The organism is Nocardioides pyridinolyticus (assembly GCF_054653575.1).
In genome coordinates, this window is record NZ_BAAIFY010000001.1 from 1 (window position 1) to 53,351 (window position 53,351).

A 53,351-nucleotide genomic window follows, 5' to 3' on the forward strand; every position below is an offset into this window, starting at 1 on the left:
CGGGACTTGGGAGCCTGGTAGCGGACCGAGATCGCGTTCGCGACCCAGCGCTGGAACCCGTCGGACGGGGTGTTCACCACGGCCCGCCGGCCCTGGCGGTTGCGGGCGACCATCGTCGACGAGCCGCCGCCGTCGAGGTTGATCGCCTCGTCGGCGCCGAGGTCGACCATGAGGTTCGCGAGCTCGACCATCGTGTAGCCGCGGCTGCGGCTGGTCCGGCCGTCGATCACGAGCAGCAGCACCTCGCCGGTGTCGTGGTCGACGCCGACCGCCGTGCGGGGGTGCAGCGTGCGGTCGTCGACCGCCCGGATGACCCCCTCGTGCACGAGGAAGTTGTTGCCGCTGATCGCCATCTGCGGACGCCCGGCGAGCGAGTAGCGCACCTTGACCCGCGTGCCGATCGGCAGCTCGCGGCGCAGCTGCACCGCGCCGTCGCTGCGGCCGATCAGCACGGTGCCCGGGATCTTGTGGTCGACGCTGAGCTTGCCGCGGTTCTTGACCACCCGGCCGTCCCTCACCACGACCTCGCGCACCTTCTCCCGCTGGCCCTGGGTGACCCGGTAGCCCGCCGTACGTCCCCACCGGTGGGTGTAGACGCCGATGCCGCCGGGGTGGACGAACGGCGAGTTCAGGTTGGTGACCTCGAGGTCGGGGTGCTTCAGGATCCGCGCGGCCATCGGCAGGTCGCCGATGTCGGCGTGGCCCTCGCGGTCGATGAAGAACGCCTTGTTCCAGCCCTCCTGCCGGGCGTGCAGCAGGCCGAGGTCCAGGTCCTTGCCGAGGCCGAGCGGGGCGCCGGTGTGGCCGATGTCGTAGAAGTCGCCGTTGACCCCGGCGACCGCCTTGTCCTGGGCCAGGATGTCGGCGACCGGGGCCACCCGGCGGACCGCGCCCATGCTGGCGTAGTCGATCGTCAGCCCCGGGGTGCTCGGGTCGATGGTGAGCAGGTGCGCGCGGACCGGGCCACGCGCGTCGGTCCGGCTCCACCGCGTGTAGGTGACGCCGGGCGCGACCTTCCAGCTCACCTCGTCGGTGGTCGTGGTGCGACCGGACCGGGCGAGCGGCGAGACGGTCGTGCCGGAGTCGCCTCCGGAGGAGTGCTGGGGGTGCAGGGCGCGGGGCTGGCCGCGGGGCTGGCCGCGATCGCGGGGGTCGCCGGGGTCGGTGGGATCACCGGCCAGTGCGGGCGCCATCGCGAGGAGGGCACACACCGCCAGGCCGGCCGAGAAGGTCAGTCGGATGCGCACCTGTTCAAGGCTAAGCCGACCACCCCCGCGATTTCTGGAGGCTAGGGTGCGATTCGTGCCGGCGTGGAACACCTTCGTGGAGGGCGACAACCTCGACGTGCTCCCCACCCTGCCCGCGATCCTGGGGCGGCCCGTGGACCTGATCTACATCGACCCGCCCTACAACACCGGCAACGACTTCGCCTACCGCGACGCCTTCCCGGGCCACGCGGCGTGGACGGCGATGATGCGGCCCCGGCTGGAGGCCGCGCGCGAGCTGCTGGGCGAGACCGGCGCGATCTTCGTGAGCATCGACGACCACGAGGTGGCGCACCTGCGGATCCTCATGGACGAGGTGTACGGCGAGGAGCAGTTCCTCGCGCAGGTCGTGGTCAACCTCAACCCCAAGGGCCGCCAGCTGGGGCGGGGCTTCGCCACCAGCCACGAGTACCTGCTCGTGTACGCCCGCGACGCGCGGCGTACCGTCCTCGACGCGACGTCGCCGGACCACGTCGACGAGCGCGACTTCCCGCTGACCGCGCCCGACGGGCGCCGCTACCGGCACCTGCCGCTGCGCAACACGAACAAGAAGTTCAACCCGGTGACCGCGCGGACCCTGCACTTCACGGTGTGGGGCGACCCCGAGTCCGGTCGCGTGAGCACCACGCCCTTCGAGGGGGCGGTGGAGATCGACCCGGTCTTCGGCGACGGCCGGCCGGCGGTGTGGCGGTGGAGCCGTCCGCGCATCGACGAGCGCCCCGAGGACCTGGTCTGCCGGTGGGTGAACGGCAAGCTGGGAGAGCGGGTCGACGTCTTCCAGCGCGACTGGCTGCACGCCGGCCGCCGCAAGAAGCTGCGCACGATCTGGCTGGCCGAGGAGATCGGCTCCACCGACACCGCCGTGCAGGAGCTCAAGGACCTCGTCGGCCACGTCTTCGAGTCGCCCAAGCCGACCGGGCTGGTGCGGCGCATCCTCGGCACGATGCCCGACGACGTGGTGGTCCTCGACTTCTTCGCCGGCAGCGGGACGACGGGGCACGCGGTCGCGCTGCAGAACGCCGCCGACGGCGGCACCCGCCGCTGCGTGAGCGTGAACTCCGCCGAGCCCACCCGGGTCGGCTCCAACGCCCACGCGGCCGGGCTCGAGACCGTCGCGGACATCACCCGGGCCCGGCTGCGGGCCGTCGCCGAGACCGTCGGTGGCGGGCTGGAGGAGGTCGGGGGCAGGATCCGCTAGGCCCTTCAGACGCCGGCGGCCTTCTCCATCGCGGTGACCTCGTCCTCGAGGTGCGTGAGCAGTCGCTGGAGGTGGGGCACGGTGCGGCGGCAGCCGATGAGCCCGAAGCCCATGTTGCCGTCGTACGACGTGCAGGTGATGTTGAGCGCCATGCCGTTGATCGGGATCGACAGCGGGTAGGTGCCGACCATCTTCGCGCCGTTCCAGTAGTGCGTGGTGCGCGGCCCGGGCACGTTGCTGATGATCAGGTTGTACGGCGGTCGCACGATGCCCTGGAGCTTCAGCACCGGTGCCACGATCGCGGGCGCCTGGCCGAGGGCGCTCATCGCGAGGATCTGCGCCGGCGTCATGCTCGACAGGGCTTCCTTGCCGTCCTTCATCGAGCGGTGGATCGCGTCGATCCGGTCGGCGGGGTCCTCGAGGTGCGTGCCGAGCTGGCACATCACGGCACCGATCGCGTTGCCGCCCTCGGTCGACGCCGTCGTCGACTGCTTGGCCTTGAGGCCGACCGGCACCATCGCCACGAGCGGGGCGTCGGGCAGGGCGTCGTGCTCGATCAGGTAGCTGCGGATGGCGCCGGCGGTCATCGCGAGCACGACGTCGTTGATCGTCGTGCCGGTCGCCCTCCCGATCGCCCGCAGCCGGTCGACCGGCCAGTCCTGGGCGGCGAACCGCCGCGAGCCGGTGATGTTGCGGTTGAAGATCGTGCGCGGGGCGTGGAGCGAGATCGCCGACGTCTCGTTGCGCACGCCCTTGGTGAGGGTCCGCACGAGCGCGGCCGGCATCCCGGCCGCCTCGGAGGCGATGCCGAGCGCGGAGCGCAGCGCCTGGGCGGGGAGGTCGGCCAGGCTGCTCTCGCTCGACGGCCTCGGGACGCGGTTCTCCCGGGTGCGCGCGTCCCACGGCGCCGGCATGTCGCGGCGGTCGGGGTCCGTGCTGAGCACGCTCTGGAGCAGCCGCATCGCGGAGATGCCGTCGACCAGCGCGTGGTGGGTCTTGGTGTAGAGCGCGACCCGGCCGTCGCGGAGGCCCTCGATGACGTGGGCCTCCCACAGCGGCCGCTCCCACGCGAGCCGGGTGCTGTGCAGCCGGCCGGCGAGGTCGAGCAGCTCACGGATCCGGCCCGGCTGGGGAAGAGCGCTGTGCCGCACGTGGTGCTCGATGTCGAACTGCTCGTCCTCGACCCAGACGAGCTGCCCGGCGGTCGACAGCGACCGGTGCGGCCGCTTGAGGAAGAGCGGTGCGATCTCGGGGGCGTCGCGCATCGCCTCGTACATCTGGCGGGCGTAGTCACGGCCCGCGCCCTCCGGCTTCTCGAAGAGTTGGAGGCCACCGACGTGCATCGGCATGCTGCGGTTCTCCGCGAGGAGGAACCCGGACGCCGTCGGGTCGATGGGGGACACCATTGAGCGAGTGTGGCTGGAAGTGGCGACGGCCACAACCGCTAGCTAGCGGTGCTTTCCGGGCTTCTTCGGCTTCTTCGGCCCCTTGCCGGGGTGCGGCTTCGGCTTCTTCGGCTCCTTCTCGTGGCCGTGCGCCTTCGGAGCCGGCCGGGCCGGGGCGGGCTTCGTGTCCGGTGTGGGGGTCGGTGTCGGCGTGGGGGTCGGCGTGGGGGTCGGCGTGGGGGTGGGCGTCGGCGTGGGCCGCGCGCTCTGGCTGGCCTTCTCCTCGCCGGCCCCGGCCCCGACCCCGGCCGCGGCGGCGGTGGGTGCGGTCGGGTTGCGGCCCTGGAGGGCGGCCACCACGAGCGCGACGACGAGCAGGGTGACCATCGCCCCGACCACCGCGATCCGGCGCCGCGCCCACGGCGTGATGACCTGGGGCGGGGGCGGTGGCGTCGCCGGCATCGGGGGCAGCACGACCGTGCGCGTCTGGGGTGCGGCGCTCGCCCGGGCGGCGACCTCGGCCGCCGTCGGGCGGTCCTCCGGCGCCCGCGCGAGCATGGCCTGGACCAGCGTGCGCAGCCCGGTCGGGACGCCGCCGGGCAGCTGGGGCGGGTCGTCGCGCAGGTGGGCGAGGGCGGTGGCGATCGGGGTCTCGCGGTGGAACGGCGAGGCGCCGGTCAGGCACTGGTGGGCGACGACGCCGAGCGCGTAGACGTCGGAGGCCGGCGTCGCGCGCGAGCCCTCGACCTGCTCGGGGCTGAGGTAGTCGGCGGTGCCGACCACGAAGCCGGTGTCGGTCAGCGGGTCCGCGCCGTCGGACCGGGCGACACCGAAGTCGACGAGCACCGGCTTCCCCTCGGCGGTGACCAGGATGTTGGACGGCTTCAGGTCCCGATGCACCACACCGGCCGCGTGCGCGACCGCCAGCGCCTCGCCGATGCCGACCAGCAGCTCGGCGAGCCGGTCGGGTGGGAGCGGGGCCCGGAGCGGCGTACCGTCGATGAGCTGCATGACCAGGTACGGCGTCGTCCCGGTCTCGCTCTCCTCCTCGCCGTAGTCGAAGACGCGCACGATGCCGGGGTGCTGGAGGCTGCCGGCGAAGCGGGCCTCGGCCTGGAGCCGCGCGCGGTGGATCGCGTCGTCGGAGCTGCGCAGGACCTTGACCGCGACCCAGCGGTCGAGCCGGGTGTCGTGGGCACGGTAGACGGTGCCCATGCCGCCCGAGCCGATCCGCTCGGTCAGCCGGTAGCGGGCGTGCAGCAGCCGCCCCGTCGCACCCTCGGTCACGACCGGGTCGTACCCCTCCGGGCCGGATCCGGAACGTTCCGGTTCGGTTCTCGCCCGCAGGGGTGAAGGGTCGGCGCACGCTGGCCCGGTAGTCGTCCACAGGCCGGCCTTCCGTCCGGCCCGTCCACAGGCTCGCTCCGTGGCCCGGCGAACCGTCCGCGGCCCCTCCTAGCGTCGCGGTCATGAGATGGATTGCGTGCCTCGCCCTCGTCCTCGGGATCTGCGTCGGAGGAGCCGCCCGCGCAGCTGTCGACCCGCCGCCCGGCGACACGATCGTCGAGGTGAGGGGCGACCGGCTGAACGGGTTCGAGATCTCCTACTACGACGGCTCCGCCGCCTACCCGCCGACCGACTCCGAGGCGCGGGCCGAGTGCTCGGAGTACGACGCCCGGCTCGACCGGGTGCGCTGCCGGGTCGAGATCCGGACCTGGTACCGCGACCTCGGCGACCTCCAGCAGGCGCTCGACTGGGCGCACGCCCAATGATCGTTCCGGTGATCGTTCCGGTGATCGTCCGGTGATCGTGGGGACGAGGGCCCGCATGGGAGGATCGCCCGCATGGAGGCGGGCCCGCTGGATCGGATGTGGGATCGCAGCCGCATCTCCTTGCGGGCCCGGGTCCGCCGGCTCCGGACGAAGTCCTGGCAGATCGGCCAGTGCGCGGCCGCGGCCGCGGTCGCCTGGTTCCTCGCGGCCGACGTCTTCGGTCACCCGAGTCCGTTCTTCGCCCCGGTCGCCGCCGTCGTCGCGCTCGGCACCTCCTACGGCCAACGGCTGCGCCGGGTCGTCGAGGTCACCGTCGGCGTCGCCGTCGGCATCTTCCTCGCCGACCTGCTCGTGGTGTTGCTGGGCTCCGGCGGGTGGCAGATCGGCCTGATCGTCGCCCTGGCGATGTCCTCGGCGCTGCTGCTCGGCAGCGGTCAGCTGTTCGTCACCCAGGCGGCGGTGCAGTCGATCGTGATCGCCGGGCTCGCCGTCGGGCCGAGCCAGGCCTTCACCCGCTGGACCGACGCCGTCATCGGCGGCGCGGTGGCGCTGGTGGCCGCGACCGTGGTGCCGGCCGCCCCGCTGCGCCGGCCACGTGAGCAGGCCGCCGTCGTCGTGCGGAAGATCTCCGGGCTGCTCCGGGCCGCCGGCGAGGTCATGGACGACGGCGAGTCCGGCCGTGCGATGGCGCTGCTCGCCGACGCGCGGTCGACCGACTCGCTCATCCGGGAGCTGCAGGCCGCCGCCGACGAGGGGCTCTCGGTCGTGGAGTCGTCGCCCTTCCGGGTCCGGCACCGGGCCGGGCTGCGCTCGATGGCCGAGCTGGTCGACCCGCTGGACCGGGCGCTGCGCAGCACCCGGGTGCTCGTGCGGCAGACCGCGGTGGCGGCGTACCACCGCCGGCCGGTGCCGCGGGCGTACTCGCTGCTGGCGCTCGACCTCGCCGACGCCGCCGACGCGGTGGCACAGGAGCTCGCCGAGAACCGGATGGCCACGGCAGCGCAGCCGGCGCTCCTCGCCGTCGCGGAGGCGACCGGCCAGGTGGACCGCTCGGAGGTGCTGGCCGCGGACGCCGTGCTCGCCCAGCTGCGCTCGGTGGTCGTCGACCTGCTCATGGTCACCGGCATGGACCAGATGGAGTCGACCGACGCCCTGCCGCCACCACGATGACCGAGGTGCTGCACGTCGACATGGACCAGTTCATCGCGGCGGTGGAGGTGCTGCGCCGCCCGGAGCTGGCCGGGCTGCCGGTGGTCGTCGGCGGGCGGGGTGACCCGACCGAGCGCGGCGTCGTGGCGACCGCGTCCTATGAGGCGCGGGCGTTCGGTGTCGGCTCCGGGATGCCGCTGCGGATCGCCGCGCGCAAGTGCCCCGACGCGGTGTTCCTGCCGGTGGACAAGGCGGCGTACGACGCGGCCTCGGCCGAGGTGATGGACACGCTGCGCGCCCTGGTGTGGGGCGGCGTGCCGGTCGTGGTGGAGGTGCTGGGCTGGGACGAGGCGTTCCTGGCGGCGGGCGCCGGCCACGGCGACCTCGGCGAGCCGCGAGCGTTCGCCGAGGAGCTGCGGGCGACCGTGCTCGCCGCGACCGGGCTGCACTGCTCGGTCGGGATCGGCGACAACAAGCTGCGCGCCAAGATCGCGACCGAGTTCGGGAAGCCACGGGGCGTGGCCGAGCTGACGGGGGCGACCTGGTTCGAGGTGATGGGCGACCGCCCGACGACCGCGCTGGGGGGCATCGGTTCGAAGACCGCCGAGAAGCTGGCCGCGCTCGGCATCGACACCGTCGCCCAGCTGGCGGCGACCGACGCCCGGGTGCTGGCGGCGGAGCTCGGACCGACGATGGGGCCGTGGTACCACCGCCTCGGCCGGGGCGCGGACACGAGCCCGGTCGACGCGACCCCGTGGGTGCCGCGGGCCCACGGGCGCGAGGAGACCTTCCAGCAGGACCTGGAGACCCCGGTCGACGTCGAGGCGGCGGTGCGGGCGCTGACCCGCCGGGTCGTGGTCGACATCGACGCCGAGGGCCGGCCGGCGGCGCGGGTCGGGCTGAAGGTCCGGCTGCGGCCGTTCTCCACCGTGAGCCGGAGCCTCACCTTGCCCGAGCCCACCAACGACCCGGCCGTGCTCGAGGAGGCGGCGGTGTCGCTGCTCGACAAGCTGGACCCGGCGGACCGGGAGCGGCCGGTCCGGCTGCTCGGCGTACGGCTGGAGATGGTGCCGCCGCCCGAGGGCTACTGAGGGCTACTGGAGCCCCTCCCGGAGCTCGCGCACGACCGAGTCGACGACCGCGACGAGGTCGCCGTCGTTCGCCTCGGCGACGGCGCGCTGGCGCTGGTAGGACGCGCCCCGCCGCGGGATGGCGGCGACCGACGCGAGGTCCTCGGCGCAGCCCAGCCGGTCCGCGACGGGGGCGAGTCGCTCGAGGAGGTCGGCGAGGTCGTCGGTGACCAGCCGCTCGTTCGAGGCGGCGTCGGTGATCACGATCGCGTCGAGGCCGTAGCGGGCCGCGCGCCACTTGTTCTCCTGCACGTGCCACGGGGGCATCGTCGGCAGCGTCTCGCCGGCGGCGAGCCGGGTGTCGAGGTCGACGACGAGGCAGTGCATGAGGGCGACCAGCGCCGAGAGCTCGGTGAAGTTGGAGACGCCGTCGCAGACGCGGTTCTCGAGGGTGCCGTGCGCCGGGGCGGGCCGGACGTCCCAGCGGATCTCGGTGAGCTCCTCGATCACGCCGGTGACGACCTGGTCGTTGGCGAAGGCCTCGAACTCCGCCCAGGTCTCGAACTGGAACGGCAGGCCGGCCGTCGGGAGCTGCTGGAACATCAGCGCCCGGTTGGAGGCGTAGCCGGTGTCGATGCCCGCCCAGATCGGCGAGGACGCCGAGAGGGCCTGGAGGTGCGGGTAGTGGTTGAGCAGCGCGGACAGCACCGGCATCACCCGCTGCTTCTCGGGGAGCCCCACGTGCACGTGCACGCCCCAGATCAGCATCTGCCGGCCCCACCACTGCGTGCGGTTGATCAGCTCCTCGTAGCGATGGCCCTCGGTGAGCTGCTGTCCGGTCCAGGACGCGAAGGGGTGGGTGCCGGCGCCGTACAGGTCGATGTCGAGGTCGTCGCCGGCGGGCAGCACCACCTCGAGCGTCTGGCGCAGGTCGGCCATCGCCTCGCCGACGGTGTGGCAGACCCCGCTGACGATCTCGACGGTGTTGCGGAGCAGCTCCTTGTGCAGCTTGCCGGGGTCCGGCAGCCGCGGCTTGGCCCGGGCGAAGAGGTGGGTCGCGTCGTTGCGCAGGTCCCGGCTGCGGCGGTCGACGAGCGCGAGCTCCCACTCGACGCCGAGAGTGGGCTCGGGGGAGCCGTGGAAGTCGATCCGCACGCGGACCACAGTTCCACAGTCAGGCCCGGAGCATGCCTTCGAGGCGCGCGAGCCACGCCATCGCGCTCCCGTCGTACGGCGCCGCCTCGTCGTGCACGAGGGCGAGGACGCGCTCGCAGGAGGCCAGCGCGGCCGCCGCGACGTCGTCGGGGTAGCCGAAGGCGACCCGGTGCTCGGCGAACTCGTCCTCGTCGTCGACCCAGACCCTGCCCTGCCCCGGGAACCGACCCCAGCCGCGGACCACGTCGAGGTCGAGGTCGACCGCCCGCACGACGTCGCCGTCCCAGACCGGGGGCGTGGTGATGTCGACGTAGATCCGCACCGGCCCGCCCACGTCGTGGAAGGTCGCCAGCCAGCCCCGCTCGGCGTCCGGCCCGGGCGGCGGGACCAGCCCGACCTGGTTCGTCGGGCAGACGTAGTGCGCCCCGGGCCGGTCCATCTCGGTGCCGGCGGAGATGCCCAGCCAGTCGCCGTGTGGGTCGCGGCCGAGGTAGGTCGCGTCGAACTCCCAGTGCGGCCGACCGCCCCACTTCGACATGACCACGCGGACCGGAGCGAGGGGGGCGGGGGGCACGTGACCTGTCTACCAGCCGGCTGCCACCATGGCGGCCATGTCTGGTGACCGAATGGAGGCTCGCGAGCTCAACCTGACCCTGGACTTCTGCCTCCGTGTCGGCGAGGTCCTGCTGTCCTCGGGCGCCGGTGCTGCGGACGTCACGGCGACGATGCAGGCGCTGGCGTGGCAGTACGGCGTGCGCAACCCGGACGTCGACGTCACCTTCACCTCGCTGTCGATGGCGATGCAGCAGGACCCGGGCGAGCCGGCGGTCGTGCTGATCCGGCAGGTCAAGCAGCGCGAGATCGACTACGAGGACCTCACGCTCGTCGACCACCTGGTCCGCGAGGTGCTGCACGGCGACGTCGCTCTCAAGGAGGCGCGCAGCCGGCTGGCCCGCATCGTGTCGTCCGGGCACGTGCTGCCGCGGTGGGCGGCGACCCTCGGGTGGGGCCTGATGGCCGCCGGGGTCGGCATCCAGCTCGGCGGCGGCGTCGCGGTCGCGGTGATCGCGGCCATCGCGGCGGTCGCCATCGACCGGCTCCAGCTCGCGATGTCGCGGCAGCGGCTGCCGTTCTTCTACCGGCAGGTCGCCGGCGGCGCGGTCGCGACGCTGATCGCGATCGCGGCGACCCTGCTCCCGTTCGAGCTCGACCCGTCGCTCGTCGTCACCGCGAACCTGATCATGCTGCTCGCCGGGATCGGGTTCATGGGCGCCCTCCAGGACGCCCTCACCGGCTTCTACATCACCGCCGGCGCGCGGCTCACCGAGGCGATCCTGGCCACCGGCGGCATCATCGCCGGAGTCTCCGGCGGCCTCACGGTCGCCGACCTGCTCGGGGTCGACGTCGGGCCGATCGCCCCGGGCGCGCCCACCGGCCTCAAGGACGTCTCGGTCATGGCGCTGGGCGCGACGATCTGCGCGGCGGCGTTCGCCTTCGCGTCGTACGCCCCGCGGCGCACGCTCGTCCCGATCGGCCTGGTCTCGGCCGTCGCCATGGTGATCTCCCAGGGCGTCGTCGTCGGCGGCGCCGGCCGGACCTGGTCGGTCGCGCTGGCGGCGTTCTTCGTGGGTCTGGTCAGCTATACCGTCGCCGGCCGGATGCGCGTGCCCCCGCTGGTCGTGGTCGTCTCGGCAGTGGTGCCGATGCTCCCGGGCCTCTCGATCTACCGCGGCCTCAGCCTGCTGACCGAGGAGGACTCCGCCACGTCCGCCGGCCTGCTCGCACTGATCACGGCGGCGTCCATCGCCACCGCGATCGCCGCCGGCGTCATCCTGGGGGAGTACGTCGCCCAGCCGCTGCGCCGCGAGGCCCGCAAGGTCGAGAGCCGGCTCGCCGGTCCGCGCCTGGTCGGTCCGCTGAAGGTGCGGACGCCCCGGGCCGAGCGGTCCGCTAGACGACGGTCGTCTGCTCGGGAAGCACGCGGCTAGCGGCCTTCGCGACGATGTCCTGGTAGCGCGACCCGGTCAGCTTCGCGACCGTGTGCAGGGCGTGGGCGTCGAGGCCGACGAGCACCCGCGCCTTGTCGTGCTGCACGCCCCTGACGATGATCTCGGCAGCCCGCTCCGGGGTCATCTTCGCGAGCTTCTGGTCGAACAGCTTCGCCGTGCGGTCCTTGTCCTCGCGCGCCGACACCCGTGCGTTGCGGGCGATCGCGGTCTTGATGCCGCCCGGGTGCACGACGGTGACGCCGACCGGGTGGCCGGCCACGAGCATCTCCTCGCGCAGCGCCTCGGACATCCCGCGCACGGCGTACTTGGCCGCGTTGTACATGCTCTGGCCCGGCATCGAGATCAGGCCGAACAAGGACGAGATGTTGACGACGTGCCCGTCGCCGGACGCGATCAGGTGCGGCAGGAACTCCTTGGTGCCGTGCACCACGCCCCAGAAGTTGATGCTCATGATCCAGTCCATGTCGCCGTACTCGAGGTCCTCGAGGTTCCCGGCCAGCGCGACGCCCGCGTTGTTGACGACGACGTTGACGCGGCCGTGGTGCTCGGCGATCGCGGTCGCGTACGCCGCGAAGGCGGCCCGGTCCGCGACGTCGAGGTGGTCCGAGCGCACCTGGCGCACACCGGCTCCCTTGACCAGGTCCACCGTCTCGGCCAGACCGGCGTCGTCGACGTCGGAGATCGCCAGCAGGGCGCCCCGGCGGGCGAAGTCGACCGCCAGCGCGCGGCCGATGCCCGATCCCGCGCCGGTGATCACCACGACCTTGTCGTCGAAGGACTTCATGCGACGTGCTCCTTCCGAGAGGTGGCCGTGTAGGCGTCGGCGTCGAACCGCGCCAGGTCGCGACGGAACGTCACCGTCGACCGTGGCCAGAGGGTGGGGTTGTTGCCGTGCTCGTCGAGGTACCAGCTCGAGCAGCCGCCGGTCGTCCAGACGGTCCGCTTCATCCGTCCCTGGAGCGACCGGTTCCACGCGCGGAACGCGTTCGCTGTCGGCTCGAGCGTCGACCAGCCGGACCGGCGCATGCTGCGCACCGCGTCGCGGAGGTACTCGACCTGGGCCTCGATGATGAAGACCATGCTGGTGTGGCCCTGGCCGGTGTTCGGGCCGACCAGCATGAAGTAGTTCGGGAAGTCCGGCACGGTCGTCCCCTTGTACGCCGCCATGCCGGTCTCGTCCCACCTCTCGGCCAGCGTGCGGCCGCCCCGGCCGCGGATCCGCTCGGCGATCGGCAGGTCGGTGGTGTGGAACCCGGTGGCGACCACCAGCACGTCGACCGGTCGCTCGGTGCCGTCGGCCGTGACGACCGCGTTCCCGGTCACCTTGGTGATCCGGTCGGTCACCAGGTCGACGTTCGGCGAGGAGATCGCCGGGTAGTAGGAGTTCGAGATCAGCATGCGCTTGCAGCCGATGTCGAAGTGCGGAGTCAGCCGGGCGCGGAGCTCGGGATCGCGGACGCCCTTGAGGAGGTTCGCCTGCGCGGCCTTCTTCACCGGCGCGGAGAACGCGCGGCTCACGGTGAGGCCCGGCACGAGCAGCTCGCGCGAGAGGTAGATCGAGGTGCGGTACACCCGCTGGAAGCCGGGGAGCCGCTTGAACAGGAACCGCTCGAGCCGCGTGTAGGCCCGGTCGGAGCGCGGGATCACCCACGGCGCGGTGCGCTGGTAGACGTCGAGGTGGGCGGCCACCTTCTGCACCTCGGGCACGATCTGGATCGCCGAGGCCCCGGTGCCGATCACCGCGACCCGCTTGTCGGCCAGGTCGACGTCGTGGTCCCACCGCGCCGAGTGGAAGAGGTGACCCTGGAAGGTGTCGATGCCGTCGATGTCCGGCAGCTTCGGCTCGCTCAGCGAGCCGGCGCCCACGACCAGCGTGGTGGAGGTGACCTCGCGCTCGCCGTCCGGCCCGGCGATCCGGCTGCGCCAGACCTGCGCGTCGTCGTCCCAGCGCGCCTCCTCCAGCGAGGTGTCGAACGCGAACCGGTCCAGCGTCCCCGACTCGCGCGCGACCCGCTGGAGGTAGGCCTGGATCTCCGGCTGGGGGGAGAACGACATCGACCAGTCGCGGTTCGGCGCGAACGAGAACGAGTAGAGCTGGCTGGGCACGTCGCAGGCGGCACCGGGATAGGTGTTGTCGCGCCAGGTGCCGCCGACGTCGGGGCCCTTCTCGACCACGAGGAAGTCGGACTCCCCGTCCTCCTGGAGCTTGATCGCCGCGCACAGCCCCGCGAAGCCCGCGCCGACGATCAGGTGTTCGACCTGCATGTCGCGACCGTACTGGCGCTATTGAAAAAGTGTCAATAGAGTGTGGGGTGTGAGCCAGAGTACGTCGCCACGCACCCGCCTGTCTCCGGAGCAGCGCCGGGAGCAGCTGCTCGACCTCGGGGTCCGGCTGCTCGCGCACCGCTCGCTCGACGAGCTCTCGATCGACCTGCTCGCCGAGGAGGCGGGCATCTCCCGTGGCCTGCTCTACCACTACTTCGGCAACAAGCACGCCTTCCACGAGGCGGTCGTCCGCCGGGCCGCCGACGACCTGATCGCGCAGACCGCGCCGCCCGCGGACGGCGAGCCGATGGAGCGGATGCTGACCTCGCTGACGGCGTACCTCGACTACGTCGTGGCCAACCACGAGGGCTACCTGTCGCTGGTGAAGGCGGCGCAGGGCGGCAACGAGACGCTGCGCGAGATCTACGAGGAGGCGCGCTCCGCGCTCAACAGCCGGATCTTCCGCGAGGACGCCCAGGGCGAGATCATCCCGGACACCGCGGCGACCCGGCTGGTCGTGCGGGGCTGGTCGGCGATGATCGAGGAGCTGGTGCTCTCCTGGATCGCGGACCCGGACGGCATCACCCGCGACGAGCTGCTCGGCATCATGGCCGGCTCGCTCCCGGCGATCGTCGAGGTCACGCAGCCCTCATAGGCGAAGCGTGACCGCCACGGTCGTGTCGCCGGGCACGGAGGTGAGCCGGACGCTGCCCCCGTGCGCGGTCACGATCGCCGCGACCAGAGCCAGGCCGAGCCCGACGCCGACCTCCTCGCCGCGGGTGCGCGCGGCGTCGCCGCGGACGAACCTCTCGAAGGCGTGCTCGACGAGCTCGGGCGGGAAGCCCGGGCCGTCGTCGTGGACGGCGAAGCCGTCGCGGCGCACGGTGACGGTGACCGTGGTCCCGGCCGGGGTGTACTTGCGCGCGTTGGTCAGCAGGTTGGTCACGACCTGGTGCAGCCGCCGCTCGTCGCCGAGGACCTCGTACGGCGCGTCGACGGCGTCGTCCGGGACGTCGACCCGCCACGCGTGGCCGGGGGAGACCACCTGGGCGTCGGCGACGGCCTCGACCAGCAGCCGGGTCAGGTCGACCGGCGCCTGCTCGAGCGGCCGGCCGGCGTCGAGCCGGGCGAGCAGCAGCAGATCCTCCACGAGCGAGGTCATCCGGCCGGACTCCTCCTCGACCTTGTCCAGCGCCGACCCGAGCGTCTCCGGGTCGTCGGGACGGCGCCGGGCCAGCTCGGTGTAGCCGGCGATGGTCGCCAGCGGCGACCGCAGCTCGTGCGAGGCGTCCGCGACGAACTGACGGACCTGCTGCTCGCTGCGGTGGCGGGCCGCGAGGGAGGTCTCGACGTGCTCGAGCAGCGTGTTCAGGGCGGCTCCGACCTGGCCGACCTCGGTGTCCTCGTCGGTGAGGTGGCCGGGCACCCGCTCGGGGATCTCCGCGTCACCTGAGTCCAGCGGCAGGGCGGACACCGTGTGCGCCGTGGCCGCCACCTCCTTCAACGGCCGGAGCTGGCGGCGTACGACGACGAGCGCGGCGCCCGCCGCGACGGTCGTCGCGAGCAGCGCGAAGAGCACCTCGAGCCAGACCAGCCGGAACACGGTGTTCGAGACGTCGTCCTCGGGGAGGCCGGTCACCAGCGTGCCGTTCGGGAACTCCTCGACGATGACGCGGTAGCTGCCGAGCCGGGCGACCGACACGGTGTGGACGCGCCCGTCCGACGGCACGTCGGCGAGCCGGGCCAGCACCTCCTCGTCCAGCTCGACGAGATCGGGGCGCCGGGAGTCGGCCGGCCGGATCACGATTCCGGTGGCGTCCCCGGACCTCGGGAACTGCGCCTGGATGGCATCGATCTCGACGCCGGGCCCGCCGAGGCCCGAGCGGGCCGACTGCCGGACCTGCTGGTCGAGCTGCGCCTGGAGGTACTGGCTCATCGCCAGCGTGGTCGCGGCGCCGATGAGCACCGAGACCGCGAGCACCAGCGCGACGGTCGTGAGGACCAGCCGCGAGGTGAGGGACTTCAGCAGCTTCATGCGCTCGCGGGCTTCAGCACGTAGCCGGCACCGCGCATGGTGTGGATCATCGGCACGCGGCCGGCGTCGACCTTCTTCCGCAGGTAGGAGATGTAGAGCTCGACGACGTTGGCCTGGCCGCCGAAGTCGTAGTTCAGACCCGGTCGAGGATCTGCGCCTTGCTCAGCACCCGGCGCGGGTTGCGCATGAGGAAGCGCAGCAGCTCGAACTCGGTGGCGGTCAGGCTGATCTCCTCGCCGCCGCGGAAGACCTCGTGGCTGTCCTCATCGAGGGTGAGGTCTCCGACCGCCAGAAGCGAGGCCGTCGCCACCTGGTGCGCTCCGGACCTTCGCATCAGCCCGCGCAGCCGGGCGACCAGCTCCTCGAGCGAGAACGGCTTGGTCACGTAGTCGTCACCGCCCGCGGTCAGCCCGGCGACCCGGTCCTCGACCGCGTCCTTCGCGGTGAGGAAGACGACCGGCAGGTCGGGCGCGGTCGTGCGCATCCGGCGCAGCACCTCCAGCCCGTCGAAGTCCGGCAGCATCATGTCGAGCACCACGGCGTCGGGCTTGAAGTCCTTCGCCGCCGCCACCGCCTTCGACCCGGTGTGCGCGGCCGTGACGTGCCAGCCCTCGTAGCGCAGCGCCATCGAGACCAGCTCGGCGATGTTCACCTCGTCGTCGACGACGAGGACGCGCAGCGGGGATCCGTCGGGTCGGGTCAGCTCCATGCCGGACATCGTGCTCACGGTAACTGTGCGAACGCTGTGAACGCCCTGTGCCGGACTCACGACCTCCTCACCGCCGACGCCCAGGGCACGCCCAGGGCACGCCCAGGGCACGCACAGGGTCCGCACAGCCGGCCGCCGCACGCTCGGGGGCATGACCGAACAGCAGACCCTGGACCAGCCCACACCCCCGCCTCCGCCGGCCGCGCCCGTCGAGCAGCCCCGTCCCCGCCGTACCGTCGGCCTCCGCGTCCTCGTCGCCTCCACCGTCGGCGCCTTCGTCATCGGCACGCTGGTCGGCGGCGGCTTCGGCGCCCTCATCGGGTACGTCGCCCACCCCGACGGCCCGGGCGGCCGGCCGGCGAACTTCCAGCCGCAGGACCCCCCGCAGCGCCCCGGCTTCGGGGCCGAGCAGCTCCCGCAGGAGCAGTCCTCCAGCTGACCGACGCCGCATCCCGCTGGACCTACCGGGCACAATGGACGGGTCATGCCCGAGGAGCTCCAGATCGTCTATCCGCCGGAGCTGCCGGTCACCCAGCGCCGCGAGGACATCGCGGCGGCCATCCGGGACCACCAGGTCGTGATCGTGGCGGGCGAGACCGGGTCGGGGAAGACCACCCAGCTGCCGAAGATCTGTCTCGAGCTGGGTCGTGGGTCGAAGGGGATCATCGGGCACACGCAGCCGCGGCGGATCGCGGCGCGGTCGGTGGCCGAGCGGATCGCGAGCGAGCTGAGGACCGAGCTCGGGGACCTCGTCGGCTACCAGGTCCGCTTCACCGACCGCACGTCCAAGCGCAGCCGGGTGAAGCTGATGACCGACGGCATCCTGCTGGCCGAGCTCCAGCGCGACCGGATGCTGAAGCGGTACGACACGATCATCATCGACGAGGCCCACGAGCGGAGCCTCAACATCGACTTCCTGCTCGGCTACCTCAAGCGGCTGCTGCCGAAGCGGCCCGACCTCAAGCTCGTCATCACGTCCGCGACCATCGACGTCGAGCGGTTCGCGCGCCACTTCGACGCACCCGTGGTGGAGGTGTCCGGCCGCACCTACCCGGTCGAGATCCGCTATCGCCCGCTGATGGAGCTCCCCGAGGAGGACGAGGAGGGCGAGCCCGTCGTCCGCGACCAGACCGAGGCCATCGTCGAGGCGGTCAAGGAGCTCTCGGCCGAGGGGCCGGGCGACGTCCTGGTCTTCCTGCCGGGCGAGCGCGAGATCCGCGACACCGCCGACGCGATGAAGGACCTGCCCCGCACCGAGATCGTGCCGCTCTACTCCCGCCTCTCGGCGGCCGAGCAGCACAAGGTCTTCCAGCCGCACACGGGGCGCCGCGTCGTGCTGGCGACCAACGTCGCCGAGACGTCGCTCACCGTCCCGGGCATCCGGTACGTCGTCGACACCGGTGTCGCGCGGATCAGCCGCTACTCCGTGCGCACCAAGGTCCAGCGGCTGCCGATCGAGCCGATCAGCCAGGCCTCGGCGAACCAGCGGTCCGGCCGCTGCGGCCGCGTCGAGGCGGGCATCGCGATCCGGCTCTACTCGCAGGAGGACTTCGAGGGCCGGCCGGAGTTCACCGACCCGGAGATCCTGCGCACCAACCTGGCCAGCGTGATCCTCCAGATGACCTCGCTCGGGCTCGGCGACATCGCCCGGTTCCCGTTCGTCGAGCCGCCGGACCGGCGCAACGTCACCGCCGGCGTCCAGCTGCTCGAGGAGCTCGGCGCGCTGCGAGAGGGGAATCTCTCGAAGATCGGCCGGCGGCTGGCCCGCCTGCCGATCGACCCGCGCCTGGCCCGGATGATCCTCGAGGCCGAACAGCTCGGCTGCGTGCGCGAGGTCGTCGTGATCGCCGCCGCGCTCTCGCTCCAGGACCCGCGCGAGCGCCCCGCCGAGATGAAGGCGCAGGCCGACCAGCAGCACGCGCGGTTCAAGGCCGAGGGCAGCGACTTCCTCACCTGGCTCAACCTCTGGCGCTACGTCAAGGAGCAGCAGAAGGAGCTGTCCTCGTCGGCGTTCCGCCGGATGTGCAAGCGCGAATACCTCAACTACCTGCGCGTGCGCGAGTGGCAGGACTTCGAGTCCCAGCTCCGCCAGGTCTGCAAGGAGATGGACATCTCGGTCGGCCACCCCGCCGACGCTCCCTCCGACTTCGGGGTGGACGCCGACGGCATCCACCAGGCGCTGCTGTCCGGGCTGCTCAGCCACATCGGGCTGCTCGAGGAGCGCGAGCGCGACAAGAAGGGGCCGCGCGAGTACCTCGGCGCCCGAGGCGCGAAGTTCGCGATCTTCCCCGGCAGCGGGCTGCACCGGAAGAACCCGCAGTTCCTCATGGCCGGCGAGCTCGTCGAGACCAGCCGCCTGTGGGCCCGCCAGAACGCCGCCATCAAGCCCGAGTGGGCCGAGCGGGTCGGCGCGCACCTGGTCAAGCGCACCTACTCCGAGCCGCACTGGAGCAAGAAGCGCGCCGCCGTCGTCGCGCACGAGCGCGTCACGCTGTACGGCGTCCCGCTCGTCACCGACCGCCTCGTGGCGTTCGGCAAGGTCGATCCCGCGCTGGCCCGCGAGCTCTTCATCCGGCACGCGCTGGTGTACGGCGAGTGGTCGAGCCGGCACAGGTTCCTCGAGACCAACCGCCGGCTGCTCGAGGAGGCCGAGGAGCTCGAGCACCGCGCCCGTCGCCGCGACATCGTGGTCGACGAGCACACGCTGTTCGACTTCTACGACGCTCGGATCCCGGCCGACGTCGTGAGCGGCGCGCACTTCGACCAGTGGTGGAAGCAGGAGCGGCAGCGCAACGGCCGGCTGCTGACCTTCGACCCGGCGATGCTGACCCACGACACCGCCGAGGAGATCAGCGCCGCGGACTACCCGGAGGAGTGGCACGCTGCCGGATCGGGCGGAGACGGGCTGACCTTCCCGATCAGCTATCACTTCGAGCCCGGCGCCGCGGACGACGGGCTCACCATCGAGGTCCCGGTCGCGACGCTCAACCGGGTCGACGCCGACGACTTCTCCTGGAACGTCCCCGGCCTGCGCGAGGAGCTGGTCACCAGCCTGATCCGCAGCCTGCCCAAGAACCTGCGGGTCAACTTCGTCCCCGCCCCCAACAAGGCCCGCGAGTTCCTCGCGGCCGTGCCGCCGGGCGAGGAGCCGCTGCTCGACGCGCTCGAGCGCTGGGGCCGCTCGACCACCGGCGTCGTCGTGCCGCGCGACGCGTGGGACTGGTCGAAGGTGCCCGAGCACCTGCGCCCGACCTACCGGGTCGTCGGCGACGACGGCAGGGAGCAGGCCCGCGGCAAGGACCTGGAGGCGCTCAAGGAGCCGCTGCGGCCGAAGTTCGCCGAGGCCATGCGCGAGGTCGCGACCGAGAGCGGGCTGGCCCGCACCGGCGAGACGTCGTGGGTCTTCGGGACCATCGGCGCGTCGTTGACCCAGCGCCGCGCCGGCCACGAGGTGCAGGTCTTCCCGGCGCTCGTCGACGAGGGCGAGACCGTCGGGCTCCAGGTCTTCGGGTCCGCGGAGGAGCAGGAGGCCCGCCACCGGCTGGGCGTACGCCGGCTGCTGCTGGTCGAGCTGCCCTCGCCGGTCAAGCAGGTGCTGGACGGGCTGAGCAACGCCGAGAAGCTCGGCCTGGCCGGCTCGCCGTACCCGAGCGTCGGCGAGCTCCTCGAGGACGTCCGGTCGGCCGTCGTCGGCGCCGCGGTCGACGCCCGCCCGCCGGTGCGCGACCAGGCGGCGTACGAGGCCCTCAAGGCGGAGGCCGGCCGGGACCTGGAGGCCCACATGCGCGGCGTGATGGCCGACGTGATGCGCGTGCTGGAGGGGTGGCGCCGGGCGGAGAAGGCGCTCAGCGGCCGCGCCGACCTCGTCGTGCTCCCCGCGCTCACCGACATGCGCGCGCAGCTCGGGCGCCTGGTGCACCGCGGGTTCGTCGGGGAGGCCGGCGTCGCGCAGCTGCGCCGCTTCCCGACCTACCTCGCCGCGCTGGAGCAGCGCCGCGCGAAGCTGGAGAGCCAGGTCAACCGCGACCGGCAGCTGATGGACCAGATCGCCGACCTCCAGAGCGCCTACCTGCACCAGCTCGAGGCGCTGCCCGAGGGCCGCCCGCCGGGGGAGCGGCTGCGGCAGGTCCGGTGGATGCTCGAGGAGTACCGGGTGTCGCTCTGGGCCCAGCAGCTCGGCACGCCCACCCCGGTCAGCGACCAGCGCATCCGACGTACGCTCGCGGGATGACGGAACGCCGCCACCACCGCCCGATGACGCCGGGCGGCGGCTACTTCGAGTCGCTCGTCGGCGGCAACGACCCCGCGCTGGTCAGCGAGGCGGCCGACCGGGCGGCGGCCCTGCTGGTCCGCGGCGCCCGCGAGTCGGGCGACGCCGAGGTCGCGGACCGGCTGCTCCACCTGGCCGACACCGAGGGCATCGAGGCGATCGCCGAGGTGTGGTCCGGCGCGCCCGCCGACTCGCTCGCCGGCTGCCTGTGGCGGATCTACCTGCTGCGCTCGTGGGTGTACGCCGACCCGGCCGGCGTGGCGCGGGAGTTCGAGGCCGGGCGGCGCAGTGCCCAGGTCGCGCGGGTGGTCGCGGGCGTCGCCGACCCGCCCGGGCCCGACGAGCTCAAGGCGATGGTCGACGAGGTGCTGCGAGGCATCGCCGGCAGCGACTTCGCCGACGTGCTGCTGCGCGCGGCGGCGTTCGCCCGGGTCGTCGCGGCCGGCCGCGCCGCCCTCCACACCGCCTCCACCGCCGAGGTCCAGCGGATGCTGGTGCTCTCCGAGCAGCTCGAGTCCGCGGGTCATGTGGAGATGGAACAAGGACTGGGCTGAGGTCGTTACACTTCTCGCGGAGTACGTCGGGCTGTGGCAGCCCCGGGTCCCAAAATTAGCCGCTACGAGCGGCCACGCGCCGTGAGGCGCTCCCGGTCCGGCGTACTCCTCCCTCGTGGCCGGTCTATCTTGGCCGGCATGCTGCGCCGCCTCCTCCGCCGTCGCCCACGCACCTCGTTCGGGGTCTCGTCCGCGGTCTCCTACGCGCCGCGGGCGGACGGCCGTCCGGACCCCGGCGAGGTCGTGTGGGGCTGGGTGCCCTACGAGGACGACCCCCGGCAGGGGAAGGACCGCCCGGTGCTCCTCCTCGGGCGCGACGGCGAGCGCCTGATCGGGCTGGCGCTGACCAGCAAGGACCACGACCGCGACGCCGCGCAGGAGGCGCGCGCCGGACGCCACTGGATGGACGTCGGCACCGGCGGCTGGGACCGCGAGCGCCGGCCCAGCGAGGTGCGGCTCGACCGCCTGATCACCCTGTCGACCGTCGACGTACGCCGGGAGGGTGCCGCCCTGGAGCGCGGCCTGTTCGACCGGGTCGTCGCGGAGGCGCGACGCTTCCACACGCTCTGAGGTCGTCGAGGAGGTCGTCGAGGAGGTCGTCGAGGAGGTCGTCTAAAAGGTGCGGGCGATCCGCCGCACGGCGACCCGCGCCGGATCCCACTTCGTGGGGTACGCCTCGCGGCCGGCGGCCACCTCGACGAGCGTCAGGAAGGCGCCCGACCGGAGGATGCCGAGCCCGGCGGAGCGGGCGCGGAACGAGCCGAGGTAGCTGTCGGCGGTGCCCGCGGTGACGGTGACCGGCCGGAGCGGGCCGACCGTCGAGTCGCGCACCCGCTCCTCGCAGTCCTCGCGCCAGGCGACCAGCACCTGGTGGGCGCGCCAGGCCGTCTTCGCGTCGGGGAAGCGGGCGACCACCTGGACCGCGGCGAGGCCGTCGTCGGCGGTGAAGCGGCGGCTCACGGCCTCGACGGCGCCGATCGACTCCAGCTCGGTCTTCTGGCAGGCGCCGACGGCGCCCGGGTGGTCGGTCGAGCTCAGCTTCCAGGTGTGGCCGTCGAACCTCGGCAGCCGGTCGGCGTCGAGCAGGTGCGCGTCGGCGGCGGCGGCGCGGGGCAGCGGCGCGAGCTCGCCGACCTTGTGCCGCTTCGCGGAGCGCGAGGGCGACGTGGTCGGCGTGGTGGGGGTGGTGCTCGGCGCCGGTGCGGATGTCGCGCTCGGCCTCGCCTGCGGCGCGTGCGTGCGGGTCGGCTCGTCGGCCGGAGCGGGTGCGCTGTCCGGCGTACTGCTGTCGGAGCCGCAGCCGGCCAGCGAGATCGCGGCGGCCAGGCTCACCGCGACGAGGAGGACCCGAGACACGTCGTCCATCGTAGGGAGACCGAGGGCCGGGGCCGGGTTCCGACACTCGGTAGGGTGGCCCGGGCGACGTGGACAGAGGAGGCGATGTGAGGGGGACCCGAGTGCGCCGCACGACGGTCGGGGCACTCACCGTGCTGGGCCTCGCCCTGGCCGCGGTGGGCTGCACGGACGACGCCGGGGAGCCGCGGACGCGGCCCTCGCCGCCGACCTCCCAGGCGCCGACGACCCTCACCTTCGGCGTCTACGGGCCCGAGGCCCAGACGGACGCGTTCCAGGACACGGTCGACGACTGGAACCGGGAGACCGACGGCCCCGAGGTCGAGCAGCACAGCTGGGAGACCCGCGAGGAGATGCGCGCCGCGCTCGAGGCGGGCGAGGTCCCCGACGTGTTCCTCGCCTCGCGCTCGGACCTGCGCTGGCTGCTCGACAACAACTACACCCAGCCGGTCGACGAGCTCCTCGACGAGCGCGGCATCCCGTTCGGCGACGGCTACTCGCGCGACGCCCTCCAGGCGTTCAGCGCCAACGACCGGCTCCAGTGCATGCCGTACGCCGTCTCGCCGATGGTCATCTACTACAACACCGACCTCGTGGACCTCGAGCGGATGCGGGAGCGCGGGCTGGACGCACCCGACGTGGACGCGACCAGCTGGAGCTTCGAGCAGTTCGCGGCCGCGGCCGAGTTCGCGAGCCGGCCCCGCAAGGGCACCAAGGGCGTGCACATCGCGGCGACGCTGCCCGGGCTCTCGCCGTTCATCGCGTCCGGTGGTGGGTCGGTGTTCGACGACGGCGGCGACCCGAAGTCGCTCTCGTTCTCCAGCGACGACTCCAGGTCCGCTCTCGAGCGCACCCTCCAGGTGCTGCGCAACCCGCAGGTGACGCTCGCCCCGGAGCAGCTCGAGGAGGCCTCGGCGCTCTCCTGGTTTAAGCGCGGCAAGCTCGGGATGATCGCGGGCTACCGCGGCCTCACTCCGCAGCTGCGGCTCGTGTCCGGCCTCCACTTCGACGTGCTCCCGATGCCGGTGCTCGACAGCGCGTCCACGGTCGGCGACGTGGCCGCGCTCTGCCTCTCCCGCAAGGCCTCCAGCACCTCGGCGGCCGCGGACTTCATGGTCCACGAGCTCTCCGCCGAGTCGGTCGGGGTCGTGACCCGCACCGGCTACCTCGCGCCGGCCAACCTCGAGGTCGCGCTCTCCGACACCTTCCTCCAGCCGGGCCGCCAGCCGCTGCACGCGAACGTCTTCAACTCGGCCGTGCGCGCCATGGACTTCGGGCCGCTCGTCGACACCCTGCCCGCGGTCGAGGAGGCCGTGCGCCCTGACCTCGAGCAGCTCGTCTACGGCGTCGGCGTGCTCGACCTCGACGGCATCACCGAGCGGATCGACGAGACCTCCCGGTCGATCCTGGACCCGGACTACACCCCCGAGCCGTCGCCCACCGACGAGGCGTCGGAGTCGGAGTAGGCGTCGGGGCGGCGCGGGGACGGAGACCGAGTCGGGCTGCGCGCTGCCGATTCATCACGGTAGGCATACGAGTGTGCACTCCCCGTGGCATGCCCACCGCGGGAAGTGACGGTTCACCTGCCTACCGTGATGAATCAGCAACGAGCGGGACCGAGTCCGACTACCCCTCCGGCTCGACCTCGGCGGCGAGGATCGCGTCGGTGACGATCGGGCCGGCGATGTCGACCTGCCACGGGCGGGCGCCGTACCCGGCGAGCTGCGTCGCGACGGCGGGGCCGAGCTGCTCCGGGTCGCGGGTGGCCGGCGGGGTCCAGAGCGTGCGCCGCAGGTAGTCGGGCGTGAGCAGGTTCTCGACCGGGAGCTCGAGCTCGGTCGCCTTCGCCGCCATCGCGTCGCGCGCGATCGTCAGGCGCCGGGCGGCGACCGGGTCCTTCTCCGCCCAGGCCCGGGGGAGCGGCGGACCGTCGCCGCGCGGCGAGCGCGCCGGCAGCTCGGAGTCGTCGATCTCGGCAGCCCTGCGGATCGCGGCGACCCAGCGGGCGGCGTACCGGTCGGCGCCGCGGCCGTGGAAGCCCCTGGTCGACATCAGCGCGGCCTTGTCGGCCGGCATCGCCTGCGCGGCGGCGACGATCGCGGAGTCGGGGAGGATCCGGCCGGGGGTGACGTCGCGCTGCTCGGCGATCGCGTCGCGGGTCTCCCAGAGCTCGCGGACGGCGGCCAGGCCGCGGCGGCCGCGCACCTTGTGCATCCCGGAGGTACGCCGCCAGGCGTCCACCCGGGTCGGCTGCTCGAACCCGCGCAGGTGCTCGAACTCCTGCCGCGCCCACTCGTCCTTGCCGGCCTCGACGAGTGCGTCGGCGATGACGGCGCGCAGCTCGACGAGCACCTCGACGTCGAGGGCGGCGTACTCCAGCCACGGTCCGGGGAGCGGGCGGGTCGACCAGTCGACCGCGGAGTGCTCCTTGGCGAGGCGGTGGCCGAGCAGGCTCTCCACCAGCGTGGCCAGGCCGACGCGGGGGTAGCCGAGCAGCCGGCCGGCCAGCTCGGTGTCGAAGAGCGTGGTCGGCGTCAGGCCCACCTCGGCCAGGCAGGGGAGGTCCTGGGTCGCGGCGTGCAGGATCCACTCGGTCCCGTCGAGCACCTCCTGGAGCTCCGGCAGGGCGCCGAACGGGATCGGGTCGACGAGGAACGTGCCCGAGCCCTCGCGGCGCAGCTGGATCAGGTAGGCGCGCGAGGAGTAGCGGTAGCCGGACGCCCGCTCGGCGTCGATCGCGACCGGGCCGGTGCCGGCGGCCAGCTTCTCGCACACCTCGGCGAGGCCCTCCGGGGTGTCGACGAGGGGCGGCAGTCCGTCGCGCAGCGTGAGGAGGGGCGGTTCGGGAGTCTGGTCAGAGGTCATCTCAGTGTCCCGAGCCCCGCTGTCCGCGGCGGCTCGGCATCACGGCGACCCCGTCGGGGACCGGCGGCAGTCCCACCGCCGTGCACAGCAGCTCGCCCCAGGCCTCCACGTGCGGGGCCAGGTCGAGGGGCGCCAGGGCGGGGGCGTCGTCGGGCTGGAGCGGCGTCCACGACGCGCGGACCTCGATCTGCGCGGTGCCGCCCTCCTCGGCCATCCCGCCGAAGCTCTCGGTGGAGACCCGGGTGACGGTGCCGGAGATCGCGGCGTACGACGCGCCGTGCGCCTGGAGCGCCTCGGTCAGCCAGGACCAGCCGACGGCGCCGAGCATCGGGTCGACCGCCTGCTCGACGTCCACCTCGGCGCGGGCGTAGGCGACGCAGCGGAACGTGCCGTCCCAGGCGTCGTTGCCCGCCGGGTCGTGCAGCAGGATGATCCGGCCGGTCCCGAGGTCGGTGTCGTCGACGGTCACGTCGGCCGAGAGCGCGGAGGCGTACGGCGCGATCCGCTGCGGCGCCGGCATCTCCTCGCAGAAGATCTCGGGCCGCAGCCGGGCAGCATGCATCGTCGCGACCGCGTCCCGGAACTCCTGGGGCGCGGCACCCGCACCCGAACCCGGGTGCGTCTCCTGACCGACGACCATGAGGTCACAGTAGGTCGATCCCGCGATCCCGATGTGCGAACACGCCGGTTCACCTGCGACCCTTCACCGTGTGAGCAGCCCGGCAGACCCCTCCCAGAGCGCGTTCCTCAAGGCCGCCCGGGGTGAGCCGGTGCCGCACACGCCCGTGTGGTTCATGCGCCAGGCGGGTCGCTCGCTGCCGGAGTACCTGAAGGTGCGCGAGGGCATCGGCATGCTGGAGTCCTGCATGGACCCCGACCTCGTGGTGGAGATCACGCTCCAGCCCGTGCGCCGGTACGGCGTCGACGCGGCCATCTTCTTCTCCGACATCGTGCTGCCGCTCAAGGCCGTCGGCGTCGACCTCGACATCAAGCCCGGCATCGGTCCGGTGGTCGCGAAGCCGGTCCGCACCCGGGAGGACGTCGAGGCGATCCCGGACCTCACGCCCGAGCACGTGCCGTTCATCGCCGAGGCCGTCCGCGGCCTGGTCGGGGAGCTCGGCGGCACCCCGCTGATCGGGTTCGCGGGAGCGCCGTTCACCGTGGCGTCGTACCTCGTCGAGGGCGGGCCCTCGAAGGAGCACGCGAAGACCAAGGCGATGATGTTCGGCGCCCCCGACGTGTGGGACGCGCTCATGCGCAAGATCGCCGGCATCTCGGCGGCCTACCTCGAGGTGCAGGTCGGTGCCGGCGCCTCGGCCGTGCAGCTGTTCGACTCCTGGGCCGGCGCTCTCACGCCCGACGACTACCGCGCCCACGTGATGCCCCACTCGGCCCGCGTGCTGGAGCGGGCCGGCGCGCTCGGCGTCCCGCGCATCCACTTCGGCGTCGGTACGGCGAACCTGCTCGGCCTCATGGGCGAGGCCGGTGCCGACGTGGTCGGCGTCGACTGGCGCACCCCGCTCGGCGAGGCGATCGGCAAGGTCGGCGACCGCGGCGTGCAGGGCAACCTCGACCCGACGCTGGTGTTCGCGCCGACCGAGGTGATGCTCGAGCGGGCCGCTCAGGTGATCGAGGCCGGCAAGGCGGCCAAGGGCCACATCTTCAACCTCGGCCACGGGGTCATCCCGTCGACCGACCCCGACCAGCTCAAGCGGCTGACGGAGTTCGTCCAGGGTCGGACGTAGCCCGGCGGCGCCGCCAGACGAGCAGCGCCGGGAACCCGAAGATCGCGAGGACGACCAGCCAGGGCAGCAGCGCGCCGAGCGCGGTGGCCAGGGCGGCGGCGAAGGTGGTCAGCGCGTGCCACCCGGCCTTCAGTCCGGTGACGAAGCCGGCGTCGTCGGTGTCGTCCTTCTGCCCACTCTTGGCGGCGATCTGGTCGATGCTGACCGTGATCGTCGACATCGAGGTCTGGCCCCTGAGGTAGGCCGCCTGCCGCTCGAGGGACTCCAGGTCGGCCTGGCGCCGGGAGAGCTCGGACTCGATCCGCATGATGTCGCGGATGCTCTCGGCCCGGTCGAACAGCACGGTGATCCGGGCGATGCTCCGCCGCTGCGCCGCCAGCCGGGTCTGCGTGTCGATCACCTTCGCGGTCACGTCCTTCTCGCCGGTCGAGGCCGACTCGAACTCCGCGGCCCCCTTGAGCGCGTCCATGGCCTCGGCGAAGCTCTCGGTCGGGATGCGCAGCTCCATCCGGGTGTACGCCGGCTCCCCGTCGTCGTCCGTGGTCGTCTCCTCGGCGGTCACCTGGCCGGCGTACCGGTCGACGACCTGCTGGACCTCGAACTGCGCCTTGCCGACGTCGGCGGCGCGCAGCTCGACGTTGCCTCTGCGGATGACCGACCGCTCCACCACGTCGACCGGCTTCTCCTGCTCGGCGGCGCCCCGCACCGTGTTGCCGTCGGACTCGGCCATGAAGGCGTCGGCCCGCGCTCCGGCGGCCACGGAGCCGCCGGCGTCGCTCGACGCGGGGGAGTCCTCGGAGTCCGAGTCGCCGCCGCTGCAGGCGGCCAGCCCGAGGAGGACGGCGAGGAGGGCGGCGGGGAGGACGGCGACGCGCGACAACATGTCGGCTAGGACGCGGCCTCCGTGCGCTGGGTTCCCGGGCGGGTCGCCCGGTGTGCCCGGGCGTGGGTGACCAGGGCCGCCTCGAGGTCGCGGACCGGGCGCGGCACGTGCTGCTGCGGGCGCTGCTGGAGCACCAGGCTCACGGTGGTGCTGTCGTTGGCGAGTGGCCGCACCGTGATGAGGCCGGCCGCTCCATCGGGTCGCCGAGGACGCTGTAGTCGGGGAGGACCGTGAGGCCGAGCCCCTCGGCGACCATCACCTTGCCGAGCTCGGCGCCGTCGGTCGTGACCTCGTCGTACGCCGTGAGCGGGTGGCCGGCCGGCAGGACGGCGACCGGCCGGCCGTGGACGAGGCTGGTCGCGACCAGGTCCGGCGGCGGGTCGTCGCCCTTGAGCACCTTGACCAGGCCCAGGTCGAGCCCGCCGTCCAGCACGCCCTGGTGGATCTCGGCCTGCTGGGTGTTCACCACCTCGACGCTGCTGCCGGGGTTGGCGGCGCGGAAGTCGCGGACCGCGGGCACGAGCAGGGTGGACGTCGCGGCGCTCACCGTGCCGACGCGCACGACGTGCTGGCCGGCGGCCTGGTCGCCGGCGGCGGTGCGCAGGCGGTCGACGGCCTCGAGCACCTCGACCATGTTCTGGAGCAGCTCGCGACCGCGGCGGCTGATCCGCGAGCCGGACCGGCGCCGGTCGAGGAGGGTCACGCCGAGCTCACGCTCGAGCTTGGACACCGCCTCGCTGAGCGCCGGCTGCGAGATGTGCAGCCGCTCGCTGGCCCGGCGCAGCGACCCGTGCTGGGTCACCGCGGCGATGTACTCGAGCTGTTCGATGCGCACCGTGTCCTCCTCGTGGGTGCCAGGTCCTGCCTGTCACCCCATCGCCGACTCCGCCCGCCGGAACCGCCCCGGCGGCTTGAACCAGCACTAAAAGTACATCAATCTGATCAACATAAGTGAGTAATCGTCCGAGAGGGAGCGATGAGCAACCTGAAGTTCCACTGGTTCCTGCCGACCAACGGAGGCGACGGCCGCCACGTCGTCGGTGGCGGGCACGGCGTGAGCGCCGGTGCCGCCGGTCGTCCCGCGTCGGTGCCGTACCTCGGCCAGATCGCGCGCAGCGCCGAGCGGTTCGGCTTCGAGGCGGCACTGACGCCGACCGGCGCGTGGTGCGAGGACGCCTGGGTGGCGACGGCGATGCTGAGCAGCCTCAGCGAGCGGCTGAAGTTCCTGGTCGCCTTCCGGCCCGGCCTGACCTCGCCGTACGTCGCCGCCCAGATGGCCGGCACCTTCCAGAACCTCTCCGGCGGACGGCTGGCGCTCAACGTCGTCACCGGCGGCGAGAGCCACGAGCAGCGGATGTTCGGCGACTTCCTCGACAAGGAGGAGCGCTACGAGCGCTGCGACGAGTTCCTCGCGATCGTGCGGGCGCTGTGGACGGGAGAGCCGGTCACCTTCGAGGGCAAGCACCTTCGCGTCGAGGACGCCGTGCTCCCGCAGATTCCGGACCCGCTGCCGGAGATCTACTTCGGCGGCTCCTCGCCGATCGCCGGCCGCGTCGCGGCCCGGCACGTGGACGTCTACCTCACCTGGGGCGAGCCGCCGGCCGCGGTCGCCGAGAAGGTGGAGTTGGTCCGCCGGCTGGCGGCCGAGGAGGGCCGTGAGCTCCGCTTCGGCATCCGGCTGCACACGATCGCCCGCGACACCTCCGAGGCCGCGTGGGCCGAGGCCGACCGGCTGCTCGCCGGCATCTCCGAGGACGACATCAGGTCGGTCCAGGAGGGCCTCAAGCTCTCGGAGTCCGTCGGCCAGCAGCGGATGCTCGACCTGAACAAGGGCAGCAAGGACGGCCTGGTCATCCACCCGAACCTCTGGGCCGGAGTCGGCCTGGTCCGCGGCGGTGCCGGGACGGCGCTACTGGTTCGGCGAGGGGGTGCTGCCCGAGCTCGAGCGCCGGGGCCTCTGGGAGAACCCCGCTCCGGCCACCGGCGGCGCCTACGTGCCGTTCGGCCAGAGGGCAGCGGCCTCGTGACCGCCTGGGGATCCACCCTCGAATCCGGCAGGGTCTCGGTCGTCGTCGGCAACCCCAAGCCGCGGAGCCGGACCCTGGCCGCGGCGACCTACCTCGCCCGGCAGCTGGTCGGCCGTGACCCCGACCATGTCGTCGACCTGGCCGACCTCGGGCCGCGGCTCCTGGACTGGCAGGACGAGGTCGTCGCCGACGTCGTGGCCGAGGTCGGTGCCGCCGACCTGGTCGTCTTCGCGTCGCCGACGTACAAGGGCGCCTACACCGGGCTGCTCAAGCTCTTCCTCGATCGGTTCGCGACCGACGGGCTGCGCGGCGTCGCCGTACCCCTCATGCTCGGTGCCGGCCCTGCCCACGCGATGGCGCCGGAGCTCACGCTGCGGCCGGTGCTCACCGAGATCGGTGGGCTCGTGCCCGGCAAGGGCCTCTACGTCGTCGACTCGGCCTACGAGGACCCGGAGGCCTACCGGCACTGGCTCGACCTCACGCGGCCCGCGATCACCGCCATCCTCGACAGCCTCGGAACGGGAGTCTCCGCATGACCGTCACGCACCTGTCCACGAACCAGGACCTCGACCCGACGCGGCTCCGGGAGGCCTTCGGGGTCTTCCCGAGCGGGGTGGTGGCCGTGGCCGCCGAGGTCGACGGCGAGCTCGTCGGCCTCGTCGCGAGCTCGTTCACCGCGGTGAGCCTCGAGCCCGCGCTGGTGTCCTTCTCGCGAACACCTCCAAGACCTGGCCGACGCTGCGGCGGGCCGCCCGCCTGGGCGTGACGGTCCTGGCCGACCACCACGACGTGGTCTGCCGCCAGCTCGCCGGCCCGGTCGAGCAGCGCTTCGAGCGCCTGGCCGTGACGACGACCCAGGACGGCGCCGCGCTGCTCGAGGACGGCCTGGCGCGCTTCGACTGCACGATCTACCGCGAGGTGGAGGCGGGCGACCAGACGATCGTGCTGCTGGAGCTGCACGGCGTCGAGACGGCGCAGCTCTCCGGGGCAGGCACGTCCTCGCCGCTCGTGTTCCACCGCAGCGGCTTCGGCCGGCTGGCCGGTTGATCCTCCCGCGCCGCGGCGGTGCGCACCCGCCGTCGCGGCGCGGGAACCCTTTGCCACACTGACGACATGGGCACGGTGGTGGTGGTCGGCGCCGGGATCGGCGGTCTGACGGCCGCGCGTGACCTCGCCACCGCCGGCCACGAGGTGCTCGTGCTGGAGGCCTCGCCGCGCGTCGGCGGCAAGCTGCACCGGGCGTCGGTGGGCGGTGTCGCGGTGGACGTCGGCGCCGAGGCGATGCTGAACCGGCGCCCCGAGGGCATCGCCCTCGCCGCCGACCTCGGCCTGCCGGTCGAGCACCCGACGCTCGCGTCGTCCCGCATCTGGACCGGCGGCGCGCTGCGGCCGCTGCCGCGCTCGCTCATGGGCGTGCCGCTCGACGACCCGGCCTCGTCCGGCGTGCTGTCACCGGAGGGCCTGGAGCGCTTCCGGTCGCCCGCCCCCTTCTCCGTCGACGGGGACGTCTCGGTGGGCGACCTGGTCGACGCCGTCTGGGGGCCCGAGGTCACCGACCGTCTCGTCGAGCCGCTGCTCGGCGGTGTGTACGCCGGTCAGGCCCGCCGGATCTCGACCCGCGCCGCCGTCCCGCAGCTGGTCACGCTGGTCGAGGGCGGCTCGCTGGTGCAGCAGCCGTCCACCACGCCGGTCTTCGCCGGCATCGCCGGCGGCATGGCCCGGCTGCCCGAGCTGCTCGCCGCCACGCTCCCGGTGCGGACCGACGCGACCGTGCGCGAGCTGCGCCGCACCGAGTCGGGCTGGGCGCTGACCGTGGGGCCGACCACGTCGCCCGAGCTGGTGGAGGCGGACGCCGTGGTGCTCGCCGTACCCGCGGCGGCGGCGGCGCGGCTGCTCTCCACGGTGGCGCCGCTCGCGGCGGCCGAGCTGGCCGAGGTCGAGTACGCGTCGATGGCCGTGGTCACCTTCGCCTTCCGCGAGTCCTCCGCGCCCGAGCTCGCGACGACGGACTCCTCGGGCTTCCTCGTCCCGCCGGTCGAGGGCCGCCGGATCAAGGCGGCGACGTTCTCGTTCGCCAAGTGGGGCTGGGTCCGCGCCGCCGCCGCCGGCCTCCTGCTGATGCGCACCTCGCTCGGCCGGTACGGCGAGGAGGCCACCCTCCAGGCCTCCGACGAGGAGCTCGTCGCGTGGTCGCTCGCCGACCTGCGCGACGCCGTCGGACTGTCGGCCGAGCCGGTCGACACCCACGTCCAGCGCTGGGGCGGCGGCCTCCCGCAGTACGCCGTCGGCCACCTCGACCGCGTCGCCCGCATCCGCGCCGCCGTCGCCACCCTCCCCGGCCTCGCCCTCTGCGGCGCCGCCTACGACGGTGTCGGCATCCCCGCGGTCATCGCCTCGGCCCATCGCGGGGTGGGGGACCTGGGTCCGCTGGCGTAGCCACGGACGATCCTGCTGTCCGGGAGCGCCGCGCTCCCCACGACAGGAACGTCCGTGGGTACGCCGCCGCCAGGGGCTAGACGACGACGGTCCCCTCCACCGCCGTGCGCTCGAGGACGCCGCCGACAGCCTGCGCACGAACGGGCCGGGCGAGCCCGAGCCGATGGTGCGGCCGTCGACGGTGAGGACCGGCGTCACGCCGCCCATGGTGCCGGTCACGAACACCTCGTCGGCGCTGTAGACCTCGGTGAGCGAGAAGTCGCCGACCACGGTCGGGATGCCGGAGGCCGCGCAGATCTCGAGGATCGTCTCGCAGGTGATGCCCTCGGGGCAGGCGCTTGCCGCACGCGCTCGGCGACCTTGCACAATGGAGGCATGAGCAGCAAGGCGCAGCGGGCCCGGGAGATCAACGACAGCATCCGCTACACGATGTGGTCGGTCTTCCGGCTCGACGACCCGCTCGGCGACGCGGACCGCCCGACCGAGGGGGCCGAGGTGGAGAAGCTCTTCGCCGAGCTCGCCGAGGCCGACGTGGTGGTGCGGGGCGTGTACGACGTGTCGGGCATCCGCGCCGACGCCGACCTGATGGTCTGGTGGCACGCCGCCACCTCCGAGGAGCTCCAGGACGCCTACAACCGGTTCCGCCGGACCGCCTTCGGCCGCCGCCTCGCCCCGGTCTGGTCGCAGATGGCGCTGCACCGCCCGGCGGAGTTCAACAGGAGCCACGTGCCTGCGTTCCTCAACGACGAGGAGCCACGCCGGCACGTCTCGGTCTACCCGTTCGTGCGCTCCTACGAGTGGTACCTCCTCGAGGACGCCGACCGCCGCCGGATGCTCGCCGACCACGGCAAGATGGCCCGCGACTACCCGGACGTCCGGGCGAACACCGTGGCCAGCTTCTCGCTCGGCGACTACGAGTGGATCCTCGCCTTCGAGGCCGACGAGCTGTACCGGATCGTCGACCTGATGCGTCACCTGCGCGGGTCCGAGGCGCGGCGGCACGTCCGCGAGGAGATCCCGTTCTACACCGGCGCGCTCGTCGGCATCTCGGAGCTCATCGACCGCCTGCCCTGACCGGAACCGGTACGCCGCCGCCTGCGTCGTACCGGTCATGAGGACCGCGCTCGCGCTGGCCGCTCTGCTGCTGCTCCCGGCCTGCGGCACGGAGAGGTCCCCGGCCCCGGCCGCTATCGCGACGCCCGTCGAGCGTCCCGACGGCGTGCCCGCTCCCGGCGGCGAGGTCACCACCGGGGGGCCGGTCACGGTCCTCGACGACGGTGGCGGGGCCGAGCTCTGCCTGGGTGGTGTCGCGACCTCCCTGCCGCCCCAGTGCGGCGGGCCGCCGCTCGTCGGCTGGGACTGGTCCGAGCACGCCGGTGACTTCGAGGACGTGCGGGGCGTGCGGTGGGGCGAGTTCGTCGTGACCGGCGCCTTCGACGGCACCTCGATGACGCCGGCAGCGGTGGTCCCTGCCGCGGCGTGGACCGGCGAGCACGACGACTCGGGCGACCACGACTTCACCACGCCGTGCGAGGAGCCCGAGGGCGGGTGGGTCGTCGATGCCGGGCGCACCTCGCAGGGTGACCAGGACCGGGCCTTCGGCACGGCGAGGCGACTGCGCGACTACGCCTACTCGTTCATCGACACCTCGCCCGACGGCCGCAGCCCCGAGGAGATGGACCAGGACGCGCTCGCGGGTGACCTCGACGCCTCCCGATGGATCGTCAACGTGCGGGTGACCGGCGACCCCGCCGCGGCGCAAGACGCCCTCCGCGAGGTGTGGGGCGGTGGCCTCTGCGTGCTCGGGGCGCAGCACACCGACGCCGAGCTCGGCCGGATCCAGCAGGAGGTCCACGACCTGCTGCCCGGCACGCTCTCCTCGGGTCGCGGCCTGGACCAGGTCGAGGTCGGGGTCGTCTTCGACGACGGCACCATCCAGGCTTGGGTGGACCAGCAGTACGGCACCGGCACCGTCGTGGTGGGCTCGGCGCTGGAGGTGGTCGGATGAGGACGGCGTCGGCGCTCGCCGCGCTGCTCCTCGTCCTCGCCGCGTGCGGCAGCGAGGACGGCGCGACCGCCACCGATCCCTCGGGCCCCTCCGACGCGATGCCGACCGCCGTACCCGCAGCACCCGGCCAGGTGACCACCCGGGGCATCGTGACGGTGATGGACACCGGGAGCCCCGAGCTCTGCCTCGGCCCGGTCGCGGAGTCGTGGCCGCCCCAGTGCGGTGGCCCACCGATCGAGGGCTGGGACTGGGCCGACCACGACGGCGTGTTCGAGCGCCAGCAGGACACCCGGTGGGGCCTGTTCGTGGTGACGGGCACCTGGGACGGCGCCACGTTCGGCTACGACAGTGCCGTCCCCGCCGCGCTCCACAATCCGATCGTCGACGCCGAGCCGGTGCTCCCGCGGCCCGCGGTCGAGCTCTCCCAGGGGGAGCTCGACGAGATCGCCGAGCAGGTGGGCAGCGACCTCCCCGGCGCCCAGGGCGCCTATGCGGAGGGCGGGCACGTGCTGGTCGACGTCATCTACGACGACGGCTCGTTCCAGGCCTGGGTCGACGAGGAGCACGGCGCGGGCGTCGTCGTGGTGTCGTCGATGCTGGTCGACGCGGGCCAGGGGCCGGTCAGGAGTCGGCCGGCTCCAGGGTCAGGCTGATCGAGTTGATGCAGTACCGGTCGCCCGTGGGCGTGCCGTAGCCGTCGGGGAAGACGTGGCCGAGGTGGGAGCCGCAGTTGGCGCAGCGGACCTCGACCCGCTTCATGCCGTGCGAGTTGTCCTCGAGGTACTCGATGGTGTCGGTGATCGGCTGGTAGAACGACGGCCAGCCGCAGCCGGAGTGGAACTTGGTGTCGGACTCGAAGAGCTTGGCGTGGCACGCTTTGCAGGAGTAGATGCCCGTGGTCTCGGTGTCGGTGTACTCGCCGGTGAAGGCCCGCTCGGTGCCCGCCTGGCGCAGGACCGCGTACTCCTCGGCCGAGAGCTCCTCACGCCACTGCTCGTCGGTCTTCTCCACGTTGTAGGCCATGCCCCGATTCTAGAGAGTGGGGGAAGCCACCCGTGCGGGGCGTTGACTCTCTCGGAGAACACCTGTTCACTCAGATGGCATGGCCGCCACTGTCCCGTGGGAACGGCTCCGGAGCGCCGGGGCGAAGCTGACTACCCCGCTGCACCCGGACGACTACCTGCGTCTGATCAACCCGCTGTGGAGCGAGCGTGAGCTCCGGGGTCGCGTCGAGAAGGTCGTGCCGGAGACCGACGACGCCGCGACGCTGGTGATCCGGCCCGGGTGGGGGTGGCGCTACGACCACCGGCCCGGTCAGTACGTCGGGATCGGGGTCCAGGTCGACGGGCGGTTCCAGTGGCGGTCGTACTCGGTGAGCTCGCCGCCGAAGCGCTCCGGCCGGACGATCGCGATCACGGTGCGGGCGATGCCCGAGGGGAAGCTGTCGGCCCACCTCGTCAACGGGCTCGCGCCCGGGACGATCGTGCGGCTCGCGCGGCCCGAGGGCGACTTCGTGCTGCCCGAGCCGCCGCCCGCGACGATGCTGTTCCTCGTCGGCGGCAGCGGGGTCACCCCCGTCATGGCGATGCTGCGGACGATGGACCGGCGCTCGCGGACGAGCGGGACCGCGTTCCCGGACGTGGTCATGCACTACTCCTCGCCGACCCCGGAGCGGATGATCTTCCGCGACGAGCTCGACCGGCTCGAGCGCGAGCACGAGTCCCTCACCGTGCACCGGCTGCACACCGACACCGACGGCATGCTCGAGCTCGCCGACCTCGACGATATCTGCCCGGACTGGCGCGAGCGCGAGACCTGGGCGTGCGGACCGGGCCCGATGCTCGACGCGATCACCGCGCACTTCGAGGAGGCCGGCCTCGAGGACCGTCTGCACCTGGAGCGGTTCTCGCTCGAGCTCGGCGGCGAGGGCGGGGAGGGCGGCCGAATCACCTTCCGCAACTCCGGCAAGTCGGTCGAGGCCGACGGTGCCACCACGGTCCTGGAGGCCGGCGAGGAGGCCGGGGTCGGCATGCCCTACGGCTGCCGCATGGGCATCTGCCACACCTGCACGCTCACCCTCGTCAGCGGCCGGGTCCGCGACCTGCGCAACGGCGAGGAGTTCGACCAGCCCAACGAACAGGTGCAGACCTGCGTGACCGCCGCGGTCGGCGACTGCACCCTCGACATCTGATCCGACACCCCATCCGATACCCCAGGGAGACGAAATGGCGATCTCGGACGTCCAGGAGTACACCCACCTCACCGACGAGGAGGTGGAGCAGATCGGCCGCGAGCTCGACGCGATCCGCGCGGAGATCGAGGAGTCGCGCGGCGCCGCCGACGCGGCGTACATCAACCGGATCATCAAGGTGCAGCGGTCGCTGGCCGCGGCCGGCCGGGTGACGCTGTTCGCGAGCGACAAGAAGCCGGCGTGGGTCGCGGGGGCGTCCATGCTCGCGCTGGCCAAGATCCTCGAGAACATGGAGATCGGCCACAACGTCATGCACGGCCAGTGGGACTGGATGAACGATCCCGAGATCCACTCCTCCAACTGGGAGTGGGACACCGCGCAGCCGGCCGAGCAGTGGAAGCACAGCCACAACTACGTGCACCACCAGTTCACCAACGTGCTCGGCTATGACAACGACATCGGCTACGGCATCCTCCGGATGGCGCGCGAGCAGAAGTGGTCGCCGTACAACCTCGGCCAGCCAGTCTGCAACGCGCTGCTCGCCACGCTGTTCCAGTGGGGCGTGGCGCTCCACGACCTCGACATCGAGCGGATCCGCAAGGGCGAGAAGGACCCGAAGGAGATGAAGCGCCAGCTGCGCCAGATCCTCCGCAAGGGCCGCAACCAGGTGCTCAAGGACTACGTCGTCTACCCGGCCCTCGCGGGCAGGAACTGGAGGACCACGCTCACCGCCAACATGACCGCCAACCTGGCGCGGAACCTCTGGGCCTACGTCATCATCTTCTGCGGTCACTTCCCGGACGGCGCGATGCACTTCACCGAGGAGGAGATCGAGGACGAGAGCCGCTCGGAGTGGTACCTGCGGCAGATCCTCGGCGCCGCCAACTTCAGGGGCGGCCCGCTGCTGCACATCCTCAGCGGCAACCTCGGCTTCCAGATCGAGCACCACCTGTTCCCGGACCTGCCGAGCAACCGGTACGCCGAGATCTCGGTGCGCGTCCGCGAGCTGTGCGAGAAGTACGACCTGCCGTACACGACCGGCCCGCTGCACCGGCAGTACGGCCAGGCCCTGCGCACGATCATCAAGCTGTCGCTGCCCAACGGCATGACCTCCAGCGACCAGCCCGAGCCGCCGACGCCGGCGCGCGACCGCAAGCGGAAGTCGGACGCCGAGCGCCCGCCGCGTCGGAAGGAGCTGGGTGGATGGATGCGCAGCGCGTGATGCCGGAGCGCCCGATGCCCGAACGCCTGATGACCAAGGCCTGGGCGACGCAGTGCGCGCTCAGCCGGATCTGCGGCGTGTGCGGGGAGTCGCTGGGGCGCCCGATCGCCTTCCTGGGCACCGAGCAGGAGGTGGGCCGCAACGCCTTCCACCTGCCGCCGATGCACGTCGCCTGCGCGCGGTCGCTCGACGGGCGCCCGGAGTCGGAGCTGGTGACCACGGCCGGCTTCGAGTTCGTCCGCCCGTCCCACGACGACGCCGACCGGCGGCCGCGCTTCGAGCCGAACTCGCTGCTCTGACCGGGCTAGGGTCGGCGTCATGGCCAAGACCCCCGCAGCCGAGGTCGAGGCGGGCGGTCGTGCCGTCCGCGTGTCCAGCCCGGACCGGGTGATCTACGAGGCGACCGACCGTACGCCCGAGGTCACCAAGCTGATGGTCGCGGAGTACTTCGCGAGCGTCGAGGACGGGCTGATGCGAGCCCTCCGGGACCGGCCGACCGCGCTGGAGCGCTGGACCTCCGGCGTACGCCCCGGGATGAAGCTGGCGACCGGGCCGCAGGACCGGGACGCCGACGCGTTCTACCAGAAGCGGGTGCCCAAGGGGGCGCCCGACTACGTGGAGACCGTCGAGATCACCTTCCCGTCCGGGCGGAAGGCCGAGGAGATCTGCCCGACCGAGATCGCGGTGCCGGTCTGGTGCGCCCACATGGGCACGCTGGTCTTCCATCCCTGGCCGGTACGCCGCAGCGACGTCGACCACCCCGACGAGCTGCGCATCGACCTGGACCCCCAGCCCGGCACGACCTTCACCGACGCCGTCCGCGTCGCCGGCGTCGCGCGCGAGCTGCTGGAGGAGCTCGGCCTGCGCGGCTACCCGAAGACCTCGGGCAACCGGGGCGTGCACATCTACGTGCGGATCGAGCCGCGGTGGGAGTTCACCGACGTGCGGCACGCCGCGATCGGCTTCGGCCGCGAGCTCGCGCGGCGCGACGAGGGCGTCACCGTGGACTGGTGGAAGGAGGAGCGGGGTGAGCGCATCTTCGTGGACTTCAACCAGAACAACCGCGACCGCACCATCGCCTCCGCCTACTCGCTGCGCCCGCTGCCGGGGGCCCCGGTCTCGACGCCGGTGACGTGGGACGAGCTCGCCGACCTCACCGACCCGCGCGACTTCAACCTCTTCACCGTCCCCGACCGCGTGGCCGACGGTGACCCGTGGGCGACGATCGACGACGCGGCGTACTCCCTCGAGCCGCTGCTCCGGCTGTGGGAGGAGCTCCCGGGCGGCGAGCTCAACTTCCCGCCCGACTACCCGAAGATGCCGGGCGAGCCGCCCAGGGTCCAACCCAGCAAGAAGAACGCTCTCAACTGGGAAGACGATGGTGTGACACGTCGTGAGTGAGTAAGCACAGCGCTCACTCAACTGATAACCTACACCTAATGAGTCACGTTGTCAGCGTTCTCGTCGTGTCGGCATGGGACAAGGCCGCCGCCCTCGGAACGATCGCCGGCGCCGTCGCGACCCTCGGAGCTGTGATCGGAGCCCTCTGGCTCGGCAAGCGTGACCGTGACGCCGCAGATGCGGCGGTTCAAGAGCAGTTGCTGGCAGCGAAGACGAGATCCCAGCGTGAGTGCCGGCTCGACCTCTTGCTCGCCCTCATGCGCGAAGTCGGGAACTGGATCGGGGCCGCACCTGAGACGGGCGACCGACTGGCCGCCGAAGCGAATCTTGCGGGTTTGTTACAGGCCCTCGGGCCTGTGGACTATCAGGCCATGCCGGCGGTCCGGGCACTTGTGGGTTCGCGCTTTCCGCTCGAAGGTCCGAACTACGAAGACATCTACGTTGCTCGTCCGGAGACGGTCGCGTCGTCGGTGGTCGTCGGATATGCCCAGCGGGAGATTTCATCGGCGATCCAAGAGACGACGCTGTGACAGCCCGCCTCGCCGACCTCCACCGCTCCTTCGCCCGCCACCTCCGCGCCGAAGGCAAGTCCGAACGCACCATCACGATCTACGGCCAGGCGATCACGTTCTTCTCCAAGTGGCTCGAGGAACAAGGCCGACCAGCCGATGTCGACGAGCTCAACCGGCCAGCCATCCGCGAGTGGCTGGCCCAGCTCGCCGAGGTGAATGAACCCTCCACCGTGAAGACGCGCTACCGCGGCCTCTTTCGCTTCTGCGGCTGGCTTGTCGACGAAGAAGAGCTGTCCGAGAACCCGATGAAGACGCTCTCGCCACCGGAGCCCAACTCCAAGCCCGTCCCGATCTTGTCCGACGATGACCTGGCTGCACTGATGAAGGCGTGCGCCGGCAAGGACTTTCGAGACCGCCGTGACGAGGCCATGATCCGCGTCCTGCTCGACGCCGGCCTGCGTGTCTCCGAGCTCTGCGCCCTCACTGTCGACGGGGTTGACCTCGACCAGGGCATGGCGGTCGTGCGGGGCAAGGGTCGCAAGGTCCGGCCGGTCTACTTCGGTGCCCGTACCACTAGGGCTCTTGACCGCTACATCCGTGTACGCGCACGCGAACGATGGGCGCACCTCGACGCCCTTTTCATCACGCAGCGCGGTGCTCTCAGCCCTGACGGCGCCCGCGACCGGATGAAGGTCCGCGGCGAACAGGCCGGCATCACAGACCTGCACCCGCACCGGTTCCGGCACACCTGGGCGCACGACTTCCTGATGAACGGGGGGCAGGAGCGGGACCTCAAGCGACTCGCCGGCTGGTCCTCCGATGTCATGCTCGAGCGCTACGGAGCATCGGCCGCAGACGCGCGTGCAAAGGCCGCAGCGCAACGTATGAAGCGGGGTGACCGGGTGTGATCGATGACAGCGAACTGGCGGCAGTCCGGGAGTCGATTCGCGTTCGCCAACGACGAGCTGACGAGGTCGAGCGAAGGCGGCAGCTGGTCCTGAGTACGCCCACCGAACGACGCGCTCTGACCATCTCTTGCGACGCACCCCATCGCGGTGGCAAGTCCCCGAAGATGGCGGAGGTCCAAGTGACGGAGCACGGCACCTTCTTCGTGTCGCGCATCCCATGGGCACCGTCTGACGCCACCGCTCTGCGGCCGTGGATCGAAGAGAGCCATCTCGTTCAACTGTTCAGGGTGGGATCGCCAGAGTTCGAAGACGACGGCCTCCTCCGCTCGGCGATCGAGAACCTGAACTGGTGGAAGGAACGGGGGCCCGGAGATCTTTTTTGGATCGCGAAGCGTCAGCAGCGGGTTCACGTAGTGCAGGAAGTTCTCGACCTCCCCTACACCGACGGTCGTCGGACGCTCTGGGTCCGGTGCCCTTTACACCTCAATGACTTCGAGCGCATGGACGCGACTCGGCTCATCGAAGCGCTCAGGTAACGACCGCCGCCGAAAGAGCGGTGTACTCTATTCCGTAGAACACTGCTCCACCAGGAGCAGGCGGGCCGGGAAGACTAGTCTCCAGACCACGCACCAATTGGACGGGCGTCCGGTGCACCTTGATTCATTCGAGGTGCTGACGCATGTCCGCTTCTATTCCGGCCGAGCGAAGTCTCGTTGCCTCTATCGCTGCTCACGAATCGTGGGCTCGTACCACTAACCGCACGGCGCGAACCGCGCCGGCACGCGCCGCGCTCGATCAGAAGTTTCTCGAGGCCGCCGGCGGCGACCCGATCCGAGCCGCCCACCTTCGCAAGGCACACTTCGCCCGGCTTGCCCTGAAGTCGGCCCAAGCCCGCCGCAAGGCGCGAGGACTATCGGACCTCGCCGACGCCGCTGAGACCGAACTTGCAGAGGCTGGTGGTCTCGATGCCGCGTCCTGAACGAGAAAGCCGCCCGGGGGCGAACCGAGCGGCCAGCATCTCGACGGCGATCAAGAATGAAGCCAGCGTAGCACTCGCTACAGACCCGGGCTGCTGCCTTGCGCTGACGCTTGATGAGCGCATGACTGCGGCGCGGTTCGCGATCCACTGCGGCGTCAATCGGTGTGCCCGCACAGTGCTGCGAGGTGATGACCGGTGACCGAGCTCGCAGCGTTCATCGATCACTTCCGCCAGCGGGTCCTTCAGGATGCGCTGACCGAGGCCACTGCTACTTACTGGTTGCGCCGCGCGGAGCAGTTCGAGGCCGCCAAGCCGCGACCTGGCGACTTCCACGGTCTGCTGACGCCGGCTGAGCTCAGCGCGAAGTGGAGCGAGCTGGACTCGATCGCTCGTGCGTGCCGGGTACGCGCCTCCGCCTCTCCAGTTGGGATCTCCCACGAGGTCGCGGACGCACTCAGCGAGGTGGCCGCATGACGGGCGCCTACGAGCAGTCCCAGCGATTCCTGGCGCACAGCCCCCGACCGAAGCTCCGCAAGCGCTCACAGGCCAAGGTAGGCGCGCGCAAAGGCCCGGAGAGCGTCCTGCACGTCACCGAGGACCGCGACAACCAGAAGGCTCTCGTGCGCGGCCTGAACGTGCGCCGAATCCTCGAGCTGGCCGGCGTGATCGACGACGCGAGCTGGTCGCCGTCCGGCAAGGGCTATGTGGTCTCCTCGGCCGCACTCGCTGACGTCGCCGCAATGGCCGATTACACGCACACGCCTTACCGCGTGAAGACGTTCGGCGGTGGTGAGGAATGAAGGACCGCAGGCGCCGCGTGCTGGAGTCCGCGATCTTCGGCGACCTCACCTATGGGGAGAAGGTCTACCTGATCACTGTCGCAACCATCCGGCCCGAGTACGTGGACGGAAGGCTCCGTCCCGGCTCGAAGTCGATGGGACCGGACGGCAAGTACGCGCTCCATCTCGACTACCTCGCGGGAGCCCTCGGAACCAGTCCGACTGGGGTCCGCAAAATGCGCCAGTCACTCGAGCGGAAGGGCTACCTCCAATGGTGCCACGACGGCACTTTCGGGCGCCCTCCGATGTGGCAGGCGATGGTCGTAAGGGTGCCCAAAAACGGGAGGGTTACGGCTGGCGAAAACCGCCATCCTTACGGGCTGGCCGAGTGGGTCACAAGGATGGCCGATTCCGCCACCCTTACCTATAGGACGCCCGACGACAGCAACCACCCGCCCGCGTCAGGCGCCTTGCCGACCGCGTCGAACCATGTGGAGGCAGCAAGGAGAGAGCTCGCCGAACTCCCGGTCCGCTTCCCACTGACGGGTTGCATCTGGCACGAGCACTTCTGCCCCGACGACTGCGCCAAGCAGCCGGAAAGCCGGGAGGCCAGCTGATGAGCGCCAACGTCATCCCTCTTGCCAGCCGTCGGCCTCAGCCCGAGCAGACCTGCAGGTGTCCGCAGCACCAGATGTGGGATCTCGCGGACCGCGTGCGCGAGGCCCTGCTCCAGTCCCAGGGCGAGCTGCTGGTGTCGCGCGACGACCACGCTGCCGTGCTCGAGGACGTGCTTTCAACGATCGCGCAAGTCATGGCCACCAGGGCGGAGGCCGAGCGATGAGCTACGAATCCGTCTGGCTCGACTGTGCCTTCCCTGGCTGTGGCGCCGGAACGCTCGCCGATCCTCGACACCTCGCGAACCTGACCGCGTCGGGCGGGTGGGAGTGCCACGCGCACGACCTGCTCGCAGTGGAGCGGTGGGTCGGCTCAGAGGGCCTCAGCGAAGAAGATCAACCAGGCGCCGAGCGCAATCGCCGTCCAGACGGTCCAGTCGATGTTGGCTCGCCCCAGCCGACGACGAACGGCCAACCGGTCGGTACGTGTCGCCGCGGCCTGGTCGAGTGTTCCGAGAAGGCGGGCTTCGACAGTGAGCCATCGGATGGCCTGCACGGTGCCCGCGACCGCGATCAAGAGATTGCCGATAAGAGCCACGTTCATGGGCGGATTCTGCCCGGCCGAGGGAGGCGCTCGTGGTGAGCGCGCAGACGAACGATCTGCGGGTCTTGATGTACGTGCTCGATGCCCTGCGAAGGCAAGAGCAGCGGCATCGATTGAGCCATTGGCAGGTGCCGGCCGGAGTCGCCGATCTCCTTGCAGAACTGGGTTTTCGGGTCAGTCGGGGTCAGGTGGGGTCACCACATGCGCCATCCGCGCAAACCAGCGACGGTGGTCCTGAGACGAGGTTGTTGGTGCGGTACGAGACCGCAGCCCAGATGTTGGATGTGTCGGTGAGCACGGTGAAGCGGCTGATCAAGGAACAGGTTCTTCACCCCGTGCGCATCGGCGGATCTTCCCGCATCCGGGTCGCGGAACTCGACGAGTACGTAGCCCGCTTGGCGGGAGGAGAGAGCGCATGAAGCTGACTAGCAAGGACATCGTGGGGCTGCTGGAGGGCGGCCTCGCAAACGGGCAGGCCATGTTTCACCTGTCCAAGCGCCGGCAGCCAGGGGACTTGCTGAGCACCCGACAGCGCGCCTTCCTTGAGGAGGTCACGCGCACTGGACGGAAGTCTGGTCAGGTACCCGAGCATCCCGAGTCCGGCGCGGCGCGGGAGCAGTACCGACGGGACTCTGACGCGGAGCTGTCTGCGGTAGAGCTGGCTTGGCTGGATCGGCTGCCTCGCGATCCTGCGCAGGTTCGGTTCGAGGACGCCCAGCGGCTTGCTGCTCTCGCGGCTTCCATCAGTCCGATGAAGGCGCCGCAGTCCGCACGTCTTATCGAGTCCGCGTGGGCTCCTGTGAAGGCGCTCCACGACCGCAGGGTCGCTGAGGCTGAGCTAAAGCAGGCACAGCGACCGCTGCCGCGCCTTCCGGACGGCCTTGTGGACGCGCTCCTGGATGCGCTTATCGAAGAGCACCCTGGTGTCTCGCGCGAGGCGCTGCGAGTCCAGGCGCGTGAGCTCGCCACCGACGTTCAGGTTCGGCGGGAGGACGCGTACGCCAACGCCCTCAATCGAGCAAGGCGGCACGTCGACCTCTTGTCGCAGGCACAGGCGGACTACGACGCCACGACTCGCGAGGTGGCGGTATGAGCGCCTCCTACCAGCAAGTGTTCAGCAGTCGGGCGACAGAGAGCGGCGTCGAGGTCGTCGGCACGTTCCTGCTAACCGGCGACGGCGTCAGTCTCAGCGCAGTTGAGGACGCATTCACCAGTCCGCTCAAGCTCCTCGCACAGGAGATCGGAGCGGACGCCGCGGTGGGAATCGCTGCCGACCACGAGCGACGCGAGGAGACCATGCGCACGGCGATCACGGACGCGCTCGAGAAGGTCGCGCCGGAGCAGCGCGCGGAACTCATGGAGCGCTACGGCCTGGCGGTCGGAGACGTCGGATGACCCGGGCCTCCACCCCGCCCCCGGGGGCCTCGTACCCACCGGGGGCGGCTGGTTCTGACCCTCAGTACAAGACTGGGGATCTCGGACCCGTAGCGCCTGAGGGCGGCTCCACGAGCCCCGGATTGACGCCTCTTGGGCCTCCTTCCCAGCGCGCCTATCTCTCGCGAGCGCGTGTCTGCCGTGGCTGCGGCGGCCCGCTGCCGAAGCAGAAGCATCAGGGCAATCCGCGCCGCTGGTGCTCGGAGTCGTGCCGAGTCGCCGCCTACCGACGCGCCCAGAAGGCCACGGCTGCCGGGGGCGCTGCCCGATGAGTACCAACCAGCCGATCTCCCGCCTCGACGAGCGGGTCGACGACATGCTCCGCGCCCTACGCGACATGCCGGAGTCACTTCTCCACGAGCTCATCGCCGGCATGCGCGCGCACGAGGAGATGGCCGCACAGATCGGCCCGGACTTCCCGGGCGCGGCCAACGTGCTGGCGGGCACCACATTCCGCCGCGCATTCACCGACGTCATGGGCGAGGTACTCGCCCTCAAGAAGAAGGGGGCCCACTGAGTGGCCGTCCGCCGAGAAAAGGTGATCCTCGAGCTCGACGATCATTTTTCCACGAAGATGGCGAAGGCTGCAGCCGCAGCCGCGCTGCTCGACAGGAACCTCGACACCCTGTCCGACCATGCCGTCGGCCTCAGCCGGGACAACGACCGCCTTGGGCAGTCGTTCGATCGCGGCGGGAAGCAGATCGACCGCTACTCTGGCCGGCTCGCCATCCTGGCGCAGACAGCCGCGATGATCGCGCCGGCCCTGGCACCGATCGGCGCCGCTGGCATCCCGGCCGTGGCTGGCCTGACCGCCGGTCTCGGTGCTCTCGCGGGCGCTGTCGGCGTCGGGGTGCTCGCGTTCAACGGCATGGGGGACGCGCTCGACAGCCTGAACAAGTACCAGGCCGAGCCGACCGCGGAGAACCTCCAGGCGATGCGGGTGGAGCTGCAGAAGCTCGGCCCTGACGGCGCGCACTTCGTAAAGTTCCTCGACAGCCTTGAGCCGCAGCTCCGGTCGCTGCAGATGGCGGCCCGTGAGGGGTTGCTCCCGGGTGTTGAGGAGGGCATCACTTCCCTGCTCGACAAGCTGCCGCAGGTCCGCCGGATCGTCCGCGAGATGTCCTCCGCGATGGGGGAGCTGGCCGCGGATGGGGGAGCCGATCTGGCGGGCCCGCGGTGGCGAGAGTTCTTCGACTACCTCGACCGCGAGGCCGCTCCGACGCTAGAGACGATGGGCCGCACGCTGGGCAACTTCGCCACCGGCTTCGCGCAGATGCTCGCCGACGTCGCGCCGCTCACCAACCAGTTCGCTGGCGGGCTCGAGAACCTGTCCCGACGCTTCGCTGAGTGGACGGCCGGCCTCGACCAGAACCAAGGCTTCCAGGAGTTCCTGGCCTATGTGTCGCAGTCCGGACCGAAGGCACTCGACCTCATCGGCGCCATCGCCCAAACGCTCGCCTCGATCGCCAAGGCCGCCGCCCCGGTCGGTGACATCGTTCTGCCCGTGCTCACGGCGCTGGTCAAGGCACTCGGGCTGGTCGCCGACTCGCAGCTTGGCCCGTGGCTGTTCACGGCCACTGCTGCGTTCTCGGTCTACTCCCGCGCCGCCGCTCTGGCGACCACGGCGACCGAGAAACTGGCCCTGTCGCAGAGCGGTATTGGCCGGATGAACCAGATCGCGTCCTACGCGAAGACGGCAGCCGCCGGGCTCGGCATGGTCGCGGTCGCCATGACGGATGTTGACGACAAGGCCGGCCTGTCCAACACCGCCATGCTCGGTATCGCCGGCACGATGGCCGGCCCGTGGGGCGCCGCAGCCGGCGCCGCAGTGGGTCTGACGATGGACCTCGCCGCCGCGAACAACGACCTCGAGACCGCGATCGACAACGCTAACCTGGCGCTAGCTTCCGGCACGATCCCCGAGGTCCGTCAGCGGTATCGCGAGCTGCGCGATGAGCTGCGCGAGACCAAGAAGGACATGGACCAGTTCTGGTCCATGGACCGCGGCGGGGAGGGCTTCCTCGAAACCATCAAGGGCGACATGAACGCCCTGACGACGTGGCTCTCCGGTGGCACCGCGGAGGCCGAAGACAAGCTCATTGACCTCCAGACCCGGATGGCCACCGGCCGCACGTTCGCGCGGCTCTACGGCGACGCTATCGGCGTGACCGGACGTCAGATCCGAGTCGCGGCCGGTGACGCCCAGGCACTCTCCACGGCGCTCTCAGTGCTGGAGGGCTGGCTCGACCACCGCGCCGCCGTGCGGAACTACGAGCAGTCCATCGACGACCTCTCGAAGGCGCTCAAGAACCGTGCCGGCGCATGGGACCGGGACACCCAGGCCGGTCGGAACAACCTCGACCTGCTCGACGCCACCGCCACGTCGCTGGCCCAGGTCGCCTCCCAGATGAAGAACGACGAGGCGCGGACCAACTTCCTCCAGAACGCCCGGCGCGACTTGATCCAGCTCGGCAAGGCGTCCCCGGAGGCCGCGCGCGAAGTCGAGAAGGTCATCGACAGGCTAGACGCGATCGGCCTGACCGTGGACAAGGTCGGTAAGAAGAAGGCCGAGCCGAAGATCGGGGCCGACGACCGTGAGTTCCGCGTCAAGACGGACGGCACGCTCGAAGATCTGTTCCGCGTTGCCGGCATCAAGGTCGAGCCCAAGATCGGTGCCGACAATAAGCGCGCCAAGGGCAAGGTCGACGAGACCAACGCCTTCCTGCGGATGCTCGACGGCAAGACGGCGATGCCGACGGTGGACGCCGACACCTTCGGCGCGATGTCGAAGCTCGGCGCCGTCCGGTCCGAGCTCGCTCAGATCCGCGACAAGGTCGTCACCGTCAGCGTCAACCGCGTCGGCGACGCACTGGGCAGCCTCGGCTTCGCCTCGGGCGGGCTGGTGCTCGGTCCTGGTGGTCCGACTGACGACATGATCCCGGCGTTGCTGTCGAACCGGGAGTTCGTCATGCCGGCCGCAGCCGTCGAGCACTACGGTCTGCCCATGATGGAGATGGTCCGAGCCCGCCAGTTCGCCACCGGCGGTCTCGTCACCGCTGGGGGAGAGGCGACCATCACCAGGTTCCGCGCGGGATCGAGGCTTCCCGTCCATCTGGAGGAGGTGGCCGCGTGACGTTCGTAGGTATCGCCTGCAAGGGCGATCATGCCGAGGTGGTCTTCGACGAGGGCGCGTATTCCGCTACCTCAGTCAAGGTTCGTCCGTCGACCAAGGTCACGCATCTCCACCACTTCGACGCACTGATGACGGTTAGCGGGAGCCCGAACTTCGTCCGTCCAGCGGAGGAGATACTGCCCTCGGCGGCGATCCAGACCTCGTCTTTCGACGAACTGGTGAGCGAGGCTCCACGGTGGCTCGAGCGCTCGGTCGATTCGTTCTTCGCTGCGCCCGGCGCCGAACAAGGCAGCGGAAGCGTGTACCTCGTCGGATACTCCCATCGGCTCGGGGAGTTCGCGGCGTACAGGTTCACGCCGCGCAATCCCTCCGGGATCAGAGAGACCTTCGTGCTCCAGCCGACCCCGTACAGCCTCAGGCCGCCCGCAGACTGGCTCAAGATGATCATCAAGGGCCTCGCGAAGGCCGGCTTCCCAGATGACATGCGTGCCGAGCTCTGGCAGGCATGGATGGGCCGGCCACAGGCGCCGTTCCCGGAGTCCGTGGGGGATTGGATCGCCCTGGCCGAGCTCGCCAGGGAAGAGCGCTCGCTCACCGGGCAAGAATTCCTCCGCGTCCACGTCACGGGCGCTCTACGGATGACAACGCTGCGGCGGGACGAGTCAACGACCAAGGTCATCCACCGGTTCAACGACTCTGACCCGGAGACCCTTGAGCGCATGTTCATGTCCTCGCTGCACCCGATCGGCCAATGGCTGCCGTGCGGTGAATGCGATAGCGGAAAACCCACTGTCGAGTGCTGCTTCGCGGACGCCGTCACACAGCCCTGCGAATGCGGTTCCGGAGAGCTCTTCGTCGACTGTTGCCTCGTCGAGCCGCAGGACGTTCGGCGAGACCAGCTCTGGACTGCGCCATTCGGCCTCTGAACTCCACGCGCCGAAGTGGCGAGACTGCTCCTGCGGGTCAGGGAAGCCGCTCATCGAGTGCTGCGAACCGGAGAAGGTGAACGTCTGATGGCTCTCGAAAACCGCAACGGACACCACCTTCGACGTCTCCCAAGCTTCGGGCACCGATTCCGGTGCCCGCCGAACCAGGTGCGGGGTCACCACCAACGTCCCGAACGCTTCCGCAGCACGGCGCCGTTGCGTGGGGCGAGCGTGTCGGTTGTCGGCGGGGCGGTCATGACGGTGATCACTGGTCCCTGACCCCCCGGGTCAGTCAATCGAGAGTTCGGCCCAGACGTTCTTGCCGTTGTCCTCGACGGGCTCCACGCCCCACGCCTGGGCGAGTTGTGACACCAGGTGCAGTCCGCGGCCTCGCTCAGCTCCGATGTCGAAGGGGTGAAGGTCGGGATTGCCCTGGCCGTGGTCGAGGACAACGATGCGCAGCACGCGACCACCGCGGATCTCCAGCCGCAGGTCGAAGCCTGATCTGGCGTGTTCGACGGCGTTCCCGGCCAGCTCACTGGCGATCATCACCACCGGGTCCACGAGCTTGGGTAGCGACCACTCGTGCAGCTGCTGGCGGACTTGCGCACGTGCGATGGCCAGGCCGGCCAGGTCCCGAGGCAGCGAGAGCGACCACGCCCCTTCCGCGGGTGGCGACGCCACCGTGACGAGGGTGTCGACCAGCGTGTTGAGCTGGTCCTTCAGCACGTAGCCGGCCGTGCGTCGAGCAAACCACTGCTCGTCCTCCGGATCGTCTGGGGCGGAGCCGGAGAAGATCACGATCTTGGCGTAGGGCGCGGCCTCACGGATCCGCGACAACGAGTTGGTGTCCGCTGATGTCCGGCAGGCCGAGGTCCAGGACCACGACCTGCGGTTGGAGGCGTTCGGCCACCGCGACAGCCTCGCCGGCCGTGTCAGCATCGCCGACCACCGCGAACCGTCCACCTCCTCCGAACCTGAGGGCGGCGCGGAGCATCCGGCGCACCTCGACGACGTCATCGACGACGACGACCCGGATCAGATCAGCCATCGACGACTCGGAGGAGCGGGACCGCAGGTCGGTGAAGCATCAATCTTGGGGTGCCCAAAGGCCGCCGGCCCGAAACCGGTGCCCTGGTCGATCAGCGGTTGTCGGAGATGACCCCTGGCAGCCGCCGCGTCTCGATCAGCGAGGCCGCGATGTCGACGACCTTGACGTTCATCGTGTTCGACGTCCGCTTCAGGATCGCGAACGCCGCGTCCGCGTCGACCCCGTAGCGCTCCATCAGGATCCCCTGCGCTCGCGCGATGACCGTCCGGGACTCCAGCGCGGCTTCGAGCTGCTCGATGCGCTCGCGGGCTGTGACCCAGTTGTCGACCTTCGGCGATCGGACCCCGTCTTGGCGCGTCATCGCGCTTCTCCGTGACCGGGTCGAGACTTCGGCACAGGGGGTGCGCTCGCGAGCAGGTCGACCAGGCGGGTGAGTTCCAGCAGCCTTCGAGCGGCCGGACTCGGACGGACGATGCGAAGGTGTAGCCCTCGGAGTGCAGCCTCGTTGCGGGCCATAACGGCGACGCTGATGCCTCTGCAATCCACAAACGTCACGTCGTTCATGTCGACGTGGATGATTGGATACCCGGCCTCGATGCACTCGTGGAGTGCTGCCCGCAGTGCTGGAGCAGTTACGAGGTCAAGCTCTTCGGAAGCGTGCACGACAGCAACGGCTTGTGCTGGTGCCGGGCCGGTGGATCGGACTGTGTCGCTCATGGCCTGCGTCCTCAGGATGGCGTTCGACCAAGAACGCCTTGAATGGCGTCACTGAGCAACCCTCAGCTGATACCGACGGTACGTCTGTCGGCTGCCTCAGACCACACCTGCACGGGTGGGGTGCTTCCGTTGGAAGGACTCCGCCTGGACGAACTGTGAGCCCGGAACCCACTGGTGAACTCCCCGGGCTGCATCACGCCCGGGGAGTTCACCCCGAAGGCGAATGCCATTGGAGCATCGGCGGACTAGTGTCCAACATCGCCGGCTAGGAACCGTGGGGGTCACCGGCCGACGACCGCCGCAGGGACGGCAGGCCGGCCATTCTGCTACACCGGGTGATGCATCACCGGAGCTGGGCGGGGCCCGGTGCTGACCGGGAAGCTCTCCGTGGCCGCTGGCTGCGTGAGTAGCGGGGGGAGAGGGTGACCTCTGGACTTAGTCGGGGACCTCTTCGTTCCACTGAGCCCAGCTGAGTTCATCAGGATGGTTGACCGGAGATGCCCAGGCGATCTGCTGCAGCTGGCGATCCGCCTCGTCTGGGTGCGCCTCGCTGGGGATTACTTGCAGGTGCAGCCGGGCGCCGGTGGAGAGGGTCAGCACCATGAGGTGGGTGTCGTCAGCGGGGAACGATCCGACCTTGACCGGGCCACGGCGTGCCTGGATCCGCCGGGTCCCTCGTCCGCCGACGATCGGGTCATCCCAGTCCGGGCGAGAGAACAGCATCCGGTTGATGTGTCCTGCCAGGTGCGGGAAGTGGTCGACGAGGTCGGCCGCCTCGGTCTGGAGATCACGGGACTGTGGCCACCAGGCCCCGTCGACGTGTCCGTCAGTTGCCGAGTCGCGAAGTCGTAGCCGCAACGGAGCGCGCGATGGGGTGGGTGCGGGAGATGAACCTGGTGACGCCGTCATGGCGTCCGCCCTTCGTTCCTGACCTGCAGCTCGACGAGCTGGCTTGGCAGGGTGGTTAGCTTCCAACCTACACCCCCAACCCCGGATGTCGCGGATTGCGCTGGCGACAGCGGCCGCGGATGCGGTGATGGCCGACGACGAGCCACCAGTGCTCGCTCCACTCACACCGGCCAGCTGAGACCACCCCCGGGGCCACTGCTCCCGGCTTCACGCGTTTCTCACGCCTTGGCCTGGGGCATCAACCCTGCATGGCTACCGAGCCTGACTCCAAGTGGATCACGCACGCGGAAGCCGCCGCGATCGTCGGCTGCTCCCGGACCACGATCGACCGCGCACAGGCCGCCGGACGCATCGCTCGTCGATCGCGCGAGTTCGGGCCGCCGAAGGACGGTGACGTCTGGTTTGACACCCGCACGGCTGCCCTGGTCATCGGTTGCACGCCTCAACACATGGCGCGACTGGCCCGCACCGGCCGGATCCCAGCCTCAACGAACGGCGGCCGAAAGCGATTCTGGTTCAAGCGTCATCACGTCGAGCAGTACGCCGCCGCTCGTGCACTCTGGAGCCGGTTCGACCACAAGGCGCCGGCATGAGCCATCCAGCACCGGAGTTCGAAGACGACTACGAAGCGTTCCGCGATCTTCGGGACGTGCTCAGGGAGCGGGACCGGGAGTACTGGGCTGAGCAGGACGCTGACATCTAGTTGTGGGCCCCTGTTCGTTCTAGGCTCGACCAGGGGGTTCGCAAGTTGACATCGTCCACGTGTTCCATTGGTGGCTGATGTCAGGGCTGGTCAGTGGTCCATCGGCCGCACGTGCTCCGCGCGCACCCACTCGAGGTACGCCCGCGGCTTGATGTTGCCGCCGCCGTCAGCCCACACGACGTATGCCTCCCAACGACCCTGAACGGTGCGCCAGTCGAGGATGATGCCGGGTGCGTCGCTCATCGATCCGCCGGTCGTGTTCACCCAGACGTGCCTGGGTGGGTAATGGCCGCGCTGGTGGTTCCCGTCGCGCGCCTGCATCGTCCGATCGTAGAACATGTGTTCGAACAGTGGGCGGCAGGCTGCGGGTGGCCCTCCCGGTCGCTCCCCAATGCTTGGGAGCCCGCACGGCGAGCATTTGTTGCAAGATGTGTACTCCGGCACAATTAATGGGTAGTCCTTCTCGGAGAAGGACATACTGCGGATGTTCGTACAGTCGATCTCCCACCTGAGGCCACAGGCGGTCTCAGCGGCTGGACGCGGAGGTGTAGGCCGTGAGCTTCTGGAAGAAGTCGTCGTCGCCTGAGGTGGCCGCAAAGGGCACCCAGCCGGTCGTGGTCGTGCCTCCCTCCCAGTTCGATCGCTTGATGGGCCCGGATCGGCCCTCTGAAGTGCCGTCCGCACTCCGTGACCTGGTGCTTAAGCAGCGCGCTGCCAGTTGATCTCTGCGTCTGTCGTGCCCCTCGACAAGGGGCACGATCTGGTTTCGTTCTGTTCGGCCGACGATGGCCTTGACGGCTGGCTCCACAGGTCCGCACGGCCCATGGGTGGCGAGGGCCTCAATCGGACTCACCTCTGGGTGGATGATCAGTCCAGTGAAATCTTGGGCTACTTCGCCCTCGCGCCGACAATCGTCACCACTGACCCGTTCTTAGGCGAGTCGGCGCCCGCCCTCCTGCTTGCGAAACTGGCCATGTGTGAGGCGCTCCGCGGCAAGAAGCCGCCAGCGGGCGACCTCCTGCTGCTCGCGGTCTTCGAAACCGTCCTGAAGGCGGCAGACCTAGTGGGGGGCAAGTTCTTGGTGACTGACACCAAGCATGAGCGCGCGGCGGAGT

Annotated in this window: 59 protein-coding genes and 3 pseudogenes (1 of these 62 running past the window's edge); 38 read left to right on the forward strand and 24 right to left on the reverse strand. The window is 71.1% G+C overall.

From position 1 onward, the window contains the following. Window positions 1–1,247 (reverse strand): phosphodiester glycosidase family protein (locus tag ACYQ0U_RS00005; RefSeq protein WP_459968089.1); only part of this gene is annotated, 1,247 nt, incomplete at its 3' end. A 55-nt stretch (window positions 1,248–1,302) separates the two neighbouring features. On the opposite strand from ACYQ0U_RS00005, the gene ACYQ0U_RS00010 reads away from it, so the two are divergent. Beyond that, entirely contained in the window at window positions 1,303–2,463 is a 1,161-nt protein-coding gene (locus ACYQ0U_RS00010; RefSeq protein WP_459968092.1) for a site-specific DNA-methyltransferase, read from the forward strand. 5 nt (window positions 2,464–2,468) lie between these two features. Here ACYQ0U_RS00010 and ACYQ0U_RS00015 read toward each other — a convergent pair whose 3' ends face one another. Continuing rightward, window positions 2,469–3,869, reverse strand: a complete 1,401-nt coding sequence (locus tag ACYQ0U_RS00015) for a WS/DGAT/MGAT family O-acyltransferase (protein WP_459968094.1) — start codon at window positions 3,867–3,869, stop codon at window positions 2,469–2,471. Window positions 3,870–3,911: 42 nt separating this feature from the next. After that, complete coding sequence (locus ACYQ0U_RS00020; RefSeq protein WP_459968096.1) at window positions 3,912–5,135, reverse strand: serine/threonine-protein kinase; 1,224 nt, start codon at window positions 5,133–5,135, stop codon at window positions 3,912–3,914. Between the two features lie 182 nt (window positions 5,136–5,317). Between ACYQ0U_RS00020 and ACYQ0U_RS00025 the strand changes: the two genes are divergently transcribed. From ACYQ0U_RS00025 to ACYQ0U_RS00035, 3 genes are all read left to right on the forward strand, one after another. After that, the gene (locus ACYQ0U_RS00025) at window positions 5,318–5,620 is read left to right on the forward strand and encodes a hypothetical protein (protein ID WP_459968098.1); all 303 of its coding nucleotides are present in this window, start codon (window positions 5,318–5,320) and stop codon (window positions 5,618–5,620) included. Between the two features lie 72 nt (window positions 5,621–5,692). Further along, the gene (locus ACYQ0U_RS00030) at window positions 5,693–6,790 is read left to right on the forward strand and encodes an FUSC family protein (RefSeq protein ID WP_459968101.1); all 1,098 of its coding nucleotides are present in this window, start codon (window positions 5,693–5,695) and stop codon (window positions 6,788–6,790) included. Next, a complete protein-coding gene (locus ACYQ0U_RS00035) occupies window positions 6,787–7,860 on the forward strand; it encodes a DNA polymerase IV (RefSeq protein WP_459968103.1) in 1,074 nt (357 codons plus the stop codon). Before ACYQ0U_RS00030 ends, ACYQ0U_RS00035 begins: the two co-directional genes overlap by 4 nt. A 3-nt stretch (window positions 7,861–7,863) precedes the next feature. Here ACYQ0U_RS00035 and ACYQ0U_RS00040 read toward each other — a convergent pair whose 3' ends face one another. Together ACYQ0U_RS00040 and ACYQ0U_RS00045 are read right to left on the reverse strand one after the other, a co-directional pair. After that, entirely contained in the window at window positions 7,864–8,994 is a 1,131-nt protein-coding gene (locus tag ACYQ0U_RS00040; RefSeq protein ID WP_459968105.1) for a glutamate--cysteine ligase, read from the reverse strand. A gap of 19 nt (window positions 8,995–9,013) precedes the next feature. After that, window positions 9,014–9,568 (reverse strand): DUF402 domain-containing protein, encoded by a 555-nt coding sequence (locus ACYQ0U_RS00045; RefSeq protein ID WP_459968107.1) that lies wholly within the window; start codon window positions 9,566–9,568, stop codon window positions 9,014–9,016. A gap of 37 nt (window positions 9,569–9,605) precedes the next feature. On the opposite strand from ACYQ0U_RS00045, the gene ACYQ0U_RS00050 reads away from it, so the two are divergent. Next, a complete protein-coding gene (locus ACYQ0U_RS00050; protein ID WP_459968108.1) occupies window positions 9,606–10,982 on the forward strand; it encodes a threonine/serine exporter family protein in 1,377 nt (458 codons plus the stop codon). Here ACYQ0U_RS00050 and ACYQ0U_RS00055 read toward each other — a convergent pair. Next, complete coding sequence (locus tag ACYQ0U_RS00055; RefSeq protein ID WP_459968110.1) at window positions 10,945–11,787, reverse strand: SDR family NAD(P)-dependent oxidoreductase; 843 nt, start codon at window positions 11,785–11,787, stop codon at window positions 10,945–10,947. The two genes, ACYQ0U_RS00050 and ACYQ0U_RS00055, sit on opposite strands and share 38 nt — an antisense overlap. After that, window positions 11,784–13,268 carry a flavin-containing monooxygenase gene (locus tag ACYQ0U_RS00060; RefSeq protein WP_459968111.1) on the reverse strand — a complete coding sequence of 495 codons (1,485 nt, stop codon included), beginning with the start codon at window positions 13,266–13,268 and terminating at the stop codon, window positions 11,784–11,786. Before ACYQ0U_RS00060 ends, ACYQ0U_RS00055 begins: the two co-directional genes overlap by 4 nt. Window positions 13,269–13,317: 49 nt before the next feature. Here ACYQ0U_RS00060 and ACYQ0U_RS00065 point away from each other — a divergent pair, with 49 nt between their 5' ends. Further along, the gene (locus ACYQ0U_RS00065; protein WP_459968112.1) at window positions 13,318–13,923 is read left to right on the forward strand and encodes a TetR/AcrR family transcriptional regulator; all 606 of its coding nucleotides are present in this window, start codon (window positions 13,318–13,320) and stop codon (window positions 13,921–13,923) included. Here the strand turns inward: ACYQ0U_RS00065 and ACYQ0U_RS00070 are convergent. Continuing rightward, a complete protein-coding gene (locus ACYQ0U_RS00070) occupies window positions 13,918–15,303 on the reverse strand; it encodes a HAMP domain-containing sensor histidine kinase (protein ID WP_459968113.1) in 1,386 nt (461 codons plus the stop codon). The two genes, ACYQ0U_RS00065 and ACYQ0U_RS00070, sit on opposite strands and share 6 nt — an antisense overlap. Then, window positions 15,300–16,021: pseudogene (locus ACYQ0U_RS00075) on the reverse strand (response regulator transcription factor). Before ACYQ0U_RS00075 ends, ACYQ0U_RS00070 begins: the two are co-directional and overlap by 4 nt. 142 nt (window positions 16,022–16,163) lie before the next feature. On the opposite strand from ACYQ0U_RS00075, the gene ACYQ0U_RS00080 reads away from it, so the two are divergent. The 4 genes from ACYQ0U_RS00080 to ACYQ0U_RS00095 all read left to right on the forward strand — a co-directional run bounded on the left by ACYQ0U_RS00080 (window position 16,164) and on the right by ACYQ0U_RS00095 (window position 21,406). Continuing rightward, window positions 16,164–16,451 (forward strand): hypothetical protein, encoded by a 288-nt coding sequence (locus tag ACYQ0U_RS00080; protein WP_459968114.1) that lies wholly within the window; start codon window positions 16,164–16,166, stop codon window positions 16,449–16,451. Window positions 16,452–16,496: 45 nt separating this feature from the next. After that, the gene (gene hrpA, locus ACYQ0U_RS00085; protein ID WP_459968115.1) at window positions 16,497–20,243 is read left to right on the forward strand and encodes an ATP-dependent RNA helicase HrpA; all 3,747 of its coding nucleotides are present in this window, start codon (window positions 16,497–16,499) and stop codon (window positions 20,241–20,243) included. Continuing rightward, a complete protein-coding gene (locus ACYQ0U_RS00090) occupies window positions 20,240–20,836 on the forward strand; it encodes a hypothetical protein (RefSeq protein ID WP_459968116.1) in 597 nt (198 codons plus the stop codon). The genes hrpA and ACYQ0U_RS00090 overlap by 4 nt, the downstream gene beginning before the upstream one ends. Before the next feature lie 138 nt (window positions 20,837–20,974). Beyond that, window positions 20,975–21,406, forward strand: coding sequence for a type II toxin-antitoxin system PemK/MazF family toxin (locus ACYQ0U_RS00095; protein WP_459968117.1), 432 nt, complete (start codon window positions 20,975–20,977; stop codon window positions 21,404–21,406). A gap of 42 nt (window positions 21,407–21,448) precedes the next feature. Here ACYQ0U_RS00095 and ACYQ0U_RS00100 read toward each other — a convergent pair whose 3' ends face one another. Continuing rightward, window positions 21,449–22,192 (reverse strand): hypothetical protein, encoded by a 744-nt coding sequence (locus tag ACYQ0U_RS00100; RefSeq protein WP_459968118.1) that lies wholly within the window; start codon window positions 22,190–22,192, stop codon window positions 21,449–21,451. A gap of 86 nt (window positions 22,193–22,278) precedes the next feature. Between ACYQ0U_RS00100 and ACYQ0U_RS00105 the strand changes: the two genes are divergently transcribed. Continuing rightward, entirely contained in the window at window positions 22,279–23,655 is a 1,377-nt protein-coding gene (locus tag ACYQ0U_RS00105) for an ABC transporter substrate-binding protein (protein ID WP_459968119.1), read from the forward strand. Window positions 23,656–23,815: 160 nt separating this feature from the next. On the opposite strand, the gene ACYQ0U_RS00110 is transcribed toward ACYQ0U_RS00105, so the two are convergent. Next, window positions 23,816–25,054 carry a ribonuclease D gene (locus ACYQ0U_RS00110; RefSeq protein ID WP_459968120.1) on the reverse strand — a complete coding sequence of 413 codons (1,239 nt, stop codon included), beginning with the start codon at window positions 25,052–25,054 and terminating at the stop codon, window positions 23,816–23,818. A 1-nt stretch (window position 25,055) separates the two neighbouring features. Further along, a complete protein-coding gene (locus tag ACYQ0U_RS00115) occupies window positions 25,056–25,694 on the reverse strand; it encodes a DUF3000 domain-containing protein (RefSeq protein WP_459968121.1) in 639 nt (212 codons plus the stop codon). 31 nt (window positions 25,695–25,725) lie between these two features. Between ACYQ0U_RS00115 and hemE the strand changes: the two genes are divergently transcribed. Continuing rightward, window positions 25,726–26,799 carry a uroporphyrinogen decarboxylase gene (hemE, locus tag ACYQ0U_RS00120; RefSeq protein ID WP_459968122.1) on the forward strand — a complete coding sequence of 358 codons (1,074 nt, stop codon included), beginning with the start codon at window positions 25,726–25,728 and terminating at the stop codon, window positions 26,797–26,799. On the opposite strand, the gene ACYQ0U_RS00125 is transcribed toward hemE, so the two are convergent. The 3 genes from ACYQ0U_RS00125 to ACYQ0U_RS00135 are packed head-to-tail and all read right to left on the reverse strand — an operon-like array spanning window position 26,762 to window position 28,517. After that, entirely contained in the window at window positions 26,762–27,682 is a 921-nt protein-coding gene (locus ACYQ0U_RS00125; RefSeq protein ID WP_459968123.1) for a DUF4349 domain-containing protein, read from the reverse strand. The two genes, hemE and ACYQ0U_RS00125, sit on opposite strands and share 38 nt — an antisense overlap. 5 nt (window positions 27,683–27,687) lie before the next feature. After that, the gene (locus tag ACYQ0U_RS00130; protein WP_459968124.1) at window positions 27,688–27,825 is read right to left on the reverse strand and encodes a hypothetical protein; all 138 of its coding nucleotides are present in this window, start codon (window positions 27,823–27,825) and stop codon (window positions 27,688–27,690) included. Further along, a complete protein-coding gene (locus ACYQ0U_RS00135; RefSeq protein ID WP_459968125.1) occupies window positions 27,822–28,517 on the reverse strand; it encodes a LysR family transcriptional regulator in 696 nt (231 codons plus the stop codon). Before ACYQ0U_RS00135 ends, ACYQ0U_RS00130 begins: the two co-directional genes overlap by 4 nt. A gap of 141 nt (window positions 28,518–28,658) precedes the next feature. Between ACYQ0U_RS00135 and ACYQ0U_RS00140 the strand changes: the two genes are divergently transcribed. From ACYQ0U_RS00140 to hemG, 3 genes and pseudogenes are all read left to right on the forward strand, one after another. Further along, a complete protein-coding gene (locus ACYQ0U_RS00140; protein WP_459968126.1) occupies window positions 28,659–30,245 on the forward strand; it encodes an LLM class flavin-dependent oxidoreductase in 1,587 nt (528 codons plus the stop codon). After that, a pseudogene (locus tag ACYQ0U_RS00145) lies at window positions 30,242–30,756 on the forward strand (flavin reductase family protein). The gene ACYQ0U_RS00140 and the pseudogene ACYQ0U_RS00145 overlap by 4 nt, the downstream one beginning before the upstream one ends. Window positions 30,757–30,822: 66 nt before the next feature. Continuing rightward, on the forward strand, window positions 30,823–32,145 hold the full coding sequence (hemG, locus tag ACYQ0U_RS00150) for a protoporphyrinogen oxidase (RefSeq protein ID WP_459968127.1): 1,323 nt from the start codon (window positions 30,823–30,825) through the stop codon (window positions 32,143–32,145). Window positions 32,146–32,340: 195 nt separating this feature from the next. Here hemG and ACYQ0U_RS00155 read toward each other — a convergent pair. Then, a pseudogene (locus ACYQ0U_RS00155) lies at window positions 32,341–32,511 on the reverse strand (aminotransferase class IV); the annotation flags it as partial. A gap of 9 nt (window positions 32,512–32,520) precedes the next feature. Here ACYQ0U_RS00155 and hemQ point away from each other — a divergent pair. The 3 genes from hemQ to ACYQ0U_RS00170 are packed head-to-tail and all read left to right on the forward strand — an operon-like array spanning window position 32,521 to window position 34,806. After that, on the forward strand, window positions 32,521–33,219 hold the full coding sequence (gene hemQ / locus ACYQ0U_RS00160) for a hydrogen peroxide-dependent heme synthase (RefSeq protein ID WP_459968128.1): 699 nt from the start codon (window positions 32,521–32,523) through the stop codon (window positions 33,217–33,219). A 37-nt stretch (window positions 33,220–33,256) separates the two neighbouring features. Then, window positions 33,257–34,153 carry a hypothetical protein gene (locus ACYQ0U_RS00165; RefSeq protein WP_459968129.1) on the forward strand — a complete coding sequence of 299 codons (897 nt, stop codon included), beginning with the start codon at window positions 33,257–33,259 and terminating at the stop codon, window positions 34,151–34,153. Further along, window positions 34,150–34,806, forward strand: a complete 657-nt coding sequence (locus ACYQ0U_RS00170) for a hypothetical protein (RefSeq protein ID WP_459968130.1) — start codon at window positions 34,150–34,152, stop codon at window positions 34,804–34,806. The genes ACYQ0U_RS00165 and ACYQ0U_RS00170 overlap by 4 nt, the downstream gene beginning before the upstream one ends. On the opposite strand, the gene msrB is transcribed toward ACYQ0U_RS00170, so the two are convergent. Further along, the gene (msrB, locus tag ACYQ0U_RS00175; RefSeq protein WP_459968131.1) at window positions 34,775–35,176 is read right to left on the reverse strand and encodes a peptide-methionine (R)-S-oxide reductase MsrB; all 402 of its coding nucleotides are present in this window, start codon (window positions 35,174–35,176) and stop codon (window positions 34,775–34,777) included. The two genes, ACYQ0U_RS00170 and msrB, sit on opposite strands and share 32 nt — an antisense overlap. Window positions 35,177–35,255: 79 nt before the next feature. Here msrB and ACYQ0U_RS00180 point away from each other — a divergent pair, with 79 nt between their 5' ends. From ACYQ0U_RS00180 to ACYQ0U_RS00230, 11 genes are all read left to right on the forward strand, one after another. Then, a complete protein-coding gene (locus ACYQ0U_RS00180; protein ID WP_459968132.1) occupies window positions 35,256–36,344 on the forward strand; it encodes a ferredoxin reductase in 1,089 nt (362 codons plus the stop codon). Between the two features lie 34 nt (window positions 36,345–36,378). Then, complete coding sequence (locus ACYQ0U_RS00185; protein ID WP_459968133.1) at window positions 36,379–37,566, forward strand: fatty acid desaturase family protein; 1,188 nt, start codon at window positions 36,379–36,381, stop codon at window positions 37,564–37,566. Continuing rightward, window positions 37,548–37,865, forward strand: coding sequence for a hypothetical protein (locus ACYQ0U_RS00190; RefSeq protein ID WP_459968134.1), 318 nt, complete (start codon window positions 37,548–37,550; stop codon window positions 37,863–37,865). Before ACYQ0U_RS00185 ends, ACYQ0U_RS00190 begins: the two co-directional genes overlap by 19 nt. A gap of 19 nt (window positions 37,866–37,884) precedes the next feature. Continuing rightward, a complete protein-coding gene (locus tag ACYQ0U_RS00195; protein WP_459968135.1) occupies window positions 37,885–38,967 on the forward strand; it encodes a DNA polymerase domain-containing protein in 1,083 nt (360 codons plus the stop codon). A 38-nt stretch (window positions 38,968–39,005) separates the two neighbouring features. Further along, window positions 39,006–39,497 carry a hypothetical protein gene (locus ACYQ0U_RS00200; RefSeq protein WP_459968136.1) on the forward strand — a complete coding sequence of 164 codons (492 nt, stop codon included), beginning with the start codon at window positions 39,006–39,008 and terminating at the stop codon, window positions 39,495–39,497. Beyond that, window positions 39,494–40,387 carry a tyrosine-type recombinase/integrase gene (locus ACYQ0U_RS00205; RefSeq protein ID WP_459968138.1) on the forward strand — a complete coding sequence of 298 codons (894 nt, stop codon included), beginning with the start codon at window positions 39,494–39,496 and terminating at the stop codon, window positions 40,385–40,387. Before ACYQ0U_RS00200 ends, ACYQ0U_RS00205 begins: the two co-directional genes overlap by 4 nt. A 179-nt stretch (window positions 40,388–40,566) precedes the next feature. Beyond that, window positions 40,567–40,923: a hypothetical protein gene (locus ACYQ0U_RS00210; RefSeq protein ID WP_459968140.1), complete on the forward strand. Its 357-nt coding sequence runs from the start codon at window positions 40,567–40,569 to the stop codon at window positions 40,921–40,923. Between the two features lie 638 nt (window positions 40,924–41,561). Continuing rightward, a complete protein-coding gene (locus tag ACYQ0U_RS00215) occupies window positions 41,562–41,840 on the forward strand; it encodes a hypothetical protein (protein ID WP_459968142.1) in 279 nt (92 codons plus the stop codon). After that, window positions 41,837–42,166, forward strand: coding sequence for a hypothetical protein (locus tag ACYQ0U_RS00220; protein WP_459968144.1), 330 nt, complete (start codon window positions 41,837–41,839; stop codon window positions 42,164–42,166). The genes ACYQ0U_RS00215 and ACYQ0U_RS00220 overlap by 4 nt, the downstream gene beginning before the upstream one ends. Before the next feature lie 17 nt (window positions 42,167–42,183). Beyond that, complete coding sequence (locus tag ACYQ0U_RS00225) at window positions 42,184–42,762, forward strand: hypothetical protein (protein WP_459968146.1); 579 nt, start codon at window positions 42,184–42,186, stop codon at window positions 42,760–42,762. Further along, window positions 42,762–42,986 (forward strand): hypothetical protein, encoded by a 225-nt coding sequence (locus tag ACYQ0U_RS00230; protein ID WP_459968148.1) that lies wholly within the window; start codon window positions 42,762–42,764, stop codon window positions 42,984–42,986. The genes ACYQ0U_RS00225 and ACYQ0U_RS00230 overlap by 1 nt, the downstream gene beginning before the upstream one ends. A gap of 146 nt (window positions 42,987–43,132) precedes the next feature. Here ACYQ0U_RS00230 and ACYQ0U_RS00235 read toward each other — a convergent pair whose 3' ends face one another. Beyond that, a complete protein-coding gene (locus ACYQ0U_RS00235; protein WP_459968150.1) occupies window positions 43,133–43,363 on the reverse strand; it encodes a hypothetical protein in 231 nt (76 codons plus the stop codon). A 35-nt stretch (window positions 43,364–43,398) separates the two neighbouring features. On the opposite strand from ACYQ0U_RS00235, the gene ACYQ0U_RS00240 reads away from it, so the two are divergent. The 6 genes from ACYQ0U_RS00240 (at window position 43,399) to ACYQ0U_RS00265 (ending at window position 48,856) form a co-directional block, all read left to right on the forward strand. Next, window positions 43,399–43,782, forward strand: a complete 384-nt coding sequence (locus tag ACYQ0U_RS00240) for a helix-turn-helix domain-containing protein (RefSeq protein WP_459968152.1) — start codon at window positions 43,399–43,401, stop codon at window positions 43,780–43,782. After that, window positions 43,779–44,456 (forward strand): hypothetical protein, encoded by a 678-nt coding sequence (locus tag ACYQ0U_RS00245; RefSeq protein ID WP_459968154.1) that lies wholly within the window; start codon window positions 43,779–43,781, stop codon window positions 44,454–44,456. The genes ACYQ0U_RS00240 and ACYQ0U_RS00245 overlap by 4 nt, the downstream gene beginning before the upstream one ends. Then, window positions 44,453–44,758, forward strand: coding sequence for a hypothetical protein (locus ACYQ0U_RS00250; protein ID WP_459968156.1), 306 nt, complete (start codon window positions 44,453–44,455; stop codon window positions 44,756–44,758). The genes ACYQ0U_RS00245 and ACYQ0U_RS00250 overlap by 4 nt, the downstream gene beginning before the upstream one ends. A 307-nt stretch (window positions 44,759–45,065) precedes the next feature. After that, window positions 45,066–45,314: a hypothetical protein gene (locus ACYQ0U_RS00255; RefSeq protein WP_459968158.1), complete on the forward strand. Its 249-nt coding sequence runs from the start codon at window positions 45,066–45,068 to the stop codon at window positions 45,312–45,314. Beyond that, the gene (locus ACYQ0U_RS00260; RefSeq protein WP_459968160.1) at window positions 45,315–47,930 is read left to right on the forward strand and encodes a hypothetical protein; all 2,616 of its coding nucleotides are present in this window, start codon (window positions 45,315–45,317) and stop codon (window positions 47,928–47,930) included. It abuts the gene before it with no gap. Beyond that, entirely contained in the window at window positions 47,927–48,856 is a 930-nt protein-coding gene (locus ACYQ0U_RS00265; protein ID WP_459968162.1) for a hypothetical protein, read from the forward strand. The genes ACYQ0U_RS00260 and ACYQ0U_RS00265 overlap by 4 nt, the downstream gene beginning before the upstream one ends. 288 nt (window positions 48,857–49,144) lie before the next feature. Here ACYQ0U_RS00265 and ACYQ0U_RS00270 read toward each other — a convergent pair whose 3' ends face one another. The 5 genes from ACYQ0U_RS00270 to ACYQ0U_RS00290 all read right to left on the reverse strand — a co-directional run bounded on the left by ACYQ0U_RS00270 (window position 49,145) and on the right by ACYQ0U_RS00290 (window position 51,533). Beyond that, the gene (locus tag ACYQ0U_RS00270) at window positions 49,145–49,657 is read right to left on the reverse strand and encodes an ATP-binding protein (RefSeq protein ID WP_459968164.1); all 513 of its coding nucleotides are present in this window, start codon (window positions 49,655–49,657) and stop codon (window positions 49,145–49,147) included. A 22-nt stretch (window positions 49,658–49,679) separates the two neighbouring features. After that, window positions 49,680–49,907: a response regulator gene (locus ACYQ0U_RS00275; protein ID WP_459968166.1), complete on the reverse strand. Its 228-nt coding sequence runs from the start codon at window positions 49,905–49,907 to the stop codon at window positions 49,680–49,682. A 91-nt stretch (window positions 49,908–49,998) separates the two neighbouring features. Continuing rightward, window positions 49,999–50,268 carry an ANTAR domain-containing protein gene (locus tag ACYQ0U_RS00280; protein ID WP_459968168.1) on the reverse strand — a complete coding sequence of 90 codons (270 nt, stop codon included), beginning with the start codon at window positions 50,266–50,268 and terminating at the stop codon, window positions 49,999–50,001. After that, a complete protein-coding gene (locus ACYQ0U_RS00285) occupies window positions 50,265–50,624 on the reverse strand; it encodes an STAS domain-containing protein (RefSeq protein ID WP_459968170.1) in 360 nt (119 codons plus the stop codon). The genes ACYQ0U_RS00280 and ACYQ0U_RS00285 overlap by 4 nt, the downstream gene beginning before the upstream one ends. A gap of 435 nt (window positions 50,625–51,059) precedes the next feature. Beyond that, on the reverse strand, window positions 51,060–51,533 hold the full coding sequence (locus ACYQ0U_RS00290) for a DUF5994 family protein (protein ID WP_459968172.1): 474 nt from the start codon (window positions 51,531–51,533) through the stop codon (window positions 51,060–51,062). Window positions 51,534–51,781: 248 nt separating this feature from the next. Between ACYQ0U_RS00290 and ACYQ0U_RS00295 the strand changes: the two genes are divergently transcribed. After that, window positions 51,782–52,126, forward strand: coding sequence for a hypothetical protein (locus tag ACYQ0U_RS00295; protein WP_459968174.1), 345 nt, complete (start codon window positions 51,782–51,784; stop codon window positions 52,124–52,126). A gap of 200 nt (window positions 52,127–52,326) precedes the next feature. Here the strand turns inward: ACYQ0U_RS00295 and ACYQ0U_RS00300 are convergent, their stop codons facing one another. After that, entirely contained in the window at window positions 52,327–52,479 is a 153-nt protein-coding gene (locus ACYQ0U_RS00300) for a hypothetical protein (protein WP_459968176.1), read from the reverse strand. Window positions 52,480–52,790: 311 nt separating this feature from the next. Between ACYQ0U_RS00300 and ACYQ0U_RS00305 the strand changes: the two genes are divergently transcribed. Next, complete coding sequence (locus ACYQ0U_RS00305) at window positions 52,791–52,958, forward strand: hypothetical protein (RefSeq protein ID WP_459968178.1); 168 nt, start codon at window positions 52,791–52,793, stop codon at window positions 52,956–52,958. A gap of 14 nt (window positions 52,959–52,972) precedes the next feature. Next, window positions 52,973–53,351: the 5' portion of a hypothetical protein gene (locus tag ACYQ0U_RS00310; protein ID WP_459968180.1), read on the forward strand. Its footprint extends 89 nt past the window's final position; only the first 379 of its 468 coding nucleotides appear in the window; the start codon lies at window positions 52,973–52,975; the stop codon falls past the right edge of the window.

Bases quoted from the DNA above. Each gene is read 5' to 3' on its own strand.
- ACYQ0U_RS00015 (WP_459968094.1), bottom strand. From the start codon at position 3,869: ATGGTGTCCCCCATCGACCCGACGGCGTCCGGGTTCCTCCTCGCGGAG.
- ACYQ0U_RS00025 (WP_459968098.1), top strand. From the start codon at position 5,318: ATGAGATGGATTGCGTGCCTCGCCCTCGTCCTCGGGATCTGCGTCGGA.
- ACYQ0U_RS00030 (WP_459968101.1), top strand. From the start codon at position 5,693: ATGGAGGCGGGCCCGCTGGATCGGATGTGGGATCGCAGCCGCATCTCC.
- ACYQ0U_RS00035 (WP_459968103.1), top strand. From the start codon at position 6,787: ATGACCGAGGTGCTGCACGTCGACATGGACCAGTTCATCGCGGCGGTG.
- ACYQ0U_RS00050 (WP_459968108.1), top strand. From the start codon at position 9,606: ATGTCTGGTGACCGAATGGAGGCTCGCGAGCTCAACCTGACCCTGGAC.
- ACYQ0U_RS00055 (WP_459968110.1), bottom strand. From the start codon at position 11,787: ATGAAGTCCTTCGACGACAAGGTCGTGGTGATCACCGGCGCGGGATCG.
- ACYQ0U_RS00060 (WP_459968111.1), bottom strand. From the start codon at position 13,268: ATGCAGGTCGAACACCTGATCGTCGGCGCGGGCTTCGCGGGGCTGTGC.
- ACYQ0U_RS00070 (WP_459968113.1), bottom strand. From the start codon at position 15,303: ATGAAGCTGCTGAAGTCCCTCACCTCGCGGCTGGTCCTCACGACCGTC.
- ACYQ0U_RS00080 (WP_459968114.1), top strand. From the start codon at position 16,164: ATGACCGAACAGCAGACCCTGGACCAGCCCACACCCCCGCCTCCGCCG.
- hrpA (WP_459968115.1), top strand. From the start codon at position 16,497: ATGCCCGAGGAGCTCCAGATCGTCTATCCGCCGGAGCTGCCGGTCACC.
- ACYQ0U_RS00090 (WP_459968116.1), top strand. From the start codon at position 20,240: ATGACGGAACGCCGCCACCACCGCCCGATGACGCCGGGCGGCGGCTAC.
- ACYQ0U_RS00095 (WP_459968117.1), top strand. From the start codon at position 20,975: ATGCTGCGCCGCCTCCTCCGCCGTCGCCCACGCACCTCGTTCGGGGTC.
- ACYQ0U_RS00110 (WP_459968120.1), bottom strand. From the start codon at position 25,054: ATGACCTCTGACCAGACTCCCGAACCGCCCCTCCTCACGCTGCGCGAC.
- ACYQ0U_RS00115 (WP_459968121.1), bottom strand. From the start codon at position 25,694: ATGGTCGTCGGTCAGGAGACGCACCCGGGTTCGGGTGCGGGTGCCGCG.
- hemE (WP_459968122.1), top strand. From the start codon at position 25,726: ATGTGCGAACACGCCGGTTCACCTGCGACCCTTCACCGTGTGAGCAGC.
- ACYQ0U_RS00125 (WP_459968123.1), bottom strand. From the start codon at position 27,682: ATGTTGTCGCGCGTCGCCGTCCTCCCCGCCGCCCTCCTCGCCGTCCTC.
- ACYQ0U_RS00140 (WP_459968126.1), top strand. From the start codon at position 28,659: ATGAGCAACCTGAAGTTCCACTGGTTCCTGCCGACCAACGGAGGCGAC.
- hemG (WP_459968127.1), top strand. From the start codon at position 30,823: ATGGGCACGGTGGTGGTGGTCGGCGCCGGGATCGGCGGTCTGACGGCC.
- hemQ (WP_459968128.1), top strand. From the start codon at position 32,521: ATGAGCAGCAAGGCGCAGCGGGCCCGGGAGATCAACGACAGCATCCGC.
- ACYQ0U_RS00165 (WP_459968129.1), top strand. From the start codon at position 33,257: ATGAGGACCGCGCTCGCGCTGGCCGCTCTGCTGCTGCTCCCGGCCTGC.
- ACYQ0U_RS00170 (WP_459968130.1), top strand. From the start codon at position 34,150: ATGAGGACGGCGTCGGCGCTCGCCGCGCTGCTCCTCGTCCTCGCCGCG.
- msrB (WP_459968131.1), bottom strand. From the start codon at position 35,176: ATGGCCTACAACGTGGAGAAGACCGACGAGCAGTGGCGTGAGGAGCTC.
- ACYQ0U_RS00180 (WP_459968132.1), top strand. From the start codon at position 35,256: ATGGCCGCCACTGTCCCGTGGGAACGGCTCCGGAGCGCCGGGGCGAAG.
- ACYQ0U_RS00185 (WP_459968133.1), top strand. From the start codon at position 36,379: ATGGCGATCTCGGACGTCCAGGAGTACACCCACCTCACCGACGAGGAG.
- ACYQ0U_RS00190 (WP_459968134.1), top strand. From the start codon at position 37,548: ATGGATGCGCAGCGCGTGATGCCGGAGCGCCCGATGCCCGAACGCCTG.
- ACYQ0U_RS00195 (WP_459968135.1), top strand. From the start codon at position 37,885: ATGGCCAAGACCCCCGCAGCCGAGGTCGAGGCGGGCGGTCGTGCCGTC.
- ACYQ0U_RS00200 (WP_459968136.1), top strand. From the start codon at position 39,006: ATGAGTCACGTTGTCAGCGTTCTCGTCGTGTCGGCATGGGACAAGGCC.
- ACYQ0U_RS00220 (WP_459968144.1), top strand. From the start codon at position 41,837: ATGACGGGCGCCTACGAGCAGTCCCAGCGATTCCTGGCGCACAGCCCC.
- ACYQ0U_RS00230 (WP_459968148.1), top strand. From the start codon at position 42,762: ATGAGCGCCAACGTCATCCCTCTTGCCAGCCGTCGGCCTCAGCCCGAG.
- ACYQ0U_RS00235 (WP_459968150.1), bottom strand. From the start codon at position 43,363: ATGAACGTGGCTCTTATCGGCAATCTCTTGATCGCGGTCGCGGGCACC.
- ACYQ0U_RS00245 (WP_459968154.1), top strand. From the start codon at position 43,779: ATGAAGCTGACTAGCAAGGACATCGTGGGGCTGCTGGAGGGCGGCCTC.
- ACYQ0U_RS00250 (WP_459968156.1), top strand. From the start codon at position 44,453: ATGAGCGCCTCCTACCAGCAAGTGTTCAGCAGTCGGGCGACAGAGAGC.
- ACYQ0U_RS00255 (WP_459968158.1), top strand. From the start codon at position 45,066: ATGAGTACCAACCAGCCGATCTCCCGCCTCGACGAGCGGGTCGACGAC.
- ACYQ0U_RS00275 (WP_459968166.1), bottom strand. From the start codon at position 49,907: ATGGCTGATCTGATCCGGGTCGTCGTCGTCGATGACGTCGTCGAGGTG.
- ACYQ0U_RS00280 (WP_459968168.1), bottom strand. From the start codon at position 50,268: ATGACGCGCCAAGACGGGGTCCGATCGCCGAAGGTCGACAACTGGGTC.
- ACYQ0U_RS00285 (WP_459968170.1), bottom strand. From the start codon at position 50,624: ATGAGCGACACAGTCCGATCCACCGGCCCGGCACCAGCACAAGCCGTT.
- ACYQ0U_RS00290 (WP_459968172.1), bottom strand. From the start codon at position 51,533: ATGACGGCGTCACCAGGTTCATCTCCCGCACCCACCCCATCGCGCGCT.
- ACYQ0U_RS00295 (WP_459968174.1), top strand. From the start codon at position 51,782: ATGGCTACCGAGCCTGACTCCAAGTGGATCACGCACGCGGAAGCCGCC.
- ACYQ0U_RS00300 (WP_459968176.1), bottom strand. From the start codon at position 52,479: ATGAGCGACGCACCCGGCATCATCCTCGACTGGCGCACCGTTCAGGGT.